56 protein-coding genes, 1 tRNA gene and 3 pseudogenes (1 of these 60 cut by a window edge) are annotated in these 55,549 nt (G+C 70.5%); 25 read left to right on the top strand and 35 right to left on the bottom strand.

What is annotated here, in order from left to right; translation table 11 throughout:
- A protein-coding gene (locus tag FHU34_RS00305) for a galactose-binding domain-containing protein (protein ID WP_145778147.1) crosses the window boundary here: on the top strand, nucleotides 1-784 show its final stretch. 2,090 nt of this gene lie to the left of the window's left edge; only the last 784 of its 2,874 coding nucleotides appear in the window; its start codon lies off the left edge, out of view; it ends in the stop codon at nucleotides 782-784.
- Nucleotides 785-971: 187 nt separating this feature from the next.
- Complete coding sequence (locus FHU34_RS00300) at nucleotides 972-4,658, top strand: galactose-binding domain-containing protein (RefSeq protein WP_145778146.1); 3,687 nt, start codon at nucleotides 972-974, stop codon at nucleotides 4,656-4,658.
- Between the two features lies 1 nt (nucleotide 4,659).
- Here the strand turns inward: FHU34_RS00300 and FHU34_RS00295 are convergent, their stop codons facing one another.
- Nucleotides 4,660-5,460: a crotonase/enoyl-CoA hydratase family protein gene (locus tag FHU34_RS00295; protein ID WP_145778145.1), complete on the bottom strand. Its 801-nt coding sequence runs from the start codon at nucleotides 5,458-5,460 to the stop codon at nucleotides 4,660-4,662.
- 167 nt (nucleotides 5,461-5,627) lie between these two features.
- On the opposite strand from FHU34_RS00295, the gene FHU34_RS00290 reads away from it, so the two are divergent.
- Nucleotides 5,628-6,482 (top strand): Rieske (2Fe-2S) protein, encoded by an 855-nt coding sequence (locus FHU34_RS00290; RefSeq protein WP_145778144.1) that lies wholly within the window; start codon nucleotides 5,628-5,630, stop codon nucleotides 6,480-6,482.
- Nucleotides 6,483-7,025: 543 nt separating this feature from the next.
- Here the strand turns inward: FHU34_RS00290 and FHU34_RS00285 are convergent.
- The 12 genes and pseudogenes from FHU34_RS00285 to FHU34_RS00230 all read right to left on the bottom strand — a co-directional run.
- Nucleotides 7,026-8,093: pseudogene (locus FHU34_RS00285) on the bottom strand (LysM peptidoglycan-binding domain-containing protein); the annotation flags it as partial.
- 14 nt (nucleotides 8,094-8,107) lie between these two features.
- Nucleotides 8,108-8,557 (bottom strand): pilus assembly protein TadG-related protein, encoded by a 450-nt coding sequence (locus FHU34_RS00280; protein WP_145778143.1) that lies wholly within the window; start codon nucleotides 8,555-8,557, stop codon nucleotides 8,108-8,110.
- Entirely contained in the window at nucleotides 8,554-9,024 is a 471-nt protein-coding gene (locus FHU34_RS00275; RefSeq protein ID WP_145778142.1) for a TadE/TadG family type IV pilus assembly protein, read from the bottom strand. The genes FHU34_RS00280 and FHU34_RS00275 overlap by 4 nt, the downstream gene beginning before the upstream one ends.
- Nucleotides 9,021-9,467, bottom strand: a complete 447-nt coding sequence (locus FHU34_RS00270) for a TadE family protein (RefSeq protein ID WP_145778141.1) — start codon at nucleotides 9,465-9,467, stop codon at nucleotides 9,021-9,023. Before FHU34_RS00270 ends, FHU34_RS00275 begins: the two co-directional genes overlap by 4 nt.
- 5 nt (nucleotides 9,468-9,472) lie before the next feature.
- Nucleotides 9,473-9,685, bottom strand: coding sequence for a hypothetical protein (locus tag FHU34_RS00265; protein WP_145778140.1), 213 nt, complete (start codon nucleotides 9,683-9,685; stop codon nucleotides 9,473-9,475).
- Between the two features lie 23 nt (nucleotides 9,686-9,708).
- The gene (locus tag FHU34_RS00260; protein WP_145785377.1) at nucleotides 9,709-10,578 is read right to left on the bottom strand and encodes a type II secretion system F family protein; all 870 of its coding nucleotides are present in this window, start codon (nucleotides 10,576-10,578) and stop codon (nucleotides 9,709-9,711) included.
- A complete protein-coding gene (locus FHU34_RS00255) occupies nucleotides 10,578-11,477 on the bottom strand; it encodes a type II secretion system F family protein (RefSeq protein ID WP_145778139.1) in 900 nt (299 codons plus the stop codon). The genes FHU34_RS00260 and FHU34_RS00255 overlap by 1 nt, the downstream gene beginning before the upstream one ends.
- A 4-nt stretch (nucleotides 11,478-11,481) precedes the next feature.
- On the bottom strand, nucleotides 11,482-13,023 hold the full coding sequence (locus FHU34_RS00250) for a TadA family conjugal transfer-associated ATPase (protein ID WP_145778138.1): 1,542 nt from the start codon (nucleotides 13,021-13,023) through the stop codon (nucleotides 11,482-11,484).
- Nucleotides 13,013-13,813: a CpaE/TadZ family protein gene (locus FHU34_RS00245; RefSeq protein WP_145778137.1), complete on the bottom strand. Its 801-nt coding sequence runs from the start codon at nucleotides 13,811-13,813 to the stop codon at nucleotides 13,013-13,015. Before FHU34_RS00245 ends, FHU34_RS00250 begins: the two co-directional genes overlap by 11 nt.
- 2 nt (nucleotides 13,814-13,815) lie before the next feature.
- Nucleotides 13,816-14,481, bottom strand: coding sequence for an SAF domain-containing protein (locus tag FHU34_RS00240; protein WP_145778136.1), 666 nt, complete (start codon nucleotides 14,479-14,481; stop codon nucleotides 13,816-13,818).
- 40 nt (nucleotides 14,482-14,521) lie between these two features.
- Nucleotides 14,522-15,475 (bottom strand): hypothetical protein, encoded by a 954-nt coding sequence (locus FHU34_RS00235; protein ID WP_425280507.1) that lies wholly within the window; start codon nucleotides 15,473-15,475, stop codon nucleotides 14,522-14,524.
- Nucleotides 15,469-16,035, bottom strand: a complete 567-nt coding sequence (locus FHU34_RS00230; RefSeq protein ID WP_145778135.1) for a hypothetical protein — start codon at nucleotides 16,033-16,035, stop codon at nucleotides 15,469-15,471. Before FHU34_RS00230 ends, FHU34_RS00235 begins: the two co-directional genes overlap by 7 nt.
- A 590-nt stretch (nucleotides 16,036-16,625) precedes the next feature.
- On the opposite strand from FHU34_RS00230, the gene FHU34_RS00225 reads away from it, so the two are divergent.
- Complete coding sequence (locus tag FHU34_RS00225; RefSeq protein ID WP_145778134.1) at nucleotides 16,626-17,465, top strand: prepilin peptidase; 840 nt, start codon at nucleotides 16,626-16,628, stop codon at nucleotides 17,463-17,465.
- Nucleotides 17,466-17,484: 19 nt separating this feature from the next.
- Here the strand turns inward: FHU34_RS00225 and FHU34_RS00220 are convergent, their stop codons facing one another.
- Complete coding sequence (locus FHU34_RS00220; RefSeq protein ID WP_145778133.1) at nucleotides 17,485-18,105, bottom strand: phosphatase PAP2 family protein; 621 nt, start codon at nucleotides 18,103-18,105, stop codon at nucleotides 17,485-17,487.
- Nucleotides 18,106-18,275: 170 nt separating this feature from the next.
- On the opposite strand from FHU34_RS00220, the gene FHU34_RS00215 reads away from it, so the two are divergent.
- The gene (locus FHU34_RS00215; RefSeq protein ID WP_145778132.1) at nucleotides 18,276-20,675 is read left to right on the top strand and encodes a glycoside hydrolase family 65 protein; all 2,400 of its coding nucleotides are present in this window, start codon (nucleotides 18,276-18,278) and stop codon (nucleotides 20,673-20,675) included.
- A gap of 10 nt (nucleotides 20,676-20,685) precedes the next feature.
- Here FHU34_RS00215 and FHU34_RS00210 read toward each other — a convergent pair whose 3' ends face one another.
- Complete coding sequence (locus FHU34_RS00210; RefSeq protein WP_145778131.1) at nucleotides 20,686-21,150, bottom strand: hypothetical protein; 465 nt, start codon at nucleotides 21,148-21,150, stop codon at nucleotides 20,686-20,688.
- A gap of 142 nt (nucleotides 21,151-21,292) precedes the next feature.
- Here FHU34_RS00210 and FHU34_RS00205 point away from each other — a divergent pair, with 142 nt between their 5' ends.
- Both FHU34_RS00205 and FHU34_RS00200 read left to right on the top strand, forming a co-directional pair.
- Nucleotides 21,293-22,081 carry an SAM-dependent methyltransferase gene (locus tag FHU34_RS00205; protein WP_145778130.1) on the top strand — a complete coding sequence of 263 codons (789 nt, stop codon included), beginning with the start codon at nucleotides 21,293-21,295 and terminating at the stop codon, nucleotides 22,079-22,081.
- A gap of 77 nt (nucleotides 22,082-22,158) precedes the next feature.
- A complete protein-coding gene (locus tag FHU34_RS00200; protein ID WP_145778129.1) occupies nucleotides 22,159-23,319 on the top strand; it encodes a low temperature requirement protein A in 1,161 nt (386 codons plus the stop codon).
- A 154-nt stretch (nucleotides 23,320-23,473) separates the two neighbouring features.
- Here the strand turns inward: FHU34_RS00200 and FHU34_RS00195 are convergent, their stop codons facing one another.
- Complete coding sequence (locus FHU34_RS00195) at nucleotides 23,474-25,060, bottom strand: Ig-like domain repeat protein (protein ID WP_145778128.1); 1,587 nt, start codon at nucleotides 25,058-25,060, stop codon at nucleotides 23,474-23,476.
- Between the two features lie 366 nt (nucleotides 25,061-25,426).
- Between FHU34_RS00195 and FHU34_RS00190 the strand changes: the two genes are divergently transcribed.
- On the top strand, nucleotides 25,427-26,038 hold the full coding sequence (locus FHU34_RS00190; RefSeq protein ID WP_145778127.1) for a dihydrofolate reductase family protein: 612 nt from the start codon (nucleotides 25,427-25,429) through the stop codon (nucleotides 26,036-26,038).
- Nucleotides 26,039-26,138: 100 nt separating this feature from the next.
- Complete coding sequence (locus FHU34_RS00185) at nucleotides 26,139-26,696, top strand: GNAT family N-acetyltransferase (protein WP_167524735.1); 558 nt, start codon at nucleotides 26,139-26,141, stop codon at nucleotides 26,694-26,696.
- Nucleotides 26,697-26,776: 80 nt separating this feature from the next.
- Here FHU34_RS00185 and FHU34_RS00180 read toward each other — a convergent pair whose 3' ends face one another.
- The 3 genes from FHU34_RS00180 to FHU34_RS00170 form a co-directional block, all read right to left on the bottom strand.
- On the bottom strand, nucleotides 26,777-28,738 hold the full coding sequence (locus FHU34_RS00180) for an ABC transporter permease (RefSeq protein ID WP_244311512.1): 1,962 nt from the start codon (nucleotides 28,736-28,738) through the stop codon (nucleotides 26,777-26,779).
- A gap of 71 nt (nucleotides 28,739-28,809) precedes the next feature.
- Nucleotides 28,810-30,240 (bottom strand): extracellular solute-binding protein, encoded by a 1,431-nt coding sequence (locus FHU34_RS00175; RefSeq protein ID WP_145778124.1) that lies wholly within the window; start codon nucleotides 30,238-30,240, stop codon nucleotides 28,810-28,812.
- A 304-nt stretch (nucleotides 30,241-30,544) separates the two neighbouring features.
- On the bottom strand, nucleotides 30,545-31,315 hold the full coding sequence (locus tag FHU34_RS00170) for an IclR family transcriptional regulator (protein WP_145778123.1): 771 nt from the start codon (nucleotides 31,313-31,315) through the stop codon (nucleotides 30,545-30,547).
- Between the two features lie 182 nt (nucleotides 31,316-31,497).
- On the opposite strand from FHU34_RS00170, the gene FHU34_RS00165 reads away from it, so the two are divergent.
- From FHU34_RS00165 to FHU34_RS00155, 3 genes are all read left to right on the top strand, one after another.
- A complete protein-coding gene (locus tag FHU34_RS00165) occupies nucleotides 31,498-32,280 on the top strand; it encodes an ATP-grasp domain-containing protein (RefSeq protein WP_145778122.1) in 783 nt (260 codons plus the stop codon).
- A 27-nt stretch (nucleotides 32,281-32,307) separates the two neighbouring features.
- Complete coding sequence (locus FHU34_RS00160; protein WP_145778121.1) at nucleotides 32,308-32,877, top strand: NADAR family protein; 570 nt, start codon at nucleotides 32,308-32,310, stop codon at nucleotides 32,875-32,877.
- A gap of 207 nt (nucleotides 32,878-33,084) precedes the next feature.
- Entirely contained in the window at nucleotides 33,085-33,564 is a 480-nt protein-coding gene (locus FHU34_RS00155) for a hypothetical protein (RefSeq protein WP_145778120.1), read from the top strand.
- A 150-nt stretch (nucleotides 33,565-33,714) separates the two neighbouring features.
- Here the strand turns inward: FHU34_RS00155 and FHU34_RS00145 are convergent, their stop codons facing one another.
- Nucleotides 33,715-33,933: a flavin reductase gene (locus FHU34_RS00145; protein ID WP_145778118.1), complete on the bottom strand. Its 219-nt coding sequence runs from the start codon at nucleotides 33,931-33,933 to the stop codon at nucleotides 33,715-33,717.
- Between the two features lie 370 nt (nucleotides 33,934-34,303).
- Here FHU34_RS00145 and FHU34_RS33985 point away from each other — a divergent pair, with 370 nt between their 5' ends.
- A complete protein-coding gene (locus FHU34_RS33985) occupies nucleotides 34,304-34,705 on the top strand; it encodes a GntR family transcriptional regulator (RefSeq protein ID WP_145778116.1) in 402 nt (133 codons plus the stop codon).
- Between the two features lie 322 nt (nucleotides 34,706-35,027).
- On the opposite strand, the gene FHU34_RS00130 is transcribed toward FHU34_RS33985, so the two are convergent.
- Nucleotides 35,028-35,258, bottom strand: a complete 231-nt coding sequence (locus tag FHU34_RS00130; RefSeq protein ID WP_244311511.1) for a hypothetical protein — start codon at nucleotides 35,256-35,258, stop codon at nucleotides 35,028-35,030.
- 631 nt (nucleotides 35,259-35,889) lie between these two features.
- On the opposite strand from FHU34_RS00130, the pseudogene FHU34_RS00125 reads away from it, so the two are divergent.
- Nucleotides 35,890-36,348: pseudogene (locus FHU34_RS00125) on the top strand (replication initiator); the annotation flags it as partial.
- A pseudogene (locus FHU34_RS33980) lies at nucleotides 36,347-36,490 on the top strand (site-specific integrase); the annotation flags it as partial. The pseudogenes FHU34_RS00125 and FHU34_RS33980, both read left to right, overlap by 2 nt.
- An 83-nt stretch (nucleotides 36,491-36,573) precedes the next feature.
- Here FHU34_RS33980 and FHU34_RS00120 read toward each other — a convergent pair.
- Nucleotides 36,574-36,645: transfer RNA gene (locus FHU34_RS00120), tRNA-Lys, on the bottom strand.
- A 211-nt stretch (nucleotides 36,646-36,856) separates the two neighbouring features.
- Here FHU34_RS00120 and FHU34_RS00115 point away from each other — a divergent pair.
- On the top strand, nucleotides 36,857-37,159 hold the full coding sequence (locus tag FHU34_RS00115; protein ID WP_145778114.1) for a hypothetical protein: 303 nt from the start codon (nucleotides 36,857-36,859) through the stop codon (nucleotides 37,157-37,159).
- A 166-nt stretch (nucleotides 37,160-37,325) separates the two neighbouring features.
- Nucleotides 37,326-38,408 (top strand): NAD-dependent epimerase/dehydratase family protein, encoded by a 1,083-nt coding sequence (locus FHU34_RS00110; protein ID WP_145778113.1) that lies wholly within the window; start codon nucleotides 37,326-37,328, stop codon nucleotides 38,406-38,408.
- A 161-nt stretch (nucleotides 38,409-38,569) separates the two neighbouring features.
- On the opposite strand, the gene FHU34_RS00105 is transcribed toward FHU34_RS00110, so the two are convergent.
- From FHU34_RS00105 to FHU34_RS00070, 8 genes are all read right to left on the bottom strand, one after another.
- Complete coding sequence (locus FHU34_RS00105) at nucleotides 38,570-39,754, bottom strand: hypothetical protein (protein ID WP_145778112.1); 1,185 nt, start codon at nucleotides 39,752-39,754, stop codon at nucleotides 38,570-38,572.
- Between the two features lie 247 nt (nucleotides 39,755-40,001).
- A complete protein-coding gene (locus tag FHU34_RS00100; protein ID WP_145778111.1) occupies nucleotides 40,002-40,751 on the bottom strand; it encodes a ZIP family metal transporter in 750 nt (249 codons plus the stop codon).
- Nucleotides 40,752-40,805: 54 nt separating this feature from the next.
- The gene (locus tag FHU34_RS00095) at nucleotides 40,806-41,981 is read right to left on the bottom strand and encodes a GNAT family N-acetyltransferase (RefSeq protein WP_244311510.1); all 1,176 of its coding nucleotides are present in this window, start codon (nucleotides 41,979-41,981) and stop codon (nucleotides 40,806-40,808) included.
- 110 nt (nucleotides 41,982-42,091) lie between these two features.
- A complete protein-coding gene (locus FHU34_RS00090) occupies nucleotides 42,092-42,784 on the bottom strand; it encodes an ABC transporter permease (protein ID WP_145778109.1) in 693 nt (230 codons plus the stop codon).
- Nucleotides 42,781-43,626, bottom strand: coding sequence for an ATP-binding cassette domain-containing protein (locus FHU34_RS00085; protein ID WP_145778108.1), 846 nt, complete (start codon nucleotides 43,624-43,626; stop codon nucleotides 42,781-42,783). Before FHU34_RS00085 ends, FHU34_RS00090 begins: the two co-directional genes overlap by 4 nt.
- Complete coding sequence (locus FHU34_RS00080; protein WP_145778107.1) at nucleotides 43,623-43,961, bottom strand: PadR family transcriptional regulator; 339 nt, start codon at nucleotides 43,959-43,961, stop codon at nucleotides 43,623-43,625. Before FHU34_RS00080 ends, FHU34_RS00085 begins: the two co-directional genes overlap by 4 nt.
- Nucleotides 43,962-44,062: 101 nt before the next feature.
- Complete coding sequence (locus FHU34_RS00075; RefSeq protein WP_145778106.1) at nucleotides 44,063-44,782, bottom strand: PP2C family protein-serine/threonine phosphatase; 720 nt, start codon at nucleotides 44,780-44,782, stop codon at nucleotides 44,063-44,065.
- Between the two features lie 91 nt (nucleotides 44,783-44,873).
- Nucleotides 44,874-45,434: an XRE family transcriptional regulator gene (locus tag FHU34_RS00070; RefSeq protein ID WP_244311509.1), complete on the bottom strand. Its 561-nt coding sequence runs from the start codon at nucleotides 45,432-45,434 to the stop codon at nucleotides 44,874-44,876.
- 55 nt (nucleotides 45,435-45,489) lie between these two features.
- Here FHU34_RS00070 and FHU34_RS00065 point away from each other — a divergent pair, with 55 nt between their 5' ends.
- Complete coding sequence (locus FHU34_RS00065; protein ID WP_145778105.1) at nucleotides 45,490-46,770, top strand: benzoate/H(+) symporter BenE family transporter; 1,281 nt, start codon at nucleotides 45,490-45,492, stop codon at nucleotides 46,768-46,770.
- Here the strand turns inward: FHU34_RS00065 and FHU34_RS00060 are convergent.
- The 4 genes from FHU34_RS00060 to FHU34_RS00045 form a co-directional block, all read right to left on the bottom strand.
- Complete coding sequence (locus FHU34_RS00060) at nucleotides 46,683-47,054, bottom strand: hypothetical protein (protein WP_145778104.1); 372 nt, start codon at nucleotides 47,052-47,054, stop codon at nucleotides 46,683-46,685. The genes FHU34_RS00065 and FHU34_RS00060 overlap by 88 nt on opposite strands.
- A gap of 215 nt (nucleotides 47,055-47,269) precedes the next feature.
- Nucleotides 47,270-47,521: a hypothetical protein gene (locus tag FHU34_RS00055; RefSeq protein WP_088951051.1), complete on the bottom strand. Its 252-nt coding sequence runs from the start codon at nucleotides 47,519-47,521 to the stop codon at nucleotides 47,270-47,272.
- A gap of 81 nt (nucleotides 47,522-47,602) precedes the next feature.
- The gene (gene mscL / locus FHU34_RS00050) at nucleotides 47,603-48,064 is read right to left on the bottom strand and encodes a large conductance mechanosensitive channel protein MscL (RefSeq protein ID WP_145778103.1); all 462 of its coding nucleotides are present in this window, start codon (nucleotides 48,062-48,064) and stop codon (nucleotides 47,603-47,605) included.
- A 39-nt stretch (nucleotides 48,065-48,103) separates the two neighbouring features.
- On the bottom strand, nucleotides 48,104-48,784 hold the full coding sequence (locus FHU34_RS00045) for a FadR/GntR family transcriptional regulator (protein ID WP_145785374.1): 681 nt from the start codon (nucleotides 48,782-48,784) through the stop codon (nucleotides 48,104-48,106).
- Nucleotides 48,785-48,894: 110 nt separating this feature from the next.
- Here FHU34_RS00045 and FHU34_RS00040 point away from each other — a divergent pair, with 110 nt between their 5' ends.
- Entirely contained in the window at nucleotides 48,895-50,175 is a 1,281-nt protein-coding gene (locus FHU34_RS00040; RefSeq protein ID WP_145778102.1) for an MFS transporter, read from the top strand.
- 13 nt (nucleotides 50,176-50,188) lie between these two features.
- Here FHU34_RS00040 and FHU34_RS00035 read toward each other — a convergent pair whose 3' ends face one another.
- Nucleotides 50,189-50,545, bottom strand: coding sequence for an STAS domain-containing protein (locus FHU34_RS00035; protein WP_145778101.1), 357 nt, complete (start codon nucleotides 50,543-50,545; stop codon nucleotides 50,189-50,191).
- Between the two features lie 163 nt (nucleotides 50,546-50,708).
- On the opposite strand from FHU34_RS00035, the gene FHU34_RS00030 reads away from it, so the two are divergent.
- From FHU34_RS00030 to FHU34_RS00005, 6 genes are all read left to right on the top strand, one after another.
- Nucleotides 50,709-51,569 (top strand): STAS domain-containing protein, encoded by an 861-nt coding sequence (locus FHU34_RS00030; RefSeq protein WP_145778100.1) that lies wholly within the window; start codon nucleotides 50,709-50,711, stop codon nucleotides 51,567-51,569.
- Nucleotides 51,569-51,979 (top strand): STAS domain-containing protein, encoded by a 411-nt coding sequence (locus FHU34_RS00025; RefSeq protein ID WP_088986824.1) that lies wholly within the window; start codon nucleotides 51,569-51,571, stop codon nucleotides 51,977-51,979. Before FHU34_RS00030 ends, FHU34_RS00025 begins: the two co-directional genes overlap by 1 nt.
- Nucleotides 51,976-52,395, top strand: a complete 420-nt coding sequence (locus FHU34_RS00020; protein ID WP_145778099.1) for an anti-sigma regulatory factor — start codon at nucleotides 51,976-51,978, stop codon at nucleotides 52,393-52,395. Before FHU34_RS00025 ends, FHU34_RS00020 begins: the two co-directional genes overlap by 4 nt.
- Nucleotides 52,383-53,405 carry a SpoIIE family protein phosphatase gene (locus FHU34_RS00015; protein WP_425280506.1) on the top strand — a complete coding sequence of 341 codons (1,023 nt, stop codon included), beginning with the start codon at nucleotides 52,383-52,385 and terminating at the stop codon, nucleotides 53,403-53,405. The genes FHU34_RS00020 and FHU34_RS00015 overlap by 13 nt, the downstream gene beginning before the upstream one ends.
- Entirely contained in the window at nucleotides 53,402-54,763 is a 1,362-nt protein-coding gene (locus FHU34_RS00010; protein WP_145778098.1) for a sensor histidine kinase, read from the top strand. Before FHU34_RS00015 ends, FHU34_RS00010 begins: the two co-directional genes overlap by 4 nt.
- 13 nt (nucleotides 54,764-54,776) lie before the next feature.
- Nucleotides 54,777-55,549 (top strand): response regulator transcription factor (locus FHU34_RS00005; protein WP_208745109.1); only part of this gene is annotated, 773 nt, incomplete at its 3' end.

Here is a 55,549-nt window from a genome sequence, read left to right as displayed (position 1 = left end):
CCCGCAGTCGGTCACCATCGACCTGGGCGCGTCCCGGTCCGTCGACCGGGTGGTGCTCAAGCTGCCCAGCGGTTGGGAGCAACGCACCCAGACGCTCTCGGTGCTCGGGTCCACCGATGGGTCGTCGTACTCCACGCTGGCGTCGTCCGCCGGTCGGGTCTTCGCCCCCGGCTCGGGCAACGCCGTGTCGATCGGGCTGCCCTCCGGTGACCGCCGCTACCTCCGGGTCACCGTCACCGGCAACACCGGCTGGCCGGCCGCGCAACTCTCCGAGGTCGAGGTGTACGGCGGCACGACCACCACACCACCGCCGACCACCACCCCGCCCCCGACCACCCCGCCACCCACGACCACCCCGCCACCCAGCGGCAACCTCGCGGCCGGGCGATCGGTCACCGAGACCAGCCACTCCGACGTGTACGTCGCCGCCAACACTGTGGACGGCAACGCGAACACCTACTGGGAGAGCGCCAACAACGCGTTCCCGCAGTCGCTGACGGTGGACCTGGGCGCCGAACGGTCGGTGTCCCGGGTCGTGCTGAAACTTCCCCCGTCGTCGGCCTGGCAGACCCGTACGCAGACGCTGTCGGTGCTCGGCTCCACAAACGGCTCGACGTTCACCACTGTGAAGGCGTCCGCGGGCTACACCTTCAACCCGGCCAGCGGCAACACGGCCACCGTGACCTTCACGGCGACCAACCAGCGGTACCTGCGACTGACCGTCACCGGCAACAGCGGCTGGCCGGCAGGTCAGCTCAGCGAGTTCGAGGTCTATTCCAGCTAGAGCCGGTGGCCCCGTCCGACCGGGGCGGGGCCACCGGTCCGGGGCGGTTCGACGCAACGCGGCGTCGGCCGTCCAGCCCGCCCCAACCGCACCGTCCCCCACCTGTCGCGGAACGACGGGCGTACCCCTGCACCCGTCACCGGGCAACGCACCCCACACCCACCCCCGAAAGAGGTGTAGCGACCCCATGTCCAGCAACGGCACCAGACGAGGCACGCCGCCACCCGGCGCGCCCAATCCCGTCCCCCGCACCGGACACCGGCGGCTACTGGCCGGCGTGCTCGCCGGGATGCTCCTCGCCACCGCCCCGGTCGCCATCCCCGCGGCGAGCGCGGCACCGGCAGTCGACGCGTCGGCGGCCGCCGCGCGGGTGGCCATGCTCGCCGGGCTCTCCGCCACCATGACCGCCAGCAGCTACAACCAGAACTACGTGGCGGGCAACGCCAACGACGGCAACGCGTCGACCTACTGGGAGAGCGCCAACAACGCGTTCCCGCAGTGGATCCAGGCTGACCTGGGCGCCACTGTCAGCGTGGACCGTGTGGTGCTCAAGCTGCCACCCGCGTCGGACTGGCAGACCCGTACGCAGACGTTGTCGGTGTTGGGTTCGACGAACGGCTCGTCCTTCACCACCCTGAAGGCGTCCGCCGGCTACACCTTCAACCCGAGCAGCGGCAACACCGCGACCGTCAGCTTCACCGCCGCCAGCACCCGCTACGTGCGGGTGCAGGTCACCGGCAACACCGGCTGGCCGGCCGCGCAGTTCTCCGAGGTCGAGGTGTACGGCGCCACCGGCAGCACCGACACCCAGGCCCCGAGTGCCCCCGGCAACCTGGCGTACACCCAGCCGGCCAGCGGGCAGATCCGACTCACCTGGTCGGCGTCGAGCGACAACGTCGGCGTGACCGGCTACGACGTCTACGCCAACGGCGCGCTGCGCGGCAGCGTCAATGGTTCGACGCTCACGTACACCGACAGCCAGGCGGACAGCGCCACGGTGTCGTACTACGTCCGGGCCAAGGACGCGGCCGGCAACCAGTCGGCGAACAGCAACACCGTGACGCGCACCGGCACCGGCAACCCGCCGACCGGGAGCAACCTGGCGATCGGCAAACCGATCACCGCCTCCGGCTTCGTGCACACGTTCGTGGCCACCAACGCCAACGACAACAACGTGGCCACCTACTGGGAGGGCAACGGCAACCCGAGCACGTTGACCGTGCAGCTCGGCGCTAACGCCAGCCTCAGCCAGGTCGTGATCAAGCTGAACCCGGACTCGGCCTGGGGCGCGCGTACGCAGAACATCACAGTGCTCGGCCGGGACCAGGGCTCGTCGAGCTTCACGACCCTCGTCGGTGCGGCGAACTACGCCTTCAACCCGGGCAGCGGCAACACGGTGACCATCCCGGTCTCCGGCGCGGCGGCCGACGTCCGGCTCTCGATCGCCTCGAACACCGGCGCTCCGGCCGGGCAGGTGGCCGAGTTCCAGGTCTTCGGCACCCCGGCGCCGAACCCGGACCTGACAGTGACCGGCATGTCGTTCAGCCCGTCCGCACCGGTGGAGACCAGCACCATCACGCTCTCCGCGACGGTGCGCAACGCTGGCTCGGCGACCTCCGGCGCGACCAACGTCAACTTTTACCTGGGCTCCACCCGGGTCGGCACCGCGTCGGTCGGCAGCCTCGCCGCCGGGGCGTCGACCACCGTCAGCGCCAGCATCGGCACCCGCGACTCGGGCAGCTACCCGCTCAGCGCGAAGGTCGACGAGTCGAACACCGTCGTCGAGCAGGACGACACCAACAACAGCTACACCAACCCCAGCCCGCTGGTCGTCGCCGCGGTCGCCAGCTCCGACCTCGTCGCCTCGGCGGTCGCCTGGTCGCCGGGCAACCCGTCGGCGGGCAACACGGTGACCTTCTCCGTGTCCATCCGCAACGCCGGCAACCAGGCTTCCGCCTCCGGTGCGCACGGCATCACCCTGACCGTGCTCAACGAGTCCGGCACCGTGGTCCGTACCCTGACCGGCTCGTACTCCGGTGTGATCAACGCCGGTGCGACGGTCGGCCCGATCAACCTGGGCACCTGGACCGCCGCGAACGGCAAGTACACCGTCCGGGTGGTGCTCGCCGTGGACGGCAACGAGCTGCCGGTCAAGCAGGCCAACAACACGAGTGACCGCCCGCTCTTCGTGGGGCGCGGCGCGAACATGCCGTACGACATGTACGAGGCCGAGGACGGCGTGGTCGGCGGCGGCGCGGCAGTCGTCGGGCCGAACCGGGAGATCGGCGACCTGGCCGGTGAGGCGTCCGGCCGTCGGGCGGTGACCCTCAACTCGAGCGGCAGCTACGTCGAGTTCACCACCCGGGCCAGCACCAACACGCTGGTCACCCGCTTCTCCATCCCGGATGCACCGGGCGGCGGTGGGATCAACTCGACGCTGAACGTCTACGTCAACGGCACCTTCCACAAGGCCATCGACCTGACGTCCCGGTACGCCTGGCTCTATGGCAACGAGGCCAGCCCGGGCAACTCGCCGAGCGCGGGCGGACCGCGGCACATCTACGACGAAGCCAACGTCATGCTCAACTCCACAGTCCCGGCCGGCAGCAAGATCCGCCTCCAGAAGGACCCGGCCAACACCACCACGTACGCGATCGACTTCATCAACACCGAGCAGGTGGCGCCGATCGCCAACCCGGACCCGGCGCGCTACACCACGCCGACCGGCTTCACCCACCAGGACGTGCAGAACGCCCTGGACCGGGTGCGGATGGACACCACCGGCAACCTGGTCGGGGTGTACCTGCCGGCTGGTAACTACTCCACCTCGTCGAAGTTCCAGGTGTACGGCAAGGCCGTCCAGGTGACCGGCGCCGGACCCTGGTACACCCGGTTCAACGCTCCGTCGGGCCAGGACAACACCGACATCGGCTTCCGGGCTGAGAACTCGGCGGCGAACTCCTCGTTCAAGAACTTCGCCTACTTCGGCAACTACACCTCCCGGATCGACGGTCCGGGCAAGGTGTTCGACTTCGCCAACGTGTCGAACATCGTGATCGACAACATCTGGAACGAGCACATGGTGTGCCTCTACTGGGGCGCGAACACCGACTACATGACGATCAAGAACTCCCGGATCCGGAACATGTTCGCCGACGGCATCAACATGACCAACGGGAGCACCAACAACCTGGTCAGCAACAACGACGCCCGGGCCACCGGCGACGACAGCTTCGCGCTGTTCTCGGCCATCGACGCGGGCGGCGCCGACATGAAGGACAACATCTACGAGAACCTGACCTCGACCCTGACCTGGCGGGCCGCCGGTGTCGCCGTGTACGGCGGCTACGGCAACACGTTCCGCAACATCTACATCGCGGACACGCTTGTCTACTCCGGCATCACCATCAGCTCACTCGACTTCGGCTACCCGATGAACGGCTTCGGCGCCAACCCGCCGACCCGGTTCGAGAACATCTCGATCGTCCGGGCCGGTGGGCACTTCTGGGGTGGGCAGACCTTCCCGGCGATCTGGGTCTTCTCCGCCTCGAAGGTGTTCCAGGGCATCCGGGTCAGCGATGTCGACATCATCGATCCGACCTACAGCGGCATCATGTTCCAGACCAACTACGTCGGTGGGCAGCCGCAGAACCCCATCACCGACACGGTCTTCACGAACGTCTCGATCAGCGGTGCCCGGAAGAGCGGGGACGCCTACGACGCGAAGTCCGGCTTCGCCATCTGGGCGAACCCGATGCCGGAGGCGGGGCAGGGGCCGGCCGTCGGGTCGGTCACCTTCAACAACCTCCGGTTGAGCAACAACGCGGTGGACATCCAGAACCCCACCTCGACGTTCACCATCATCCGCAACTGAGCTAGCCGGTAGCCGACGCCGTCGGGAGGTCCCACCCTCCCGGCGGCGTCGCGCCGTGTCGGCCCTCGCCCGCGGCGAACCGGGCCGCACCGGCCGCCGCGTCAGTGGCCAGCGAATCCATCCCGTACGCCAACTCGGTCGCCAGCGCCTCCGGCTCTCCTCGCCCCGCGCCGGCCAGCATCGCCGCCCGGTCGTTGCGCAGGCAGGTCTGCGGGTGCCAGGCGATCGTCGCCGCCAACTCCTCGGCCGCCGCCCGCGCCTGGCCGGGTGGCACCACCCGATTGACCAACCCCATGGTGTACGCCTCGTCCGCCGACACCGGACGGCCGGTGAGGATCAGGTCCATCGCCCGGCTCTCACCGATCAGCCGGGGCAGCCGGACGGTGCCACCGTCGATCAGCGGCACCCCCCAGCGGCGGCAGAACACCCCGAGCGTCGCGTCGGACTCGGCGACCCGCAGGTCGCACCAGAGCGCCAACTCGAGCCCGCCGGCCACCGCGTACCCGGAGATCGCCGCGATCACCGGCTTGCTCAGCGCCATCCGGGTCGGACCCATCGGCCCGTCTCCCTCCGGCTCCACCCGGTTGCCACTCGGCGTGCCGATCGCCTTCAGGTCCGCCCCGGCGCAGAACGAGCCGCCGGCGCCCCAGAGCACGGCGACCGACGCGTCCGGGTCGGCCTCGAACGCCCGGAAGGCGTCGGCAAGCGCCCGAGCGGTCGGCCCGTCGACGGCGTTGCGAGCAGCCGCCCGATCCAGCACGACCGTCGTCACCGGCCCGGAACGCTCCACCCGCACACCCATCGGCTCAGCATGCCCGCGTCGCCCGGCACCCACAATCCCGGTCGATCTTGCGGCTTCGGCCGGAGGTCGCCCCTGGATCGCCGAGCCGCAACGACAAGATCGCGCTGAGTGACAGTTTTGTCGCCCGAGACCGGTTTGCGACCCCCTTCGCCGGGAAGTCGGTACGGGTGCGAGCACTTTTGACGAAAGTTGAGCAGGCATCCAGGCTGGACCGGACGGGTGACCGGTTGCAGCGAGTCGTCCTCGGCACGCTGCGTCCGCGCCGGCTGCGGGACCTGCTGCACGGGGTGACCATCGGGCACCCACTACACCCGGCGATGGTGCAGGTGCCGGTCGGCGCGTGGATCAGCGCCGCGGTCCTGGACCTGATGCCCGGGCAACGCCGACCCGCCACCATGCTGGTCGGCCTGGGCACCGTCAGCGCCGTGCCGGCGGCGATCGCCGGGCTGAACGACTGGGCGGCGCTCGCCCGGGACCAGCGCCGCGTCGGCCTGGTGCACGCCGCCGCCAACACCGTCGGCCTGACGCTGTACGCCGGTTCGTTGGCCGCCCGGATGTCCGGCCGGCACGGCGTCGGTCGAGCTCTCGGCTTCCTCGGCCTCTCCACCGTCAGCCTCGGGGCGTACATCGGGGGTCACCTCGCGTACAAGCAGGGGGCGCAGGTCAACCAGAGCATCTCCGAGTTGCGCCGGATGACCGACGGCTGGCACTCGCTCGTCGACATGGCGACGCTGCCGCAGCGCACCCTGATCACCCGGGAGGTGGACGACGACATCTCGGTGATCCTCTACCGGCACGGTGACGAGGTGACCGTGATGTTGGAGCGCTGCCCGCACCAGAGCGGGCCCCTCGGCGAGGGCGAGGTGCAGGAGATCGACGGTCACGCCTGTGTGGTCTGCCCGTGGCACGGCAGCGCGTTCCGCCTCAACGGCGGCGAGGTCGTGCAGGGGCCGTCCGGCAACGACCAGCAGATCCTGCCCACCCGGATCGAGAACGGTGTGCTCCAGACCCGCCTGCCCTGACGGCTTTCGCTCTCCGAACACCTCGCCCCGGGGCCCGCTGCGAGGGTCGTCGGGTGACGGAGACATCTGATCGCGCCGGGTTCCGATCGGGTCGGGCCCGGATCGTTCCCGGACCGGTCCGGATCAGCTGCGTCGATGGCGGCCTACCGGTGGCCCGTCCGCTACGGAATCCAGACCGTGCCCGCCGGTGAACAGCCCACCCTCGGCGCCGTCACCAGCCCAACCGTCGTCATCGCCCCAACCCGGCGCGCCGGTGGGATCGACCCCGCCGCCGTGAGGTGCCGTGCCGCCGTAGGGCGGCGAGCCGCCGGTTGGAGCCATTCCACCGCCGGGGAACGCCGTGCTGCCGGGGGCAGCCATCCCGCTGCCGGCGGGTGGTGGCGGAGCCTCGATGGCTGCGGCTGCCCGGCTGGCGGCCCAGGCCGCACCGCTTCCAGCCGCTCCGCCGGTGGTCCGCCCGGCGGCGCTTGTGGCTCGGCCCGTGCTGCCGGTGCTCCGCGACGTCTTGCCCGTGCTCCGCGACGTGCTGCCCCGGGGCTTACGGGAGGACGTAGCCAACCGGGGAGCCGCCCCGGCCGTGGCCGGGCGTCGACGCAGACCCAGGACCGCGCCGATCTGGGCGCCGACGATGCTCGCCACGGCCAGTACAGCGGAGACCGCGAGCGGTCGGTTAACCCGGTCGTCCGCACCGGCCCGGGCTGCGCCGACAGTCATCGCGGGTGGTTGGCCCGCTGACTGCGTACCGCTGGGTGGTGCCGGGTCCACCCGCTCCGGTGCGGCAGGTTCGGGCGCCGGCCGGGGCGCGGGCGGCTTCGGCGCTGCGGGCCGGCCGACCAGCCTGCCGCTCGCATGCTCGCGGGCCCCCTGGTCGGCAGCCTCCGACGGCAGCCGGAGTAGTTGGCCGGGGCGGATCCGATCCGGGTCGTCGAGCTTGTTCAGCTTGGCGAGCTGTCGGTAGTCACCGAACTCGTCCAGATAACGCTCGGCCACCTCACCGAGGTAGTCGCCCCGGGCGACCCGGTACACCGGCGCGGCCTCGCCGTTCGCCGCCGATCCGCTCGGTGCGGCCACCTCCGTCCCGGCCAACCCGAGTGGCCCGCTGCGGGCCAGCGGGGCTGCCGTGTCCGGTGTCGCGCCCGCGCGGGTCGGCGCGGCCAGGGTGGCCACCGTCGGCGTGCCCGAGCCCGAGTACGCCGGAGGGCCGTAGAACGCGGCAGCGCTCGCAGCGGCCGGGCTGGCGACGAGGATCAGCGCTACCGAGCCGACCAGCGCGGCGGCGGCCTTCTGCTGACGGCCCATCCCGGGCAACCTCGGCGCAGGTCGACGCAGGGTCTGCGCACCCAGCTCGACGAGAACGGAGAAGGCGAAGGTGGCCCAGCCGAACCAACCGGCTATGGCAAGTGCGCGCAGGAAGAGCTGCCCGTCGTCCCGGCTGGTCAGGGCGGTGCCCACCTCGCTGATCGTGGGGAGATGGTCGGGCAGCGGGTTTCCGGCGAAGGCCAGCAACGCGATCGGCGCACCGGCCAGCAGCAACAGGAGCACGGCCAGCGCGCCGAGGCCGGTGAGGATCCGTCCGGTCCGTCGTACGACGGACCCACCCGATGCGGGCATGGCTGCCTTCCTTCCTATGGTGCTGTGGTGATGGCACTCGCGGTCGCCTCGCCGGTGACGGTGACCGTTTTGCCACTGACGAACGGTCCGAGCATCGAGCGGTGGTAGGTGATGGTGACTGTCACCCGGATCCGGGTTTCCCCGCCGACCTGCGGGAAGCTCACTGTGTGACCGGCGGTGCCGGCGACGGCCAGGTAGTTGTCGACCGCCTTGACCGCCTCTTCCTGGTCGATCCGCTTCGGTCCGCCCTCGATGGCGGTGGCCCGGTCGATGGCCTGGCCGCCGGCCCGCGCCGCCTCGGCGGCCAGGTTCTGGGCGCGTTGCAGGGTGCGGAGCTGCCCGGCGCTGTCGAAGGAGAGGCCGATGATGGCCAGCACTCCGATCATCGTCACCGCGAGGAAGATGCTCACCCGGCCGTGCTCACCCGAGTGCGAGTGGTCAGGTGGCGGCCTGCTGGGGGTCATTGTCGGCTCCGGTAGCGGTCCAACGGCGAGGTGAACGTCGCCGAGACCTTCTTCTCGCCGGGCATCCCGGGCAGGATGCCGAGCAGGATGTCGTCGAACGACACCAGGCAGACGATCTCCACCGTCACTGTGGCGTCCTGACCGACATCGCTGTTGAAAGCGTGGTCGAAGTCGCCGGCGGTCACCGTGCCCACCGAACTTTTGAACTCGGGATCCAGCTCGCCCCTACAGGCCAGACCGTGCCAGTCCAGCTGCTTCTGGGCGGCGTCCCGCGCTGCGGCCTCCGCGGCGCTCGACCCCCGGGAGATCGAGGCGGCCCGGGCGGCGTCGTGGGCGGCGGCCTCGACCGCCTCCGCGGCGAGCGCGGTACGCCCGGCCATTCCGGCCAGCACCATCAGCGCGATGAACGCGGGCGCGAGCACCGCCACCTCGATGGAGACCGAGCCGCGTTCGGCCGTGCGGTTCACGGCGGCGTCACCCTCTCCACCGTCCCGTGGGCGGTCTGCTGGACCGCGAAGTCCACGCCCGGTACCACCGACAGGGACCGGCCGCTCACCGTGCAGGTCACCTCGATGTCGTCGATGATCACGCAGCTCGGGCTGGTCGCCTTCCAGCCCACCAGCCAGCCGCCGGCGGTCTCCAGGAACTGGGTGGCGCTCTCCACCCCGACACCGCCCGCCGCCTGATAGGACCGCTGTGCGTTGACGCCGCTCTGCGCGGCATTCAACGCCGTGGAGCGGGCAAGGAAGACGGCCGCGATCTGGATCGACGCGAAGAGCAGCACCAGGATCAGCGGCATCATCACGGCCAGCTCGACCGGATTGGCCCCTCGCTCCCGGTCGACGCCCGCGAGGTGACGCCGGGCGGCGGTGACCGTCCGGCGTTTCCTCGGGCGCGCTGCTCTGCTCATGCTGGCTACTTCGGGGCCGTCGGGTTCTCGTGGGTCGGGATGCTGGTCATCCAGTCATCGGCCTTGCTCAGGGCGAGCCCGGTGACGATCGTGGCCACGAAGACGAGCCCGAAGATGATCACAGCGGTAGGAACAGGGCTGTCGCCGCGCTCGCCGTCGCGGCGCAGCTCGGCCAGGCGCGTCGTCAGCACGACGTGCAGATAGCTGAGGATGGACATGGCGTGCTCCTTCGGGGGTGGGGTCAGATACGGGCGATGAACGGATAGACGACGAAGCCGAGCAGCACGAAGACGAGAAGCGCGCCCGGGATGTCGAGCTTGCTGGTGACAGCCTCGGCGCGGGCGAGGTTGTCGGTGCGGATCTGGTCGCGCAACGAGTCGGCCCGGCTGCGCAGGGTCTCGTGCACCTGCGCGCCCTCACTGCCGGAGGAGCGCATAATCGCGCCGACGTCGCCCAGCTCCGGGATGCCGATCTTGTCGGCGAGGTCGCGTAGCTCGTCCCAGGGCGCGTGCATCTGCATCTGGGCGATCCGCAGCGACTCCTGGAGCCGGTCGAACACCCAGCCGTCGCAGACCGCCGCGGCCCGTTCCAGCGACTGCACCGGCCCGTGCGCTGCCGAGAGCTGCAACGCCACCAGATCCAGGTAGGTGCAGACCGCCTGACGGAACTCGTCGCGGGCGGCGTCGGCCTTGGTCAGCACTGCTCGGTGTGCCAGCAGAGCGCCGACCATCGCCAGGCCGAGGCTGCCGAGCACCGGTACGACGAGCGGGAACGAGACGCCGAGCACCACCAGCGCCACCCCGAGCACTGTGGGCATGGCCAGCCCGATCAGCGCGGAGAGCAGCACCGACAGCGCGTACTGCTCGGAGGTCTGGCCGATCAGGGCGAGCTGCCGGTGCGGTGGCCGCAGCCAGCGGGAGAACCCGGTCAACCAGTCCAACCGGCGGGAGGTGGGCGCGGCGACCTGGCCGGTGCCCGGCGGCTGGTGCAGCCGGCGCAGTGCAGGCCCGAGCGCCGGAGTCGCCGGTACCAGCTCCCGGATCACCAGGAACACGCCCAACCCGATGCCGGCGCCGCCGCACACCGCGGTGACCAACTGCCAGTTGACCATCATGCGATCACCTCGCTCGGGTCGGGCGCCGGGAGGAACCGGGCCGGCCGCTGCGGCTGGCTCATCGACCGCACCCAGGCCAGCAGGCCGATGAATGCGGCACCGAGGACAGCCATCACCACCTGACCGACAGGCGTGCCGTACGGCTCGATGTACTCGGTGTTGATCAGTCCATACGCGAGGGTCGCCAGGGTCATTCCGGTGAGGAAGCGGACCGCGAACCGGGGCTGGGTGCGCTTGGCCTCGATCTCCCGGCGGGTGGCCACCTCCGCCGATGCCGCGCCGGCGATCGAGCCGAGCACGTCACCGAGCCGTTCGCCCCGGTCGGAGAGGTGCAGGATCAACGCCGCGACCACCTGGTCGCAGACCGGGTCGGAGATCTCGTCGGCGAACGCCAACAGCGCGGAGCGGGCCATCCAGCCGGCCTGTAGACGGGCGGCGAGCAGCCGTACCTCGTCCTCGATGCCGGGCGGCACACTGCCGATCGTGCCGATGATCGACTGTTGGAGGCCCTGCCCGGTGCTGGAGACGTCCTTGAGTCGGCGGGTCCACTCGCCGACCGCCTCGATCCGGGCGATCGCCCGCTGTTCGGCCTTGCCCACACCGAACAGCCACGGGGTTCCGGGCACCGCGACCGCCACCAGGAGACCCACCACCGGCAGCCCGGTCAGCAGGAACGCCAACGCTCCCGCGATCAGCGCGGCGACCAGCAGCGCCTGGTAGGACCTCTGTTCGGCAGGCGTGCTGCCAGGTCCGCGCCAGAGCCGACCGAGGCTGGACCCCCCACCTGGGCGTGCCCCCGGGGGTCGACGGGTGCCGACCAACGCCACCACGGCCAGCAGCAGGCCCGCCACACAGGCGGCTCCGGAGACCACCGCGATCAGTTCCAGGCTGCCCATCACGTCACCGCCGGGCCAGTCGGGTCTGCCGGGGTCGCCGCCAGGCACCGGCACCGGCCTCGATCCACCTGGTCAGCAGCCGTACGTCGTACCCCACCCGCAGCAGTTGGTCACGGACCCGCTCCGGCAGGTGCCTCGGGACCGCGCGGCCGTCCGGGCCGGGCCCGAAGACGGTGGTGGTGGTGATCCGACCGGCCTCGCCGGCCCCGATCACCTCCTCGACGTGCGAGACGAACCGGTGTTTACGTCCGCCGATCGCGGTCTCGTCCTCGACGGTGACGTAGACGATCAGGTCGAGGGCGTTGCCGGCCATCCGGCGGGCCTGGTCGACTGTCATCTCACGGCCGTGCGCCAGCGCCAACTCGACGATCCGTTCACCCACCCCGGCAGCGGTGCGGGCGTGGATGGTGCACATCGAGCCACGGCTGGTGGTCATCGCCTGGAGCATCGGCACGATCTCCCGGGACCGCACCTCACCCACGATGATGCGCAGCACACCCATCCGCAGCGACAGCGGGATCAGGTCGGCGATGGTCACCTCGCCGGCCGGGCGGCCGTCGAAGCCGCGCTCGCCGTGCCCTTCCCGGGCCTCGAAACTCATCACCGCCCGGTGTCGCTCCCGGCGGCGGGCCGGTAGCAGCTCGCGGCTCTCCTCCAGCAGCACGTACGGCTCGTCCGGCGGGATCTCGTTCATCAGGGCCCGGATGATCGTGGTCTTACCGGCCCCTGCCAAGCCCGCGACCATGATGTTCAGGCCGGCGCGCATCGCCGCGCGGAGGAAGTCGCGCAGCAGCGGGTCGATCATCTCGTCCAGGTCACCCCGGGCGCCCGCCACGTCGTCCAGGCCCACGTCCAGGGTGTTGTGCTTGCGGATCACCGCGTACGGACGGTGGCTGACCAGGAACACCGCCGCCAGCCGGCTGCCGTCGGGCAGTTGCAGGTCGAGGGTGGGCTTCACAGTGGACAGGGACCGCTCGGTCGCGCCCGCCCGACGGGCCGCCGCCTGCAGGATCTCCACCAGTTCGGCGTCGCTGTCGGCGATCGGCTCGGCCCAGTCGACCCCGCCGCCGTGCCGGGTGATGCGTACCTGGTCGCAGCCGAGGATGTGCACTTCCTCGATGGTGTCGTCGACCAGCAGGGTCTGTAGCCGGCCGAGCCCGACCAGCTCGGCGGTCACCTGGTCGAGCAGCAGTCGTTCCTCGCCGGCGGCCATCGGAGTGCCGGCCCGGCGTACGGAGTCCGCGTATGCGGCGACCACCATGACGGCGAGTCGGGCCCGCTCGGTGTCCTCCTCGTCGACTGTGAACTCCCGGCCACGCTGCCACAGGGTGAGCCGCTCGGTGAGTTCCCGACGCAGCTCCCGGACCACCTGGAAGTCCATCCGCGGTCGGGGCGCCAGTTCCGGTTGCGCGGTGGCCGTGGGCTGCGGCTGCGGCACCGACCCGTGCTGTTGGTGCCGGCCGTTCGGGCCGGCCAGGGGCGGCGCGGTGGAGGTGACGCCTGGTGGCTGTTGACGGGGGTCGGCGGAGACCGGCTCAAACCGCATCCGGCACCCCCTGCTGCACGGGCCACGCCAACCGGGCGCGCCGTCGTTCCAGCAGCGCGCCGATCGGCACCTCCAGCGCGCTGGCCGCGCGCATCAGCGGCCGTCCGGCCCGCACGGTTCCACCCAGGGCCAGCACCCCGGCGGTACGCGGGTCCTGCGGCAGCCGTGCGATCACCGGCAGTTTCAGGGCGCGGCTGATCTCGGCTCGCCCGTGACCATCACCGACCAGCAGCAGCCGCAGGGTGCCCGGCGGCACCCGGTGCTCGGCGAAGTCCCGTTCGATAGCGGTGACCACCGCGCGGGTGCCGGAGAGGTCCGGCAGGTGCGCCCCGGTCACCAGGAGCACCACCGACGCGGCCCGGAGCACCGGCCAGGGCGGCCCGTTGACGTGCAGCCGACCACAGTCGACCAGGACGTCGTAGCCGGGGGTGCCACGGTCCAGGGCGTCGAAGTAGTCGGCGAAGCGTTGCCAGAGCGGGGTGACACTGCCGCCCTGGGCGGGGTCGACGAGCCCGGGCAGCAGCAGTCGTTCCCGGCGGGGTGCGTCCAGGTCGACGAGCTGCGACCAGAACGCGGTTTCCAGGTTGCCGTCGCGTAGCTCCCCGACGGCCAACTCGCCGAGGCCGCGTGGCCCGTCCAGTTGACCGCCGAGGTAGCCGGCGAGGATCGAGCCGCCGGCCGGGTCGCACTCGGCGAGGACCAGCCGTCGGTGCCAGGTCAGCGCGCAGGCGAGCGCCGACGTCGTGACGCCGGGCGAGCCCTTCGCTGACACCAGCGCGATGATCGCCATGCTCAGGCCGTCTCGGTCAGCACGACGGCGAGCCGGTTCTGTGCGGCGAGCGCCACCACCGCCGGTACGTCGCGGGTGACCAGCGCCAGGTACAGGACTTTGTCGTTGTTTGCCGGGCTGACCATGTCGATGACGGTGGCCGAGAACCTCGTGCCGGCGGCGGCTGCCGCGTCCCCGGTGGTGTTGCTGCGGTCCGGCGTGCTCACCAGCAGGACCTTGTCGCCGGGGTGCAGTTCGCGGGCCGGCACCTGGGCGGTCTTCAGGCCGAGCGCGATCTGCTGTTGGCCGGGGCCGAGCAACGGGTCGTCGGTGACCTGCCCCAGCGTGAGCAGGGTGCCCGGGACCAGCGCCACCGCGGCGCGTTTGCCGACCACCTCGTCGAGCCGCCCGGCGGGCACCGGGCGCAATCCCTGACCACCGGCGACCTGCACACTGACCAGGTCGGCGGCGCTGATCTCGCGACCCACCTCCACCGGTCGGGCCACCGCCAGGTAGCTGCCGGTGGCCCGGACCGAGGTGACAGCGAACGCCGCCCCGAGCCCACCGAGGGCGATCAGGAGTACGGCGAGACCGAGCAGCCCGGGGCGTACCCGCCGCTGCCGGACCACGGTCGGCGGGGTGACCGGCGCGTCGACCGGTGGGGTGCCGTTGCGCGTCGCGAGGCTCACTGGGTCATCTCCGTTCGCGGGGATCGCACAATCGGCTCACTCACCGGGTCACCACCTGGAGTTCGTTGATCTGGATCTGTACGTTCCCGCTGCGGCGGGTCACCGGGATCTCTCCGGTCTGGCCGCCGCCACGCCAGGTCACTGTCCAGTGCGTGGTGGCGCTGATCGTGTACTCGTCGGCCTTCGGGTAGCCGTCGGGGTCGCCGCAGTCCGGGGACTCGCGGCCGGCGAGGTCCTCGTTCTTCGGGTCGTACGGGGTGCCGGCCGAATGGCAGGTGATCTTCTCGCCGTTGCCCATGTCCCAGACGATCCGGCTGACCGCCGCTGTGATCTCGACGGTCACGTTCCGGTCGGTCGCACTGGCGGTCAGCGGGCCGAAGTAGTCCTCGCCCGGGTTCGCCCACAGCCACACCGGCAGGCCGACCAGGCCGGGGCCGATGTTCTTGCGGGGTGCGACCTTCAGGGGCGCCGGCAGCAACTTGATCGAGGCGAGGGCGCGACGGGCCAACTCCTCCGGATTGGGTGGTGCGCCGAAGCCGGCCGGTGGCTCGTCCAGCAACACCTCGGTCTGGTTGCCCACGTCCGCGCCACCGTTGCAGGTCTGCACGTACCACTGCTGACCCTCGGGTGCCTCACGCTGGGGCGCTGACAACTTGTAGTAGCAGCCGTCACCGCTGTTGAACCAGCCCTTGAACTCGTCGTAGCAGGGGACCGTCCGGCCGTCCCATCGGCAGACGCCACCACCGCCACCACCGCCGTCGTCTCCACCACCGTCGTCACCGCCGCCGCCCGGGTCGCCCGGGTTGCCGGGCTCGTCGTCCCAGACGTTGCAGTCCGGCTGGTCCGGTGGGCAGTTGGCCCCCGGGTCGGCGCGTCCAGCGGTGGCGGCTGCCGGCGGGGTCGCGCCGATTACCAGCAGGAGGGCGAGGCCGACCCCGGCGAAGGCCCGCCAGGATGTGCCAGCGTGGCGTGAGCGTGCTCCGGACGTCAGCACGGCTGGTCCCGGTGCGTCGTGCCAGAGTTGATCAGCCAGCGCCCGTCGGGATACCGGGTCGCGGTGGCGGTGGAGAAGTGCCTGCCGCCTCCGCTGCCGGGGACCACGCGCTTGTCCTTGGCGTAGACCAGCCGGTAGCCGGTCGTGTCCAGGCAGTCCTGGATCTCCACGGTGGCCGGCTTCGCGTCCAGGCTGACCGCGATCACGGTCGGGTCGGACTTCACCGTCCCGGTACGCATAGCGCCGTGCTCCTTAGCGTCGCGAATGGACAATTGGACCCGAGTGAGAAGTGGATCAGCGAGATACCGGGTGAGTTCCGGCGCCCGTGGATCGCTACGCCCGCTCGCCGTCCGCGAGGCTGCGAGATAACCGGAGTACGCGTCAAGTGCCGCCTTTTCGGCGGCTTGCCGATCAATCTCGGGATCGGTCCGTTGTTCGTCCGCACGGGGTGCCGCCGGTCGTTCGACCGACTCCCGTCCGCTGGCGCAGGCGGTGAGCGGCGCTGCCGCCACGACCGCCAGCAGGCAGATTGCCGCTCGTCTGAGCTGCCGTCCGCGCACCGTCGAGCCTCCTCGTGGTCGCCCGAAGCGGTGAGGGGTCACCGCCGTCGGGCATGCGGAAACGCGCCCGGATCAGCACATCCGGAGCTGTTCATTGCGCTTCTGCATTCACCGTTACGGATCTTCTACAAATGCAAGGTCCTGTGTCTTCCGGTTGTCGAGGTGAGGCTTGCGTCACACCCAAGGGGCGAGCATAGGCTGACGCTCGCCGATGCAACAGAGGCAATTCAACCGAACACTCTGAGTGATGACAGGTGGTGGTGGTGGGTGTCCGCACTGCGCACCGGGCAATGGCCGGGCGAGGGGCCGTCGGAGATCGGGCGTCGCCGGGGCGGGCTGGGTCGCCGATGCCCCGCCGTCGTCCCCAGGAGTGGGACATCGCGGCTTGATCCCGGCATCCCAGGGGCGTCGCCGGCCTGTCGAGGGTCCGCCTCGTTTGACGAGATGTCCGGCCCGGATCAGCTCGACGGTGCCCCACGGCGACCGGGCGAGACTGTCGCTTTCTGCGCCATCCGCCACACCGTGGCGATCGTCCAGTCACGATCCGTGTTCACCTTCACGGTGCAGCGCAGGGGCGTAGCGGAGGCGACATGGCGCTGACCGGCCCCCCGGCAGCCGTCCCTGGTCGGGAGAACCCACCCGATCGGAGCCCGGCAGCCCCACCGACCGGCGGCACGACGGACCGCGTTTCGGCGGCGGCACGCACCCGGCTGTCGACGGGGCTCGCGATCCTCACGGTCGTCCCGCTGATGCGGATGGCCGCGCTGCGCTACGCCGTACCCCCGGGCATGCCCAGCCGGACCGGCTGTGACGCCTGCGGCGCGCCGATCGGCCTGACCCGGCCCTGGCCGGCGCTCGGTCCGACGGCCCGGTGCGGTCGCTGCCGGACGCGGGTCGGCCCGCCTCCCGGCGTGGTCGAGGTGGCAGTGCTCGCCGCGGTGGTGCTGCTGCTCGCTCTGGCCGGCTCCTCGGGCGGGGCGCTGCCGGCGCTGGCCTGGTGGCTGGGCTGGACGATCCCGGCGGTCCTCGTCGACCTGGCCGTGCACCGCCTACCGGACCGACTCACCCTGCCGGCGGCTGCCGGGACCTGGCTCCTGCTCGGCGTCGCCGCGCTCGACGCCGAGCCGGGGCACTGGCTGCGGGCGGTCATTGCTGGCGTCGGGCTGGCGCTCTTCTTCGCCAGCACCACGCTGCTGCTCGGGCGTCGTGGCTTCGGGCTGGGCGACGCCAAGTTGGCGCTCAGCGTGGGAGCCCTGCTCGGTTGGTACGGCTGGCCGGTGCTGGTACTCGGGCTGCTGCTCGCCTTCGGGCTGTCCGCGCTGCTGAGCGTGGGTCTGCTCGCCGCCCGCCGGGCGCACTGGAACACGCATCTGCCCTTTGGCCCGTTTCTCCTGCTGGGCACGGCGGGCGCACTCCTGCTGTCACTCTGATCCCCCAGCGCCTGGCGGGTCAGGGGTTCGGGCGGCCGGCCAGCTTGGGGATCGGGGTTCGGGTGCGGCGACGCAGCAACTCGGTGGTGGGTCGGGCCAGCAGCGGGGTTGCCACCACGGCGACCAGAGCGCCGAACAGCACGCCCGCGATGACGTCGTGCGGGTAGTGCACCCCCACGAAGACCCGGGAGAAGGCGCCGAGCGCGGCCAGTGGCAGCGCGACCAGTCCGAGCCGCCGGGAGAGCAACAGCGTGGTGACCGCCAGCGCGCCGGCCACCGTGGCGTGGTTGCTGGGGAACGACCAGTCACCCGGGGGTGGGCAGGCACCCGCGATGATCGCCCGGCCGACCGTCCGGCAGGGGCGATCCTCGTCCACCACGGTCTTGAACCATTCGCTGCCCACGTACGCCAGGAGGGCAGGCAGCGGCGAGATCAGGGCGAGTGCCCGGTCGCGGGGGCCGCCGGAGCGGCGGCCCAGCGCGGCGATCAGCAGTAGCGCGCCGAGCAGCAGGATCACCCCCTCGGTCGCGTGCCCGACGAACCACTGCACCGGCTCTGGGCTGGCGGCAGCGGCGTCGACGACGTCGCGGTACCACTCGGCGCTGATCTCCGGAACGTCAATGCTGCCGTTGTCGGCCATGCCTCACCTCACTCCATGTTCATACCCCGTTCACCTTGGAGACACCCTAGGAACGCGGCACAGGGCATCGCCGCTGTCGAAGGTCGGGCCGCCGGCACGACCTTCGTCCAGCATTCGTACAGCCGGCTCTGCTTGGCTGGTCAGGGACGTCGGCATCCACAGGAGGCTTCGTGCACACCAGTTCGGCCACCGACCAACCGCCGCCCGCTGCCGGGACGGAGGCCGACGAAACGTGGCGGATCCGGCGTACGGCGGCCGATCTGGACCGGCTCGGCGAGACCGAGTCGATCTTCGCGCTGGGTAACGGGTGGGTCGGATGGCGCGGTGTCCTGGACGAGGGCGCGCCGTGCGGGATGCCGGGCAGCTACGTCAACGGCCTGCACGAGCGACGCGAGCTGAGCTACCCCGAGGAGGGGTACGCGTTTCCGCAGGAAAGTGACACGGTCATCAGTGCCCCGAACGCCGCGCTGATCCGGCTCTGGGTCGGCGACGAGCCGCTGGACATCCGGACCGGGACGCTGCGCAGCCACGAACGGGTGCTCGACCTGCGTACCGGTGTGCTGCGTCGGGACACCGAGTGGATCTCCCCTTCCGGGAAGGGGGTGCGGATCCGCAGCACCAGACTGGTGTCCCTGCCGCGCCGACCGGTGGCCGCGGTCCGGTACGAGGTCGAGGCGCTGGACGCCCCCGTCGAGCTGCGGGTCTGCTCGGACCTGCTGGCCAACGAGAAGGTGCCGGAGCGCTCCGACGACCCCCGAGCGGCCTCGGTGCCCACCGACCCGCTGACCGCCGAGTCGTACGACGCGAGTGGCCTCGACGGGGTGCTGGTGCACCGTACCGAGCGCAGCGGCCAGCGCGTGGCGGTCGCGGTCAGTCACCTCGTGGACGGACCGGACACGATCACCACCACCGGCGACTGCACCCCGGACCGGGTACGGCTGACCGTGACGGGTCGCCTGCTTCCGGGGGAGCGGCTGCGGTTGACGAAGTTCGCCGCGTACGAGTGGGCAACGGTCGACGGCGTACCCGCCGACGAGTTGGCCGCCCTGGTCTCGGCCGAGGCGGACGCGGCCCGCGCGGACGGCTTCGACGCACTCCTGACTGACCAGCGTGCCGCCCTGGACGCGGCCTGGCAGGTCGCCGACGTGCAGCTCGACGGCGATCAGGAGCTTCAGCAGGCGGTTCGGTTCGCGATGTTCCACCTGATCCAGGCCGGTCGGCCGGACTCGGACCGGACGATCTCGGCCAAGGGGTTGACCGGCAACGGCTACGACGGGCACGTCCTCTGGGACACCGAGAGCTACGTCCTGCCGGTGCTCACCTACCTGGCCCCGGCGGTGGTCCGTTCGGCGCTGACCTGGCGGCACGCGCACCTGCCGGAGGCCCGGGAGCGGGCCCGCGAGCTGCGGCTGACCGGCGCCACCTTCCCGTGGCGCACCGTCGGCGGCCGGGAGTGCTCCGGCTACTGGCCGGCTGGCACGGCCGCGCTGCACGTCAACGCCGACATCGCCGATGCGGTGCTGCGCTACCTGGCGGCCACCGACGACCAGCGCTTCCTCGCCGACGCGGGGCTGGAGTTGCTGGTGGAGACGGCCCGGCTCTGGCACGGCTTCGGCCACTGGTCCGACACTGGCGACTTCCACCTGCACGGGGTGACCGGCCCGGACGAGTACGCCGCGCTGGTCGACGACAACGTCTTCACCAACCTGATGGCGAAGCGCAACCTGCGGGGCGCGGCGGACGCCGCCGAGCGTCACCCCGATCTGGCCGGCCGGTTCGGCGTGGACCACGACGAGGTGGTCGGCTGGCGGGCCGCCGCCGACGCGATGGTCGTTCCGTACGACGACAAGCGCCTGGTGCACGAGCAGGCCGCCGGTTTCACCGAGCAGCCCGAGTGGGACTTCGCGAACACCGGCGAGGACGACTACCCGCTGCTGCTGAACTTCCCGTACCTGGAGCTGTACCGCAAGCAGGTGGTGAAGCAGGCCGACCTGGTGCTCGCCATGCAGCTTTGCCCCGGTGAGTTCACCGCCGCGGAGAAGGCCCGCAACCTGACCTACTACGAGGCCCGCACGGTCCGCGACTCGTCGCTGTCGGCCGCGCCGCAGGCCGTCCTGGCCGCCGAGGTCGGACACCTGGACCTGGCGTACGACCTGTTCGCCGAGTCGGTCCGCCAGGACCTGGCGGACCTGGGCGACAAGACCGCCGACGGACTGCACCTGGCCTCGCTGGCCGGCGCGTGGTTGGCACTCGTGCAGGGCTTCGGCGGGCTGCGTGACGACCGCGGGGTGCTCTCGTTCGACCCGCGGCTGCCGCGTCGGATCGACCGGTTGGCGTTCAGCCTGCGGTGGCGCGGCCACCGGCTGCGGGTCACGCTGACTCCCACCGAGGCCCGCTACGAACTGCCCGACGCCGCCTCCGACACCGAGGTCGAGGTGTGGCACCACGGCGAGTCGATACGGATCACCGGTGCCGAGGCGGTCACCGTGCCGATGCCGCAGGTGCCCGACCCCGGGCCGGAACCAGCCTCCCCGCCCGGCCGCCGCCCCACCCGCCGCTCGGCCGACTGAGCTGCCCGGCTCAGGCCGGCACGGGACCGCCGGCCATCCGCTCGCGGACGGCCTCCAGCGCCTCGAAGGCGTACGCCCAGTTGTGGCACTTGAAGCTGCGCAGGCCGTCGATCGCGGTGTGGCAGTCGGAGCAGCGCACGCCGGCGATGGCATCGGGGATCTCGGTGTTGACGTACTTGCGCTCGCCGAGGATGACCGTGGCGATCATGGCCTTGTCGTGCAGCCCGGAGAGCGCCGACGAGACGATGTCGTACCAGGTGACCCGCCGGCCGCACTTCGGGCAGTCCGGTTCGTCGCCGCTGACCCAGAGCGGCGCCCCGATGCTGCGCGCCGGCATGCCGAGCAGCTTCTCCAACCGCCGGACGTCCGCCTCCGGGGTGGTCCAGCGGTGTCGGCCGGGCAGTGACGCGGGCGAGTCGTACACGGCGCGGAACAGGTCGTGGTCGACCTGCACGGTTTCGCGCTGAGCGGTCATCGGCTTACCTCCTCGTTGAGTCGGTGCCCCCACCGTGGTCAGCGACGACCATGGGCGCTGCCGGATCAACGACACGAGGGGGCAGCGGGTCGTCGCCGCGGGTGTTAGACATCGAGATCCACCCCCGCCGAAGGGATCTCACATGACCGACCAGCCGGCGCCTGACGTCACCACCACACCCAACGTCGCCCGGATGTACGACTACTTCCTCGGGGGGAGCCACAACTTCCCGGCCGACCGGGCCGCCGCCGACCGGGTGCTGGAGATCTTCCCGGAGACCGGGGTCGCCGCACAGACCAACAGGCACTTCTTGCGCCGGGCCGTCCGGTACGCCGCCGAGCAGGGCGTCCGGCAGTTCCTGGACATCGGAGCCGGGCTGCCCACCCAGGACGCTGTGCACGAGGTGGTTCGTGCCGTGGCACCCGACGCGCGGGTGGTCTACGTCGACTACGACGAGGTGGCCGTCACGTACGCCCGGCAGTTGCTGGCAGGCGTACCCAGCACTGCGGTTCTTCAGGGCGACCTGCGACGGCCGGACGAGCTGCTGGCCCACCCGGATGTGCGGGCCACCCTCGACCTGGACCAGCCGGTGGCGGTGCTGCTCCTCGCGGTGCTGCACTTCGTGCCGGACCACGACGACCCGTGGGCGGCGGTCGCCCGGCTGCGCGACGCCACCGCGCCCGGCAGTCACCTGGTGGTGTCCCACCTGACGTTGGACGGCATCCCGCCGGCGCTGGCCGAGCGCGGCCAGGCCGTCTACCGCAACAGCAGCGCCCCACTGGTGCCCCGCACGCGCGCCGAGACGGCACGCTTCTTCGCCGGGTACGACCTGGTTGAGCCGGGCCTGGTCGCCACCCCCCGGTGGCGACCGGATGGTGAGCCGGAGACCGTCGACGCACACGGGTACGCGGGGGTCGGCGTCCGCCGCTGACCCCACTTTCGCCTCCGGCGGCCGGCTTCGGGTGGTACGACGGACGCAGGGCGTGTGTGCCACCGGGGGGAGCGCCGATGGCGAGCCGAGGTGACCGGCTGCTGCGGGGAAGCGACTCACCACTGAGCGCCTCGTTCCTGGAGCTCTTCTTCGACCTGGCGTTCGTGCTCGCTCTCAGCCAGTTGGCCGAGCACCTGCTGCACGACCTCACCGTGGCCGGCGCGCTGCGGACCGCCCTGCTGTTGACCGGGATCTGGTGGATCTGGGTGCCCACGACCTGGTTCGCCGACTGGTACGACCCGGAGAGCCCCGCGGTGCGGTGGTTGCTGGTCGCGTCGGCGCTGGGCGCCCTGCTGGTCGGGGTGGCGATACCGCAGGCGTTGGACGGGAGGGGTCTGCTCTTCGCCGGTGCGTACGTCTCGGTGCACATCGCCCGGGGTGTGGTCACCACCTTCGCGTTACGTGGTCATCCGAGGCAGCGCCGGACGCTGCGGATCCTCTGCTGGTTCAGCGTCTCCGCCGTACCGTGGCTGGCTGGTGGGCTCCTGCCGGACTGGCGGGTGCCGCTCTGGCTGCTCGCCCTCGCCCTGGATCTCACCGGCCCTCGACTGGGCTGGCCCACGCCGCTGATGGGCCGGACCCGCCAACAGGAGTTGCACCTCGCCGGTGAGCACTTCGCCGAGCGGTACCAACAAATCATGATCATCGCGCTCGGTGAACTGGTACTGGTCGCCGGCCTCTCGTACGCCGGCACCGACCTCCACCTCCCGCAGACCGCCGCCTTCCTGCTGGTCTTCGCCACCGCTGTGTTGATCGGTCTGCTCTACGTCACACCCGCCGGCCAACGCCTCGGCCCGGCCATCGAACACGCCGACCCGTCCCGGCTCGGCGTCGTCACCGGATACGTGCACCTGGTGATGATCGCCGGGCTGGTCGTCACCGCCGTCGGCGCCGAACTGAGCATCGCCCACCCCTCGCGGACCGGTGACCTGACCACTGTCGTCGTCATCCTGAGCGGTCCGACGCTGTTCCTCGTCGGGCGGATCCTCTTCTCGGTGGCGATCCACCGACGGCTTTCCTGGCCGCGGGTCGGGGCCCTGTTCGTGTTGGGGGCTGCGGCGGGGCTCATGCGGATGCCGCTGCTCGCGATCAGCGCGGTCGCCACCGCAGTGGTGCTCGTGGTGGTCGTCCTGGACCACGCCGGGCTCTTGTCGTACCGCCGACGGGCCGGCGCGTAGGTGCCGCAGGGGCCAGCATTGCAGTCTGCGGGTGGCCGCGGAACGCGCTGTCGTCACGGCCGAGCCCCGGCTCCGACCCGGACCGACACGGCCACGGCGTGCGAAACCGGGCGGCGGCCCGGCCCGACCCATCGGGCCGGGCCGGACCGGGACGTCAGTCGGGCACCACGGTCAGGACCAGCGGACCGTTCGGAATCGGGGTGCCGGCGTTGTTCGGATAACCCCAAGCGCTGTCGTTTCCGGCCTCGTCGGTCAGCGAGAATCCGATCGTGTACTGCCCCGGCTCCATTCGGCCGGTCGACACTGCGAGTCGGAAGACGCCGGTGCCGTCGTCGTGCTCACCGCCGGACATCCCGCCCTTCGGCTCCCCGTTGCTGTCGTAGATCGTCGCGCTGAACTGTTGGATCTTGGCGAAGTCGTCCACCTCGACAGTGACGTCGAAGCCGAGCCCCCAGGCGTCCTCGGTCTCCTGCTGCGTCCACGTCGCCTTGGGTAGCGTCGCCGAGAGCACGACCGGCGCCTTCTCGTCCTTCACCCGGGTGACGGTGAGGCCGAGGTCGGGAGCACCGTACGCCGCGCCGTAGAGGGCGACGTTGCCCGCCCCGTCGGTCAGCCTGACCCCGTTGACCGAGCAGGAGCTCATCCAGGAGGAGTGGAGGACGATCTCTACCGAGGCTGATCCGTCGTCACCGACCACCGGGGTGTGTGACGACTGGGAGCACCACGACAATTCGACGTCGACCGAGGTCAGGCCACCAACCACGCCCTGCGGCCGGAAGGTGAGTGCCGTCGAGGCCGGACCGCGCCAGTTGTTCACCTCCGTCTTGGTCAGAGCGAAGTTCGACGCGCTGAGCACCTCGTTGCGGCTCACCTGGACCGGAGCCGCTCCTTCCGGTGACGTGTCGGTCCGGGTGTTGCCCCAACTGTCGGTCAGGTCGAGCCGGGAGACCCGCCAGGTGCCGGACGGTGAGCCGGCCGGCACGGTGACCGGGACGGAGCACGTCACCCACGTCGGGTCCCAGGCGACCTGGCCGTTGCAGGACCACTGCGACCCGTCCTGGATGAGCTGGAACGTGCCACTGACCCGCGTGCCGTTCGGGCCGGTGAGGGTGAGCTTTCCCTTCTTGAAGCCGGAGTTGTCGACGACGTACACCGCGTAGCGCAGCGTCACCCCGGAACCGTCGTCGTAGAAGCTGCGAGGTTGGTCGAAGTCGAAGTACAACTGCTCGGCGACCGGCCCTTCGGCGTCGACGATCTGGGTGACGGAGAGCGCGGCCGGGCCCGGGTTGCGCACCGTGCGGGCGTGCGCGACATCGTCGGCGATGGTCACCTTGGTGACCCGCCAGACCGTCTCCGCCACAGGCGCGTAGCGCGGGACCGTGAATTGGTAGGTGTAGGTGGACTCCTGGGCTGTCCCCGAACCCCCGACCTGTGCCCGGCCCCAGTCCAGGTTGTAGCTGACCGTGCGGGGTTGGCCGATCTGCTCGTTGCCGGCGAACTGCCGCAGTTCAACAGCGCCGCTGATCCCCCGGGCCTTGGTGGAGCGGTTGGTGATCGTCCAGTTGAGATTTACTGTCGCGTAGTTCTCGGTGACGTCGACCTGCGTACTGTCGATGGCGATGGACGCGATGTCGAGCACCGGACTGGTCGCGGGTGCCGCTACCGCCGGACTGGTGATCGACAGGGCAATCGCGGCAACCGCCACGGTTGCGACGAGCGAGCGTAGGTGCCAAGGCTTCATCTGTTCTCCCCGTGAGTCAGTGAATCCTGAATGGATGCGCGCTGAGAGTAGCCGTGGCCGACAAACGAATTCGCGCGCTCTCGGGCCGTTTTATTAGGCTTGCGATCCGTTTGAATGTCTTATCTGCACGCGCTGGACTGTCGGGTTTTGTCGGCGCTGCTCGCCAGGGTGCCGCCCGAGCCGTACCCGGGATCCTGAATGCCGGCGAGAACGCCGAGTGGTGGAGGGCATGAACGGGCAATGGGGAGCCTGACGGCTCCGAGCTCCGGGCCTGCAACAAAACGATCTTGCGAACGGGCGCGTCTCCGAGCAGGCTGAGCTTGTCGGATCGAGAACAGGATCCGGCACCGGAGCAAGGAGATACTCGTGCGCAAGCTCGTCTACTACGTCGCGGTCACCCTGGACGGATTCATCGCCGGCCCCGATGGCGCCGACCCCACCGGCCCGGACGGCTTCTGGCCCATCCCGGACGACTACCTGCACCACCTCGTCGCCGAGTACCCGGAGACCCTGCCGGGCCCGGCCCGGCAGGCGATCGGCATCACCGACGCGGGCAGTCGGTTCGACACGGTCCTGGAAGGCCGTCACTCCTACGAGGTGGGGCTGAAGGCCGGTGTCACCGACGCCTACCCGCACCTGCGCCACCTGGTGTTCTCCCGCACGCTGGGTGAGAGCCCGGACCCGGCCGTCGAGGTCATGGCCGAGGACCCCATTGCCACGGTACGAGAGCTGAAGCGCCACGACGGCAAGGACATCTGGGTGATCGGCGGTGGCGCCCTGGCCGGGGCCCTCTACCCGGAGATCGACCAGTTGATCGTCAAGCTCGCTCCGCTGACGGTCGGCGCTGGTATTCCGCTGTTCGGTCGCGAGGCCGTCTTCGCGCCTCGCACCTGGCGTCTGACCGACCACACAGTTCTGGACAGTGGCTCTCTTTTCCTTACCTACACCCGGGCACAGACCGGAACCGAGACCGCGTGAGCGCACCGTATTCATGGCGGCCACACGTCCCGGCGCCTGGCCCCCTTCCGGCGAGGTAAAGGTGCGCGATGACTCGGGACCTGGCTCTACGCTCCCCACCATGTTCGCACCAGTGAAGATCATTTCGGGTGGTCTGGAGATCCGTGAGTTCGGCCCGCAGGACGCCACCCAGCTGGCGGCGTTCGTGGCCGCCGATGATCGGAGCGGACTGCCGCCAGGCTCGCCGCAAACCGTCGCCGACGTGGACGAGTGGCTGACCGGGTTGTCGCGCCAACGGCTGGCCGGCGACGGTGTGCGTCTGGCGATGGTGGACACGGCCGAAGGCGAGATCGTCGGCAGCATCGGGTTGCGGGACATCGACTGGAGGGCCGGACGCGGCGAAATCGGCTACGGGGTGCGGGCCAGTCGTCGCGGCAGGGGTTACGCGACCACGGCCGCCCGCGAGGTCGGCCGATGGGCGCTCACCGATTGTGGAATGCGCCGTATCCAGTTGCGCGCCCGGCTCGACAACATCGCTTCCCTGCGGGTCGCGGAGAGGGCCGGATACCAGCGGGAGGGCACCCTGCGAATGGCCGATTGGGATGGCGAGAAGGCACATGACATGGCCGTCTTCTCGATGATCGCGGCAGATGTGGAAGCGGTCCGAGTCACTGGTTGACCCGACGCTTGCCGGAGCTGTCGTGGGGACGGTCCGTTGTCGGGCCGCTGGTGCCGATCGCGCACCAGCGGCCCGTCGGCTCACCCCTTCACCGCGCCCGCGGTGAGACCTTCGGTCAGGAAGCGCTGCCCGAGGGCGTACATGACCACGACTGGGATGCTGACGAGCAGCGACGCCGCGGCGAGTTGTCCTTGTGGGACGACGTCTCCGGCGATCATCGACTGCATCCCGACGGGGAGCGTCTTGTACTCGTCCTTCGTGATGAACACGAAGGCGAACAGGAACTCGTTCCAGGCGTTGGTCAGGGTGAAGAGCGCGACCGCCAGCAGCCCCGGCTTGGCCAGTGGCAGCACCACCCGGCCGAACGCCTGGATGCGGGTGCAGCCGTCGACGAGCGCAGCCTCCTCCAACTCGATGGGGATCGACGAGAAGTAACCGACCAGCAGCCAGGTGGCGAACGGCAGTGTGAAGGTCGGGTACGTCACCACCAGCGACCACAACGAGTCGGTGAGCCGCGCCCCGATGAGCATCTGGTACAGCGGGATGAACAGCAGCGCGCCCGGCATCACGTAGGTGAGCAGCACCGTGACGGTGAAGCCCTGCGCTCCGCGGAACCGCAGCCGGGCCAGTGCGTAGCCCGCCAGGGCGGCACAGATCAGCGCCACCGCGGTGGACGCCGCGGACACCAGCAGGGTGTTGAGATACCAGCGGCCGAACGGCTGGTTGGCGAACAGGGCACCGAACTGTTCCAGGGTCCACGGCGTCGGCCACAGGTCATCGGTGCGCATGACGACCTGGCCCTCGGACTTGAAGGCCGTGACGGCGATCCAGTACAGCGGGCCCAGCACGAAGAAGAGCAACCCGGCCAGCGCGACCCAGGACCCCAGACCCGACACCGCTGACGACGACCGTCGACCGCCCCGGGACTGCAGGGTCGAGACCACCCGGCCGACCGCCACCGCGATCAGCAGAATCACCCCGAGGACCACCGCCGCCTTCCAGAAGATCTCCGGCGACGCCCAGAAGAGCAGACCGGTGACCACTGCGGTGACGACCCACGGCAGCGCCTTCCGCACCGTCCCGGCCCACTGCCGCGCCCCGATCCGCCACGCCGCCTGGCGTTGTCGGGGCAGTCTGATGTTGGTGTCCTGGCGCAACAACCTGACCAGGACGAACACCAGCCCGCCGATGACCGGCAGCATGACGAGCGTGACCGCCGCGCCGGCGCCGTACTGCAGTTGCAGGATCGCCTTCGAGTAGGCGATGAGCACGTACGGCGCTGTCACGTCGCCCGGGCCGCCCTGCGTCAGCAGCCAGACGAGGTCGAAGTTGTTGAACGTCCAGATCGACGACAGGGTCACCGTCACGGTGAGCACGTGACGCAGCCCGGGCAGCGTCACGTTCATGAACCGCTGCACCGACGAGGCGCCGTCGATGGTCGCCGCCTCGTAGAGGTCCGCCGGGATGGCCTTCAACCCCGCGAGGAAACACACGGTGAAGAACGGCACCCCCTTCCAGACGTTGACGAGGATCACCGACGGCATGGCCAGCTCCGGGTCGGACAGCCAACCCGCCGGCCAGCTGTCGACCAGGTGTGCGCTGGCCAGCAACGGCCCGATTCCGGTTGCGGTGAGCAGCGTGTTGACGCTGCCGAAGATCGGGTCGAGCAGGGAGCGCCAGCTGAACGCCGTCACCACCGTCGGCACCACCCACGGCACCAGCAGCAGCCCGGTCAGCAGGGCCCGCCCGCGACGGCGATGATGCAGCAGCAGGGCCGCGGACAAACCCAGCACAACCTTGAAGATCTCGGCGTACGCGGTGAAGACGAACGAGTTCACCACGCCCGTGTGGAACTGGTCGTCGCCGATGAGCGCGAGGTAGTTGTCCAGACCGACGAACACTGTGTCCTGCCCGTGCCGTTCGGTGGTGCTGGTGAGGATCGACCTGGCGATCGGCACGAGAACGAGCGCGCCGACCAGCAGGGCCATCGGTGCCAGGAACAGTGTCGCCAGCCGCCAGTCACGCCCCAGCCGCCGCTGCATCATGGTGAGAGAGCCGGGTCCCGACGGCGGGGATTTCCTCGCCGTCGGGACCCGCGCAGGACGGACCGAGCTCACTGCGGCAGCCCCTGCTGGTTGAAGATCTGCACCATCTTCGCGTGCGCGGTCGTCACGGCCTGCGCCGGCGCGGTGCCCTGCACGACCTGCTGCATCATGTCGGTGAGGACGTAGGCCGAGCCGACGGCCTGCTGGCCGGCGCTGGCCTTCTGCGGGAAGGCCAGGCCGTTCTTCGTGTTCAACGGCAGCTTCAGTTCAGTGATCTTGCGCAGCATCGGGAAGGCCGGGTCGCCGCTGGTGAAGAACGGGTCGGCGTCCCAGACCTTCTCCCAGGCGGGCATGACCAGGCCGGGAGCCTCCTTCGCGACGCCGAGCAGCGCGGGCGCGCTGACCAGGTACTGCGCCAGGAGTTTGGCGAGCCCGGGGTTCTTGGCGCCCTTGAAGACGACGAAGCCCTGCGACTGGCCGAGCAGCAGGGGGTTGTTGGTGGCCGGTCCGATGCAGTCGGAGAACACGTGGGTGTTCGCGTGCACCGGGTTCTTCTTGGTCCGGGAGTCCGCGTAGACGCTGAACTGGTTGCGGGTGTAACCGAGGATTCCGGCGAGCCAGTTCTCGTTGTTGCTGGTGTCGGTCCAGCTCGCGATGCCCGGCGGCAGCATCCGCTTGTACTTCTCGTTGGTGTAGATGTCGCCCAGGAAGGTGACGGCCTGCACCGTCTCGGGGGAGTTGAACGTGACCTTCCGGCCGTCGTTGGAGGCGATCGACCCGCCGTACGCGTTGATCAACGCCTCGATCATGCCGTTGCCGTCACCGGATCGGTTCACGGTCATGCCCCAGCCGAACCGACGCTTGGCCGGATCGGAGATTTCCAGGCAGAGGTCCCGCAGCTCCTCCCAGCTGTAGATGTCCTTCGGAGTGATGCCCTTGTCCTGCATCCAGTCCTTGCGCAGGAAGGACCCGATCCCGATGAAGTGGTACGGGATCGCGAACCACTTGCCGTCGAAGACGCAGAAGTTCTTGGCCTCGGCGCAGGGCTCCCCGTACTTGGCCGTCAGTGCCTGGACGACGTCCGTCACGTCCTCCAGGTCACCCAGCGCCTGGAACTGCGCGACGAAGCGTGAGTCGGTCATGAACGCGAGGTCGCGAGCCACCCCGCCCTCGACCTCGGCGTGGATTTTGGCCACGACGTCACCGGCGTCGGCCTGGACCAGGCTGTTCTCGATCTTCGTCCCGGTGGTGTCGGCGAACTTCTTGATCGAGCCGTCGAGGGCTTCGTTCGCCGCCGTCGAGTACAGCTTCTGCGACAGCATCCCCATCGAGGAGCCCTTCATCGCCGCGGCGGCGTCGATCAGCTCCTGCGGAACCTCCGGCTGCACCTTGGGGGGCGAGTCGGACTCGCCTCCACACGCGGCCAGACCGGCTGCGCCGAGTACCCCCACCCCCATCCCCAGAAAGCCGCGTCGTGACCAGGCTGGGTTGTATCCCATGGACATTCGCCTCCCTCAAGTCCCTGCGGCACGGCACGCCGAGGGCGTAGCCCGTGCAACAGGTGTGTCTTCATGACGGCGACCACGGATGCGCGTCGCCCGCATCGGTCAGTGCGTTGTGGCGATCGGCGACCAGGCCGAGAAGGGGGCGCTGATGTTCCAGTTCGGTCGGGCCACGGGACCACCGCCGTTCGAAATTTCGAACTCAGTTCGAAATACCGCATCAAGTGGACGCGACGCTAGAACAGCTCTGAGAAGAATGTCAATGTTTCGATGATGTTTCGAACCGAAAACGGGAGGTTGGCTATCGAGGCAAGGCCCGGTAGCCCATCCGGGTCGACAACGTGGCCGCGCCCTCGCGAACCAGCTCGGTCCACTCCCGGTACGCCTGGGCTGTCCAGCGGATGATCGGCGCGGACAGACTCATCGCGGCGATGGTCGCACCGGAGTGGTCTCGGATCGCCGCGGCGACGCAGCGCATGGCCGTGTCGGACTCCCCGATGTCCACGGCGACGCTGTCCGCCCGCACACGGGCGAGATGTGCGCGTAGGCGCTCCGGGTCGGTGATGCTGGCCGGCGTCATCCCGGGCAGGGCGCCGTTGGTCAGGACGGCGTCCAGGCCGGCCGGATCGAGGTCGGACAGCAGGATCTTGCCGACCGCCGTGCAGTGAGCCGGCAGCCGCCGCCCGACCGCGGAGACCATCCGAACCGGGTGCGTGCTGTCGAACTTGACGAGGTAGATGACATCCGCGCCGTCGAGCACCGCCACGTGGACCGCCTCGTCGCACGCTGCGGCCACGTCCCGCGCGACGCACTGCGCCTCACGGACCAGATCAAGCCGGCCGGCGAACGCCGCGCCGAGTTGGAACAGCGGCATGCCGAGCCGATAACGCACCGGCTGGCCCGGTACGGAGATCAGGTACGAGCGAGCCTCAAGAGTGACGAGCAGCTCGTGGACGGTGGTGCGGGGCAGGTCGAGCCGCTCCATCACCTGGCGGGCCGACAGTTCAGGGCAGTCCACGAACAGTTCGAGGACGTCGAGTGCGCGGTTGACCGCCGGTACCACACGGGGCATGTCGATAGTCCCTTCGCAGTGCCGCCACCGCGTCAACGATCTCCACGGGCCGGCACTTGAAGAGGATAACTGCGTCGGCCCTGGGCGCCAGGCTCCGAAGCAAGCGAACGTTCGGGGCGCGGAGCACCGCTCGGGCCCTCAGCCTGCGGCGCCCGGCCACCCGGTACGACATGATTCCGTCCGTGACACTCGTCCTGCCACCGCGTCTGACCGCATCCGCTCTGACATTGCGCGACGCCGCGGAGCGGCGAGGGCTTCGCACCGTGCAGCTACCCACCTTCGACGTGCCCGCTGGTCTGCGAGCCGACCACCTGCATGCCGGCCCGACCTTCGCCGACGTCGTCGCTCCACTGCTCGGAATCGCCCCGCTGGAGGCTCCCCACGACTGGCTGGCCCTACTGCCCCGGGAGCTCACACGCCGAGAGATCACCCTGGTCACGCTCGGGGAAGCCTACGAACTCCGTCGACCGGCATTCGTCAAGTCGCCGAACGACAAGAACATCAAGGCCATGATCTACACAGACGGGTCCCGCCTGCCCGGCCCCGACGCCATCGACCGGCGGACACCCGTACTCGTCAGCGACATCGTCGACTTCACCGCCGAGTACCGGCTGCACCTGCTCGACGGCGCGGTTCAGGTCGGCAGCCAGTACGCCGAGCGGGGAAGGCTGCTTCTCGGACCTCCGTCCGCCGACGCACTCGCCTTCGGAGAAGACCTGCTGGCCAGTGTCGGTCACACACTGCCCACCGCCATCGTGGTGGACGTGGGGGTCATCGACGGTCGCTGGGCCGTGATCGAGTCGAACGCAGCCTGGGCCAGCGGAGCCTACGTAGCGGACCCCGACCTGGCGCTCGATGTCGTCCTGCGCGCAGCCGGACCACTGGACCGCCTCAGCAGCCACGATCGCCGATTCGTCAGGCCGTCGCACTCCCGCCTCGGCAGTCGCGAACCCACTGGTGCCTGAGCGCACACGTCTGGCACCCTGCTGGACGTGCCCGAGACGGATTCCCTGCCGTACGACCTGCCCGCACTGCAGGCGTTGGTTGCCGATGGTGGGCGTCCCAAGTACCTGTTCTTCTGGGGCCACCAGCCCCAACCCGACGGCAGCATCGGCTCGGGGTGCCTGAGCCAGTGGTGGCCGGCCCCGTTCACTGTGGACGGCGTCCGCTACCCGACGGCCGAGCACTACATGATGGTCGGCAAGGCTCGTCTGTTCGGTGACGAAGCGATCGCCTCCCGGATGGTGACGGCGTCGCACCCGAACGCGGTCAAGGCCCTGGGCCGGCAGGTACGCGACTTCGATCAGGCCATCTGGGATGCACACCGCTTCGACCTGGTCGTCGCCGGCAACGTGGCGAAGTTCAGCCAGCATCCCGACCTCGGGCTGTACCTGTCCCGCACGGCCAACCGGGTACTTGTCGAAGCCAGCCCTCTGGATCGCGTCTGGGGCATCGGACTGGCGGCCACGGATCCGCGTGCCGAGGACCCTGCTCGGTGGCGCGGCCCGAACCTTCTCGGATTCGCGCTGATGCGCGCCCGTGCGCAACTCGACACTCGTTGACCTCAAGGTTGACTCAGGCTTCCCGCGCGACCAGGCCAACTCCCGTCGCATCGTCCGCTGCTGCCTCGTTTCTGATGGACGGGTCGCTCAACAGGCTTGCTATGCAGGCCATTGCTGAGTAGCAGTGCTCACGCCCCGCGCTACCTGTGCCCGCAATGCTTGGCGACCAGCCGAGAAAAACAGGTTCGCGCGGAGAGGTGACAACACATGACGAAAATGAATCAAGCGTCATTGAAGTTGGCGGCCGTCGTTTTGATCGTGGCCGTGACGGTGGTGTTCTGGTGGATCGTCGGCGATCAGACCAACGAGGCAGCGCGGCAACTCGACGCTGAGGGCGTCGAACTCGACTACGCGATCCGTCCGGTGAACCTGGGTCCCGCGGGTGAGCGCATCGTCGGCGTCCTGGCGTGCATCGGCGCCATCGGTGCGTCTGGCGTTCTGGTCCTGGGCACCTACACCCGCAAGGTCGCCTTCGGGTGGTGGTGGATCCTGATTCCGCTGGTCGGGGTCGGTGCCATCGTCGGCTGGTTCTGGCGGGTGCTGACCGCTGGGGAGATCGGTGCCAATATCGGACTGGGCTTTGCCGTCATCTACGCCTGCCCGCTCCTAGTGGTCCTACTGACAGCCGCCGCGGTGGCGACCCGGCGACTGCAACGCGACCGGGAACGACGCAACCACCCGTCGTGAGGAAGGGCAGGGTCGCCGTCCGTAGGTGGCCGTGCTTGTGTTGGCGGACCTGCTCGTCCCAGATCTCCTGGTCGTAGTCGGGGTCCGGCGGGATCCATCGGTGGGAGCCGTCGCTGTAGTGGAACTTCTCATCCCCGGGTCGCAGGATGCTCATCGAGTCCAGCCGAGGAATCGGTGATGCAGGTGGCCGGCGGGGACGTGTGCCAGGTCCTGCGCGGCGTTGACGAGTTGGGCTGCCAGGTAGAACGCGAGCGATACCGGGGCTCGGTCGTACTCCGCTCGTAGCTCTCGACGGCGGGTGTGGCAGGGCCAGTCGGCGCCGCAGCCACCGCAGGTCCAGGCCGGCGTGATCGGGAGGTGGGTCGTCACTCGGGCTTCCTCCGCCCGGCCGGCGGTTCCCATGACGGAGCGGATAGCCGGCCGTCCTCTGACGGCCAGTGACCTCGGTTGATTGGGATTCGATGCCTCGTGTGGCAGGGCAACTCGCCCCCGCATCGGCAGACCTGCCGCCATCGCTGCCATGACCAGACCGGCCGGTGCCGCCTCGCCAGGGTTAGCGCGACGGCCACCAAGTACTCCTCGTACGACACGTGTGGCACGGGCCTCCCTTCGGATGTTTGTCGATGTCGCGGGCGGGCCGGAGTCGATCGCGACTGTTGTCCCAGCTCATGTCACCGTAACGACGTAGGACTGTAGATACAATGATATGTAGAGCCGTCCAACACGTAGCGTCACATTTGTGATCGACCCCAGCGCGGATCGGGCCGTGTTCCGGCAGCTCGCAGACCTCCTGCGAGACCGGATCACGTCTGGCGACCTCGCGCCCGGCGCATCGCTACCGAGCGAGTTGCGACTGGCTCAGGAGTACGGGCTGAGTCGCACGAGCGTCCGACAAGCGGTAGCGCTACTCCGGTCGGAAGGGCTCGTGATCGTGGAACCCCCGCGCGGCACGTTCGTCCGCGCCGACGAGCCGACCGAAACGGTGACCCTCCTCAAGGGCGACACCGCGACCGCGCGTATGCCGACCCCGGCTGAACGGCGCGACCTGGAGATCGGTGAGGGCATCCCGGTCATCGTGATCTTCCGAGCCGACGGATCCCGCGAGCTGTACGCCGCCGACCGCATCCGCGTCGGCCGCTGACCCTGTCGTAACCGTCGACGAACCCCGTCGGGGGAATGCGGTCTCAGACTGCCGGCCGCTGTCAGATGGTGGCGGCCCCGCATCGACGAGCAGGTGCCGGGCGTCGTCGGTTCACGTTCCTGGTTGGCCGGCATCGAGGCTCGCGCTGCCTTCTTGCTGCCTCGCTGCCTGACGGCTCGTTTACAAGTTCTGGGCGCTCCGTCCGGCGGGGTCCGTCCGGGTCCTCGACCTCGGAAGGCCGTCTGCGTCCGGCTGCCAACGGCTGCACTCCTCCCCGCACGTTGCTGTCACCGCTGCTGTCAGCCATCCCGGCGAGACGACATCAGATCCGGCGACGAGGATCCTTTCCGGCAACGTCGCCGTACGGGAGCGAGATGCCCAAGGCTCGCCAGAGGTCATGGAGCACCCGCCCGAGCCGTTTGCTGTCGTCTGTCGACAACTGAGCGATAGGCATGCCGGCGGCTTGGTTCTCGCCGACGTTGTAGATCAGGTCCGCGAGCGACGTGGCTGTCGGTCGGTCAAGGCGAAGAACAACTTCCTCTTCCGTAGGCATGTCCCGCACCCTACGGCTCTAGCAGAATCCGGCGTACAGGTCGACTCGTCCGTTGCCCACCAGGTCAGCCACCCTGAAGCGAGGCGACCTGCTGTTTCTTGGGACGCTGCCGGTCGTCGATGGTCGTCATTGGCCGGCGCTAGACGGCCCGGCGATGGCTCAGACGGTCCATGGACGGCCCAGATGCGCTGTCAGTTTGATGGTTGACACATGCCTGCGGAGTCGGTAGATCACCTGGCGTGATTGATCAAGCAGGACAGGGCCAAGCGGAGCGGCGGGCAGCCGTCCGCGCCTACCGGCAGGTGCCTCCGGCTGTGCGTCGCGACGTCATCCGGTACTCCAACAAGAGACGCTCCCACCCAGATCCTGAGGTCGCGGCGGCCGCCGAACGGTGGGCACGGGCGGTTCTCCGGCCCGCCTGGTGGAACCGGATCCCACCCTTCGTGTTACCGCTGTTGAGCGTGGTGCTCATGGGCGGCGGATGGGTCTCCGGGAATCTTTTCCTTGGGTGGTGGTGCGGGGTAGGGGGTTTCGTAGCTCTCGTTCTGGGCCTCGTGTCATGGAATCAACGGCAGGCGGCCAAGCAGATACTCGAGTCGTCGAACGACGTGACGCGGCACTGAGCGGGAGTGGGTCTTCAAGCGACGTCCGGCGGATCAACACCATGGGCGGTGAGCTGACCGACGGCAAGGTGGCCGCGTATCTCGCCACGTACGCCACCAAGGCCACCGAGGTCACAGGCCACTGCTCCACCCGACTCACCCCCGCCACTGTTGACGACTACGCCGGCCCGGAAGGCGATCATCTCGCCCGCCTCATTGACGCTTGCTGGCACCTAGGACGGCCCACCGGCACCGACACCGCCAGCGGCGCCGCAACGACCGACAACCGTCAAGGCAGCCTTGACGCCGAACCGAACGCCTACACCGGGCTGCGCCGCTGGGCACACATGCTCGGCTTCGGCGGCCACTTCCTCACCAAGGCCCGCCGCTACTCGGTCACCTTCGGCCTGCTCCGCGACACCCGTGCCACCTACCGCCGCGCCGAGGGCGATCACACCGCCGACATTGTGACCGTCGGCGTCCTCAGCTGACCTGGACGTGCACCCTCGGGTGGCGATGCAGATCCTTCGGCATGCGCAATTCGCCATCACTATGGAGATCTACACGGTGGTCTCATCGGCGGCCACCCGCGACGCCCTCAAGCGGCTCGGCAGCGCACTGGACCGGTAAGGCGCTACTGCTGTACTTCGCTGCTGTACCGGCCACACTCACGGAGACAGCGGCCCGACAAGGGCCGCTGACCTGCGGAGGAGTGGGCCGCCAGGGACTCGAACCCTGAACCTATGGATTAAAAGTCCACAGCTCTGCCATTGAGCTAGCGGCCCCGCGCGCTCAGGTTACCTGACTGTGAGCGATGCCGGCTCTCGGCTTCCGGCCGGGCGTCGATGCCTGTCGTCAGGCGAATCTGATCATCACGAGGTCGGCGATCTGGCGGTGTCCGGGGCGGTGGAAACCGCCAGGTCGGGGATGTGGAGTGGATCAAGTACTCCCTGGGCGGATGCGCATGCTCGGGGGCGTCTGGGGAATCGGTTGGGCATGAGACTGAACGGCAGCCCGGCTGTGGCGGCGTCCGGCGAGGAGGTCGGGCCGGACGGTGTACGCCAGCCGGGTGGCGAGGTGCACGCCTGGCTGCCCGGTCAGAACCAGACGGTCTGCGGCCTGGCCCTCAGTCGGACCCGGCTGCGTCGCTTCCCTCATGTGCGCTTCGACTACTCCGGCACCGACGTGCTCACCGACGTGGACGCGGTTGGTTGGATCTGCCCGCGTTGCCTGGCCGCGACCACCGGCCGACGGGGGGCGGAAAGGCACGGCTGGGTCCGGCACTCTCCTCGACCCTGATCGACTCGGGTTTCCGGAAGTCGGGCTGTCATCCTCACCCGGATACCGCGACTTTCAGAGAGGCGAGTGGATCAAGCCGCCGGGCGCACGGACCGCGCCGGCGGACAGGTCGGGCCGCGCGGGCGCCGGGTGGTTGAGCTGCTGCTGGACGGGTACGGGGTCGGGCATGCGGATCGTGGTGGTGGGGGCCAGCGGCAATGTCGGTACGGCGTTGCTGCGGCGGCTGCGCCGGGAGCGGGGCGTGGAGTTGGCCGGGGTGGTCCGGCGGTTGCCCGGCCCGGATGCCGGCGAGCCGTACGACCAGGTGGAGTGGCACTCCTGCGACATCGGCGCGCCGGGCGCGGTGGCGCAGCTGGCCGAGGTGTTCGCGGGGGCGGACGCTGTGGTGCACCTGGCCTGGCAGATCCAGCCCAGTCATGACCAGCGGGTGCTGCGGCGGACCAACGTCGACGGCAGCCGGGCGGTGATCGACGCGGTGGTCCGGGCCGGGGTGCCGGCCCTGGTGTACGCCTCGTCGGTCGGCACCTACGCGCCCGGCCCGAAGGACCACCCGATCAGCGAGCGGTGGCCGGCCACAGGTGTGCCCGGCTCGTCGTACAGCGAGCACAAGGCGGAGGTGGAGGCACTGCTGGACGAGGTCGAGCGGGAGCACCCGACGCTACGGGTGGTGCGGATGCGACCCGGGTTGATCTTCCAGCGGGCCGCCGGTGTGGAGATTACCCGCTACTTCCTCGGCCCGCTGGCGCCGGTACGGCTGCTGCGCTTCGGTCGGATTCCGCTGGTGCCGACGAACCGCCGGTTGCGGATGCAGGCGGTACACGCCGACGACGTCGCTGACGCGTACACCCGGGCGGTGTTGGGTGATGCGCGCGGCGCTTTCAACGTCGCCGCGGACCCGGTGTTGACGCCGGAGCTGGTGGCCCGGCACTTCCACGGTTGGACGGTGCCGGTCGCCGCGCCGGTGCTGCGGGTGGCGGCGGCGCTGAGCTGGCGGGCGCGGCTGCAACCGGTCGACGCGGGCTGGGTGGAGCTGGGTCTGAACGCCCCGCTGATGTCCAGCGAGCGCGCGGAGACCGAGCTGGGCTGGCGGCCCAAGGTCAGTGCTCTGGCGGCCCTCAAGGAACTCTTCGCCGGCATGGCCGACGGCGACCACACGGCAAGCCCACCGATGTCCGGCGCACGGGATCTGCCCGGCCGCCCGGCCGCCCTCCTCCACGCCCGCCCACCAGGCCAGGGCAACCCCTACTGACCCTCACCCCGCGGGCTCGTTGATCAAGAGCTTTCGGTCAGAAATCGCCGCCCCGGTGACCGAAACCTCTTGATCACCGGCGCAGGCGGGCGGCGCGGGCACACGGCGCAAGCGGGCGGCGCGGGCGCACGGCGCGGCACGGGGCACGGACGGCGCGGGGGTTAGGAGAGCTTGGAGCCGGTGACTGTGGGGTTGCGGGCGCCCAGGAAGAAGATGCCGGGGAAGCCTCGGGTCTCGAACTTGCCACTGGGGTTGCGGCGCAGGGTCGAGCCTTCGATCCGCATCGTGCCGGTGCGGTTGTTGCTCACGAAGAAGATCGCGCCGCCGCCCTCGTTGGCCTTGTTGTTCTCGATGATCGTGCCGGCGATCCGCACGGTGAACTCGTTGCCGTCGCAGTAGATCGCGCCGCCGCTGCCGCCGCCCGGCGTGCCGGACTTGGCCGGGTTGGCTCCGTTGCCGATCGCCTCGTTGTTCTTGAGCAGGCTGTTCAGCACCACCCACGACACGCCGATGCTGCTCAGCGCCCCTCCGTTCGAGCAGGAACCGCCGTCGAAGGTGCTGCCCACCACGTACACCGGCTTGTTCTCGTGCTGGCTCAGCACCCGGATGGCCGCGCCTCCGAGGTCGGGGCCGGTGCGGTCGCAGCGGTTGCGGACGAAACGTGAGTTGACCACCTTGAACCGACCGCCACGTACGAAGATCGCCCCACCGCCGCCGCCCTCGGCCTTCTCGCCGGTGGAGTTGCCGTCGGCGAACGTCAGGTTCTGCACGGTGAGCTGCGGGTGATCCTGGTTCTGGCAGTGCGAGGTGGTGAAACCCTGCGCCTCGTCGCAGGTGTTCATGTAGAGGATGCGGCGCTGGCCCTGGCCGCTCAGCGTGACGGTGCCGCCACCGTCCAGCACGACCTTCGGCCCGTTGGCGTTGCGCACCTTCGCGGTGGCGGCCATTTTGATCGTCACCGGTGCCGGACCACAGCTGAACGTGATGACACCGCCCGCCGCGACGGCCTTCACGACCGCCGCGGAGGTGCAGCTGGCCGGGGTGCCGGTGCCGATGGTCCGGGTCGGCTTCGAGGTGTCCACCGCCCGCCCTTCGGCCGGCACGCTGGCCTTGCCGTTCGGGTTTCCGGCCGCGAGGACCTTCTCGGCGGGCTTGGGGCTGGCGCTGGCGCCCGGGCCGCCGAGGCCGTCACGGGCCTCCGGCGAGGCACTCTGGTCGCCGGTCGCCACTGCCGTCGGCGCAGCGGACGAGCCGGACTGGAAGGCGGGCGCCGGGTCGTCGGCCGCGCAGGCGGGCAGGGTCGCGGTGGCGACACCGAGGACGAGCAGGGCTGCAAGCGACGTCATGCGCACCCCGTGATGCTAAGGCCTGTTTCATGAGAACTGGCCGGCCTGCGGCGGGCCCGGACGACGACCGGCGGCGTTGCGGTTTCGTCCGGATACAACACCGGTATCCGGACGAAACCGCGCCTTGCCGGGTCGCCGTCCGGACTCCGCCTCGGCTCGACCGCCCTCATGAAACAGGCCTTAGGAGCCGTGCCGGTGTCACGACGAATCCGCCGTGCCGGTTTAATGCGCCGCTAAGACGGCATCATCAGGCGTGGGACAGGGCGAACGCGGTCAGGAAACCGGCGACCGTGATCAGGCCGACCAGCAGGTGGGCGTCCTCGAACGCCTCGGGAACCATGGTGTCGGTGATCATCGCGAGGATCGCGCCGGCGGCCAGGGCCGTGATCCCGGCCAGCACCTCCGGCGGAGCACCGCCCAGCAGCGTGTTGCCGAGCAGCGCCGCGATTCCGCTGATCAGGGCGATCCCGGTCCAGAGCAGGAAGACGTACCGCCGGGTTCGGCCGGCCTGGCGCATGCCGGCCGCGCTGGACAGCGCCTCCGGGACGTTGCTGAGGAAGACCGCCGCCACCGTGACCAGGCTGACCGCGCCGCCGCTGAGCAGGCTCGCACCGATCACCACCGATTCCGGTACGCCGTCGAGCAGAGCGCCCACGGCGATCGCCGACCCGGAGCCGGGCTTCTCGTTCTCGGAGGGCTGCTGGTCACCGGACCGCTTCCGGTGCCGTGCGCCGTGCCGAGCGAGCGCCAGGTTGGCCGCCGTGTAGACGACCGCGCCGGCGGCCGCGCCGAGCGCGGTGGGCAGCAGCCCACCCTGCGCGTGGGCCTCGGCGATCAACTCGAACGACACGGCGGAGAGCAGCACCCCCGCACCGAACGCCATGATCGACGCGATGAGGCGCTGCGGCACCCGCGCGAACCAGCCGATCGCCGCTCCGACCAGCAGAGCCGATCCGGCCAGCAGCCCCCACCCACCCGCCTGTAACCACTCCGGCATTCGCGGGGAACTACCCACGGCCGCCGGGCCGACAAACCCGGTCGTGAGGAAGACTCAGAAGTCGGCGAAGAGGTACGGCACCCGGCGGGGGAAGATGCCGCGCAGCTCGGCGGCGGCGTCCGCCGGCACCTCACCAAGGCCCCGCAACGGCAGCTCGGCCGGGTCCAGCACCCCGTACGCGAGGGCGGAGAGCCCGGCTGCGGTGAGGGTGGCGGTCGGCGTGCGGCCGGTGGTGTCGTCGACCAGCTCCAACGCTCCGGTGGTGCCGTCCAGCAGGTGGGTGCCGGCCAGCCAACGGTCCCCGGTCAGCTCGACCCGTATCCGACCGGGCCCGGCGGGCAGCCCGCGCAACGCGTCCATCGACAACAGGCGGGCCATCGGGGCCGACGAAACCGGCACGGCCGTGCGCGCCTCGACGTGGACGTCCAGATCGGTCAGCCACAGATCCGGCAACTCGTCGGGCGGGACCTGGACGGTGATCCGCTCGATCTGGTCGACGTGCCGGGCGAAGAACTGCAACAGCAACATCCGGGCGAGCGGGTCGACGCACAGCATCTCGTTGCCGTGCAGCGTGCCGCCGTGCCCGTCGACCCGGTACGTCACCGCGCCGGTGACCTCCCCGCCCACCCGGGCGGTGACCAGCCAGTACTCGTCCCGGTCGCGCATCCCGACCGCCCGGTAGTCCGGGAAGATCGAGAAGCCGTGCCGTTCCTGGAGGTTGCGCTCGGTGAACGCCCGCCACACCGGATAGCCGGCCGCGATGCGCTCCCAGCTCACCTCGCCGGGCAGGTCCACACGGAGCAGCGAGCCCAGGTTGGCAGGGGCGAAGGTGACCCGGCGCGGCTTGGGCAGCCCGATGTAGCCGAAGCGGGCGTAGAAGCTCGGCCGGAACGGATAGAGCGCGCTGAGCGTGTGCCCCTCGTCGCGTACCTCGTCGAGGAGTTGGTGCAGCAACGTCCGGACGTGCCCCTGCCGGCGGGCCAGCGGATGGGTAGCCACCCCGGCGACGCCGGCCATCGGCAACACCGCACCGCGCAGGTTCTGCCGCATCGGAATGGCCGAGACGGCGGCCAGCGTGGCACCGCCCTCCTCGGCGATCAACGTCCGGTTGCCCTCCTGGTAGGGCAGGTAGTCGCGGAACTCGTCGATCCGTGCCGCACCGAGCGGCGAGGACTCGAAGGCGTACGCGGCCAGGGGGAAGCTGGTGGTGAGACGGTCATCGGCGGTCACCCGGCGGATGGTCATTCGCCCATCTCAGCCTGCCGTGCAGGTGACAGCAACCGGATTGGCCCGATCCACGGCGTCGACAGGCGCGGTGCCCGGCGTCGACAGCGTGCCGGTCAGCCGACCGGCAGATGCCGCAGGTGCCGGCGGCGACGCAGACGGATGCTGGCCACGGCCGCCACGCCGACGACCAACAGGGCGGTGACGACGAGCCCGTGCAGCACCCCACGGGAGAGGTAGCCCTGGTCGGTGTGGTCGACCGCCCAGGTGGCGATCTCCCGGGTCGACCAGAACGGCGTCAGCTTCGCCCCGGACCCGGCGGGGTCGATCAACATCTGCACCGTGACCACGGTGAGCAGCAGCAGGGTGCCCTCCATCTCCCGGGGCAGCAACGTGCCGATCAGCATCCCGAACGGCGCCGCCACCGCGACGGAACAGAGCAGCGCGGCGGCCAGGCCGCCGTACCGCAGCTCCGCGCCGTCGATCATCGGCAGCAGGAAGAACGGCACGGAGATGATCAGCCCCACCGTCCACAGACCGAGCACCCGACCGAGGTAGAGGTGATGTGGACGGTAGCCGGCCAGCCGCAGCCTCGGCTCCAACTCACGAGCCGCGGTCGTGGCGAACAGCGCGGCGGTGCTCACCGCCCAGCCCACGCCGAGGAGCAGCGACCGGACCGACTGCCCGAGGTAGGCGTCCCGCCGGATCAGGTAGAAGGTCAACGGCATCAACAACAACAGCAGGAGTACGCCCCGACGCCGCAGCAACTCCCGCACCGTCATCTCGGCGACGGTGACGAGCCGGTTCACTGGTGACCTCCCTGGATGCCGGGCGCGTGCCACTCGGCCTCTCGGGCCGGGGTCAGGTCGAGCACGATGTCCACCCGGTCGAGTTGGTTGAGCAGGTGGGTCACCACGACGATCGCCGTGCCGGCGTCGCGCAACCTGCTGAGCTGGTCCCAGAAGTTGACGTAGGTGCCCTGGTCGAAGCCCTGGTACGGCTCGTCGAGCAGCAGGACGTCGGGGGTGCTGAGCGTGGACATGGTCAGGTTGAGCTTCTGCCGGGTGCCGCCGGACAGGTGGCGGGCCTGCACGTCCCCGCCCGCCTCCCACCCGAGCTGACGTGCCGCCGCCCGACCGGCCCGGCGGGCCGGACCCCGAGCCACGCCCTGGCCGGCTCCGACCAGCACGAAGTGCTCGTCGGCGAGCAGGAAGTCGGCGGTGCCGCCGGACTGCGGGCAGTAGCCGAGCCGCCCCGAAACTGTCACCTCACCGGCGTCCGGGGACATCAGCCCGGCGCAGATCCGCAGGAAGGTGCTCTTGCCGCAGCCGTTCGCGCCGATGACGGCGGCGATCTGTCCCGCCCGGACGGTCAGCGTGGCGTCCCGCAGAACTGTTCGTCGCCCGTACCGCTTGGTGATGCCCGCCGCGTGCAGCCGGACCGGTCCGGGGCGTGGTCCGGGGGCGGTGCCGATGCTCTCCACGACCGCGCCCGCGTACTGCTGGGGTGGACCGAAGACGACCCAGGGATCACCGCCCCCGTCACGTAGGTGTGTGGCGGCCTCAGCGACCACGTGTCGGGCGGCGTCCGGCGCCACCCGGCGCTGGTGCAACTCGGCTGTGAGCGTCCGCAGCCAATCGTCGGCGTTCACCGGGTGACCCCCTTCGTGACGATGTCGTTCACCGGCTGGACGAAGGCGAGCCAGGCGCTGCCGCCCGCGCGGAGCGCCGCGTACCCGTCGTCGGTGAGCCGGTAGTACTTGCGGGCCGGCCCGGCGCTGCCCTCCCGCCACTGCGCGGTGACCAGGCCGGTTTTCTGCAGGCGCAGCAGCACGGGGTAGAGCGTGCCGCCCTGGATGGGCCCCACACCTGAGGCGTCGAGGGCCTGGGCGAGCTGGTAGCCGTAGGACTCGCGGTCGGCCAGCAGGGCCAGCACGCAGATGTCGAGCACCCCACGCAGCCACTGCCCGCGCCGGTCGGAATCCACGCGTCGGACAGTAGCGGTGCAAGCTAGATGGCACAACTACCTACTTGGGCGGCCGGACCCGATCCGGTGGGTTCCATGAATCGCGGAGTGCGTCCTACTGGTCAGCGGGCGACGACGTCGGAGACCACGACTGTCACGTTGTCCGGAGCGCCGGCGTGGTGGGCCAGCTTCACCAACTGCTCACCGCACTGCTGGCGGTCGGCGTACATGCCCAGCGCCGCCGCGATGGCGTCGTCCTCGACATAGTCGGAGAGCCCGTCGCTGCACAGCAGCAGCCGGTCACCGGACATCACGGTGAGCACCCCGATCGCCGGTGGGGTGTCGGCACCCTGCACGGCCCGGGTCACCAGCGACCGCTGCGGATGGTGACGGGCCTGGTCGGGGGAGAGCGTGCCCTGGTCGACGAGCGCCTGCACGAACGTGTCGTCCCGGGTGAGCTGGGTCAGCTCCCCGTCGCGCAGCAGGTAGCACCGGGAGTCGCCGACCTGGGCCAGCACCAGCGTCTCCCCGGCCAACAGCGCCGCGGTGAGCGTCGTGCCCATCCCCTCCCGGGTCGGATCGACGGTGATGGCGGCGTGGATGCGCTGGTTGGCGGTGCTGACCACGGCGCGCAGGGCGTCGGCGGCGCCGTCGGGGTCGGTGGGCGGGGCCAGCTCGTCCAGGATCCGGATCACGATCTCGCTCGCTACCTCGCCCGCGGGCAGCCCACCCATGCCGTCGGCGACGGCGATCAGGCGGTCACCGGCGAGGGCGGAGTCCTCGTTGTTGGTGCGAACCAAGCCGATGTCGTTGAGGATGGCCGAGCGGAGGATCAGCGTCATGGGGTCAAGCTTGCCAAGAAGACCCTGCCTTCGTCTCTACGCACTACTGCGTGGGGCGAAAATGATTGAGATATAGGCCGTCGGACCGGTCTCAGTGACGCGGGTAGCGCAGCAGCAGGCTGGCGGCGACCTCCTCGTCACCCACCGCCGCGTACGTGTGCGGCACGTCGGACACCCAGCGGAGGTGGCCGCCGGCCGCGGCGGTCAGCGGTGCGTCGGCCGGCCCGGCGCGCAGCACTCCGGCGAAGACGGTGATGTGCTCGGTCACTCCTGGTTGGTGGGCGGGAGAGGTCTGCACGACGCCCGGCGCGACGCGCATCCGGTACAGCTCGTAGGTCGCGTCGGTGTCGGTGAACACCTCCAGCAGGGTGGCGGTGACGGCGGTGCCGTGCACGATCGGCTCGGCCGCCGGTTCGGCCAGCAGGGCGGTGAACGGCACGCCGAGCTGCGCGGTGACGGCCCAGAGCGTCTCCAGGGTGGGGTTGCGGGTGCCGTGTTCCAGGCCGGAGAGGGTGGCCTTTCCGACGCCGGCGAGCCGGGCGAGTGTGGACAGCGAGATGCCCCGCTCCTCGCGTAGGGCGCGGACCCGGCGGCCGACGACGACGGGATCCACGTCGAGGCCCGGGCGGCGGGCTGGTGGTGGCTGCGGCACCCGACTATGGTGCTACACGCTGTCGTTCCGTAAACGGAACAGTCGGGGGAGTCGGATGGCCGGACGTGTGCAACCACTGCTGGCGGGTGTGGTGACCGCGCTGGTCGGCTTCGCCAGCTCGTTCACCGTCGTGCTGGCCGGACTCCGCGCGGCCGGCGCGTCGGACGCGCAGGCCGCCTCCGGGTTGCTCGCCCTCTGCGTGGCGTGCGGGCTCGCCGCCGCGTGGCTGGGCTGGCGGCACCGGATACCGATGAGCGTCGCCTGGTCCACACCGGGCGCGGCGCTGCTGGTCGCGACCGGACCACCCCCGGGCGGATGGCCGGTCGCGGTGGGTGCCTTCCTCGTCTCCGGGGCGCTGATCGTCGCGGCCGGGCTGTTCCCGCCACTCGGCCGCGCGGTGGCCGCCATTCCCAAGCCGGTGGCCGGCGCGATGCTCGCCGGGGTCCTGCTGCCACTGTGTACGGCCCCGGTCCACGCACTGGTCGAGCTGCCCCTGGTGGCCGGCCCGGTGGTGGTGGCCTGGCTGCTGCTGCACCGGTTCGCCCGCCGTTGGGCGGTGCCCGGCGCGCTGGTGGTCGCGGTGGCGGCGATCGCGTTGACCGCGCCGCCGGCCGGCCTGACCGGTGCCGCGCTGGTCCCGTCGGTCACGCTGACCATGCCGGCCTGGAACGCGTCCGCGCTGGTCGGGCTGGCCCTTCCGCTGTTCCTGGTCACCATGGCCGCGCAGAACGTACCCGGCATGGCGGTGCTGGTCGGCTACGGCTACCGGCCGCCGTTCGGCGCCGCCCTGCGGGCCACCGGCCTGGCCAGCCTGCTCGCCGCCCCGGCCGGCGGGCACGCCGTGAACCTGGCGGCGATCACCGCCGCGCTCGCCGCCAGTCCCGACGCGCACCCGGACCCGGAGCGCCGATGGGTCGCCTCGGTCACCGCGGGCCTCGGGCTGGCTCTGCTCGGGTTGGGTGCCGGAGCGGCCACCGCGCTGGTCTCGGTCGCCCCACCGATCCTCATCGAGGCCGTGGCCGGGCTGGCCCTACTGGGCGCCCTCGCGACCGCGCTCGCCTCGGCGGTGGCCGACCCGGCGACCCGGGAGGCAGCGGTGGTCACCTTCGTGGTGACCGCCTCCGGGGTGACGCTGATCGGCGTGGGCGGCGCGTTCTGGGGTCTGGTCGCCGGCTGCCTGATGCTGCTGCTCTTCCACCGCCGCAGCCCACCCACCGTGCCGCCGGCCGACGGGCCGGGGCCGTCGGATCACTCCTCGGGGGGTAGGTCGGCCACGCCGACGGCCAGGAGGACCCGGCCGTCGGCCACCGAGCCGATCCGGTCGGCCGGTACGTAGACCGCGCCGGTGCGGGTCAACTCCGTCGACACCTTCAGGTAGCCGCTGTGCAGCAGCCGCGCGGCCAGGTCGGCCGGGACGTCCGGCTCCTCGACCGCTGTCGCCTCGATCAGCTCGTCCAGGCTGCTGCCCGGGTCGGCGGTCGAGGTCTGGACGGTCACCGCGTTCGGGTCGCCCCGCTGGACGAGGTCCACGGTTCCGACCTCGGTGCCGGTTGAGTCGATCACCGGCATCCCGGTGGTGATCCGCGAAATGGTCGCCTGCTGCTCGTCCTGCTGGTCCATCCCACCGCGGTTCCCGGGGCGGTGCGCCGCTAAACGCCGCCGCAGCCGGCCGGCGGGTGGCGGCAGCGGCGCGCGGCGACATCCGGAGAGCGTGATGCCTGTGTGGCATCAAGATGCCACAGCGGCATCACCGCTGAGAGCGGTACCGCCTCCGGGTCTGAAGCGGCGACGGCCAGCGGCGGAGTCCGCCGCCCATCGGGATCACCCTGAGTTGGTCAGCTGTTCGGGAGGGTCCAGCTGCCCGGTGGGCGGGGGGACAGCTCCCGCCAGGTGTCCGGGCCGTCGAGGAGGGCCCGGACGGTGTCCTCGGCCTCGTCCGCACTGCCGTACTCGTAGAACCGGGAGATGCCCTCGGCTCCGCCGGCGCGCTGCTCGACGTGCCACCGGTCGGCGTCCACCCGCAGGAAGACGTCCCGCCGGGCCAGCCGCCCCCACTTCCCGTTCCACCAGTGCTTCCGCTGCTCCATGGCGGGACTCTATCGAACACACGTACGAGAAGATGCGGCCCCTGCGGGATTCCCGCAGGGGCCGATGTGCATCCGGTCGAATCAGCGCTGCGTCGGCGGTTCCGTCCGGCGGCCCAGCGCGTCGTCCAGCGCCCCACGCTGCTGGCCCGGGGTGGTGTGGCCGGCGGAGACCAGCGCGTCGCGGATCTCGGTGAGCAGCTTGACCTCCTCGCTCGGCGCCGCCGGCGGCGGCTCCTCGCCCCGCCGCCGCCGCTCGGCCAGCTTGTTCATCGGGTACACCACGAAGAAGTAGAGCACCGCAGCGGTGAGCAGGAACGTGATCAGGGCGTTGATGAACCCCGCCCAGTCCATGTAGTTGCCCTTGGTGATCTCCCACCGTCCGGCCGACAGGCCGGTGCCCCCACCGAGTGCCTTGATCAGTGGTTCGAGGAACGACTTGGTGAGCTGGGTGACGACGCCGGTGAACGCCGCACCGATCACGATGCCGACCGCCAGGTCGACGACGTTGCCGCGCATGATGAAGTCTTTGAAGCCCTTGAGCATCCGTACTCCCGAGGTGTCCGCTTTTCTGTCGGGGACAACCTATGCCCGTTCGGCGGGCTCCAGAAAAGCGCCGGCCTCGAGCGCGGCCCGGCCCGGGTCGCCAGCCCGGATCGCCTCGACCAGTCGGCTGTGGTCGACGTAGCGCTCCGGCGTGAGCGCGTCACCCATCGCCTGGGCGACGGTGCTGCGCAGGGCGCTGCCGACCGAGGCGTACAGCTCGGCGAGCATGGCGTTGTGCGCGGCGGCGACCACCACCGTGTGCAGCGTCGCGTCGGCCTCGACGAACGCGTCGACCCGGCCGTCGTGCCAGGCGGCCTCGCGCTCGGCGAGCGCGCCGTCGAGCGCCGCCAGATCCTCCGGTGTACGCCTCAGTGCGGCGAGACGGGCGGCCTCCACCTCGAAGGCACGGCGCACCTCGATCACCTCGGTCATCCGGTCGTCGCCGAGGCGGCGGGCCACCACCGGGGCCAGTTCGTCGGTGGAGACCACGTAGGTGCCGGAACCCTGCCGGCACTCCAGCACCCCGGCGTGCACCAGGGCGCGGACCGCCTCGCGGACCGTGTTGCGCCCGACGCCCAGCGCGGCGACCAGTTGCGGCTCGGTGGGGATGCGCCCGCCGACCGGCCACTCACCGCCGAGGATCCGGGCCCGGAGCTGCTCGATGGTCTGCCGGACACGGTGGCCGCGTGGCGGCACGGCGGGCTGGCCGCGTGGCGGCACGGCGGGCTGGCCGCGTGGCGGCACGGCGGGCGCGGAGGAGGAATCGACCGACGGTGGCACTGGTTACATCACCGGTCCCAAATTCATCCCATGATTGTAGGTTAGAGGTCATGACCCCGCCACCCACCGCCGCTCCGGCGCTGCCCGCCCCCGCCGCCGCCGTCGACACCCGCCCGGCCGGCGACCCCGGTGCGGTCCGGCGGACGCATCCGGCGACCGGTGGCGCGCTCGTGCTGGTCGGGATGCTGCTCGTCGCGGTCAACCTCCGTGCCGTGGTGACGAGCCTCGGCGCGCTGCTCGACGAGGTCCGCGACGGACTGGGCCTCTCCGGCGCCACCGCCGGTCTGGTCACGACCCTGCCGACCATCGCGTTCGCCGGTCTCGGCGCGCTCACCCCGTGGTTGGTACGCCGCGTGGCGCCGGCCCGGGTGCTGGTGGTCGCCATGTTCGCCCTCGCCGTCGGTCAGGTGCTCCGGGTCGTCACCGACTCGATCTGGATCTTCGTGCTCACCAGCGCGCTGGCGCTGTCCGGCATCGCGGTCGCCAACATCCTGCTGCCGATGCTCGTCAAGCAGCACTTTCCGCACCGCACCGGCCTGGTCACCGGGGCGTACACGATGGCGTTGACGGTGGGCACGACGGTGGCCGCCGCCACCGCGGTGCCGATCGCGCACGCCTTCGGGTCCTGGCGGGCCGGGCTCGGCATCTGGGCCGCGATGGCCGCGGTGGCCGTACTCCCGTGGGTGCCGCTGGCGCTGCGGACCCGGACCGGCGCGCGGCGGACGACCCCGACGGCGGTCGCCGCGCCGGCGCGGATCCGGCCGGCCCGCACCCGGCTCGGCTGGGCGATGGCCGTGTACTTCGGGGCGCAGTCGCTCAGCGGGTACGCGATCATGGGTTGGCTGGCCCAGTTGTTCCGCGACGCCGGCTACCAGCCGGAGTCCGCCGGGCTGCTGCTCGCCGGGGTGACCGCGCTCGGCGTGCCGATCGCGCTGCTGATGCCCACCCTGGCCGGTCGGCTGGGCAGTCTGCGGCCGCTGGTGCTGGGGCTGACCACCGCGTCGGCGCTGGCCTACCTGGGGTTGGCGCTGGCTCCGCACGGTGCCGCGCTGCTCTGGGTCGCCCTTCTGGCCATCGGTCAGGGCGCGTTCCCGATGATCCTGACCGCCATCGGGCTGCGCGCCCGCACCGCCGAGGGGACCGTCGCGCTCTCCGCGTTCGCGCAGAGCACCGGCTACGTGATCGCCGCCCTCGGTCCGCTGCTGGTCGGCATCCTCTACGAGGCCACCGGCGGTTGGACCGCCCCGATCGGGTTCCTGCTCGGCGCTCTCGCCGTGCAGACCACGGCGGGCATGGCTATCGCCCGTCCCCGCTACGTCGAGGACGAGTGAGGAACGGCAGCGGTCAGGAGGAGGCCGGCGTCGGCTCGCCGGCGACTGCCTCGTCCACCGTCGGGTAGGTGTGCAGCACCTCGACCAGCCCACTCACCTCGAGGATGCGCAGCACTCCGCGCTGCGGTGCGGCCAACCGGACCACGCCGCCGGCCTCGTCGCAGCTGTTCTTGGCGCGGACGAAGACCGACAGACCGGTCGAGTCGCAGAACGAGACGTCCGCCAGGTCGAACACCAGACGACTACGGCCCTTGTCGAGCAAGTCGGTGATCTGGTCCTGAAGCTGCGGTGCGGTGGCCATGTCGAGCTCGCCCGCGACCGACACGACGACCATGTCGCCGCGTTGTTCCGTGTGCACCGTCAAGGACATTCGCCAGACCTCCTGTTATCGGGGGAACGGTATCCCACGACGGGGGGCGAACGCAGAACGGGAGCCAGGATCCGGTGGCCATCGTCATTCCGTTGCTACGGGGCAAGTAGTTGATCAGGCCCCGGTGATAGAGTCCGCCCGGTCCAGGTCAAGGGGGTTCGAAATGGCGTTGAGCACCGAAGAAAGTGGTCGGCTCGCCGCGCTGCTCAGCGAGCAGAACGAACGGGTCACGACTCGGTGGACCGAGATCGTCACCAGTTCGTTGCGAGGCCGGCTGAGTCAGGCCGAGCTTCGCCGGCAGGTCCAGGACCTGCACCGCGCCATCGTCGCCACCGGCGAGCAGGGCAGCATCGATTTGTCCGCCGACCATGCCACCGAGCTGCGCGCCGCGCTCTCCGAACTGTCCCGTGGTCGGGCCCGGCAGGGTTTCTCCGCCACCGAGACCACGATCAGCGTGTTCGCGCTCAAGGACGTGCTGGCCGAGCTGGTGCAGGAGGCCGGCGGCACCAGCGCGCTGACCGACTTCGTCGCCTTCTCCAAGCTGGTCGACGACATGGGCCTCTACACCTTCGAGAGCTTCGTCCGCACCCGGGAGAGCCTGATCGCCGATCAGGCCGAGCAGCTGCTCGAACTCTCCACGCCGGTGGTCAAGCTCTGGGAGGGCGTGGTCGCCGTCCCGCTGGTCGGCACCCTGGACTCGGCCCGCGCCCAGGTCGTGATGGAGCGGCTGCTGCAGACCCTGGTCGACACCGGCTCCCCGTACGCGATCATCGACATCACCGGTGTCCCGGCGGTGGACACCCAGGTCGCCCAGCACATCCTGAAGACCGTGGTGGCGGCCCGGCTGATGGGCGCCGACTGCATCATCTCCGGCATCCGTCCGCAGATCGCGCAGACCATCGTGGCGCTCGGCATCGAGTTCGGCGACATCGCCACCAAGGCGAGCCTCGCCGACGCGCTGCGCCACGTGCTGCGGCTGACCGGGGTGGAGACGGCCCGCCGCCAACCGCGTCGGGGCATCTGATGGAACGCGTACCGATCCTCAAGATCGGCGATATCCTGCTCGTCTCCATCCAGGTGGACATGTCCGACCAGACGGCGGTCGCGCTCCAGGAGGACCTCGCCGAACGGATCGTGGACACCGGCTGCCACGGCGTCATCATCGACATCACCGCGCTGGACATCGTCGACTCCTTCGTCGGCCGGATGCTCTCCACCATCGCGTCGATCTCCAAGGTGCTCGACGCCGAGACGGTGGTGGTCGGAATGCGCCCCGCCGTGGCCATCACCCTCGTCGAACTGGGGCTGTCGCTGAACGGCATCCGTACCGCGCTGAACGTCGAGCGCGGCATGGAGCTCATCGCGGCGGCGCACGACGACGGGTTCGACGACGAGCTTGAGGACGAGCCGGACGCCGAGACGGCCACGCCGTGACCGCGGGCATCGACCTGGGCCACCCGCAGGCGCAGTCGGTCCGCAGCGATGAGGACGTGGTACGCGTCCGGCAGTTGGTCCGGTCCGTGGCGGTCGCCGTCAAGCTGTCCCTCGTCGACCAGACCAAGGTGGTCACCGCGGCGAGCGAACTGGCCCGTAACACCCTCGTGTACGGGGGCGGCGGCTCGGTCGAGGTGGCGACCGTGGACAACGGCCGGCGCAAGGGCATCCGGATCGTCTTCGCCGACTCCGGGCCCGGCATCGCCGACCTGGATCTGGCCCTGACCGACGGCTACACCACCGGCGGTGGCCTCGGCCTCGGCCTCAGCGGGTCCCGCCGCCTCGTCGACGAGTTCGAGATCGAGACCTCGGCGGAGACCGGCACGCGCATCACGGTCACCAAGTGGTCACGGTGAACGCCGAGGCGGTCACCGACAGTGGCATCTGGTTCCGGGTGGAGGCCAGCAGCGCGGCGAGCGCCGTCCGGCGGGCTGCCGAGCGCCTCGGTGCGCAGGTCGGGATCGGTGAGGTCCGTATCGCCGATCTGGCCATCGTCGCCGCCGAGCTGACCAGCAACCTGGTCAAGCACGCCGACGAAGGGGTGCTGCTGCTCCGGCCGGTGCGCAGGGCCGGGCAGGCCGGCGTGGAGTTGGTGGCGATCGACTCCGGGCCGGGGATGGCCGACCTGACCGTCTCGTCCCAGGACGGCCACTCCACCACCGGCACGCTCGGCATCGGTCTGGGCGCCATCGTGCGGCAGGCCAGTTGGTTCGACGGATTCTCGCTGCCCGGCCGGGGGACGGTGTTCGCCGTACAGGTCTGGCCGGCGGAGCCCGCGCGGCCGTCCTGGGCCGGCGCCCTGACCCGGCCGATCACCGGCGAGACGGTCAGCGGCGACGGGTACGCCGTCCGGGTCGCCGACGGGCGACACCAGGTACTGGTCAGCGACGGGCTGGGGCACGGCTCGTTGGCCGCCGCCGCAACCGACGCAGCGCTTGCCGCGTTCCGCAACGCCCCGGCCGGCCCACCGGCAGCGGTGGTCGCTCACCTGCACCGGAGCATGTCGCACACCCGAGGCGCCGCGCTCGCGGTCGCCGAACTCGCGCCGGAGGCAGGCGTGCTGCGCTACGCCGGCCTGGGCAACATCGCCGGTGTGATCGTCGAGGACGGCGGCCGCCGTCGCGGGCTGGTGTCGCTTCCCGGCATCGCCGGCCACCAACGGCCGACCATCCGGGAGTACGACTACCCGCTCGGTCCGGGCTCCCGCCTGGTGATGCACAGCGACGGGGTGGCCGACCGGTGGCGGTTGGAGGACTACCCGGGTCTGGCGGAGCGCTCTCCGCTCGTCGTGGCGGCAACCCTCCTGCGCGACGCGGGTGTGCGACGCGACGATGCCTGCGTGCTCGTGGCAAGGTCCTGGACATGACCGGCGAGCCGGCCGCACAGCCGCTGCTCCAGATGGCGCTGCGGGTCGAGCAGGACATCTTCGTGATCCGTCAGCGGGGCCGCGAGGTGGCCGCCGTGGTGGGCCTCGAACACCAGGACCAGGTTCGGATCGCCACCGCACTCAGCGAGGTGGCCCGGGACCTGCTGGGGATGTCCGGCGGCGCGGACGTCACCTTCCACATCGACGCGGGTGCCGACGGCCGACACCACCTGCGCGCCGACCTCGCCCCGGTGACCCCGTTGCCCGCCGGCCACTACCAACCGCAGTCCGGCGCGGTGTCCCGACTGGTTGACACGTTGGGCGTGGCGACCGTCGAGGGGGTTACGGTCGTGAGGATGTCCCGACGAGTCCCGGCCAACGCGCCGATCCCGACCCCGGAGCGGTTGGCCGAGTTCCGCAGCGAACTCGGCCGTATCGCCCCGGCCAGCGCGTTGGACGAGTTGACAGCGCAGAACGGGCAGCTCATCGCGGCGCTCGACGAGGTACGCAGCCAACGTGACGAGCTGGCCGTGCTCAACGAGGAACTGGCCGAGACCAACCGTGGTGTGCTGGCGCTCTACAACCAGCTCACCGAGGAGTTGGAGGAGACCAACCGAGGGGTCGTCGCCCTCTACGCCGAACTGGACGAGAAGTCGGCCCAACTGCGGGCGGCGAGTGAGTCGAAGAGCCGGTTCCTCGCCAACGTGAGCCACGAGCTGCGCGCCCCGGTCACCGCGATCATCGGGTTGGGGCGGCTGCTCACCGACTCCGCCTCCGACCCGCTCACCGACGAGCAGGGCCGCCAGGTCGACCTGATCCGCTCGTCGGCGGCCGACCTGCTCAATCTGGTCAACGAGCTGCTGGACCTGGCGAAGGCGGAGTCCGGCCGGATCGAGCTGGACCTCTCGGACGTCGACCTGCGCCCGGTCTTCGGTCAACTGCGCGGCACACTGCGCGCGCTGGCCACCCGTCCGGAGGTGGAGCTGGTCGTGGAGGAGCCCAGCGCACCGGCTCTGCTGCGCACCGACGAGGTGCTGCTCGGCCAGGTGCTGCGCAATCTGCTGCACAACGGGTTGAAGTTCACCGAGCGCGGCGAGGTGCGACTGCGCGCCCACCGGCAGGGCGACAGGTGGACGTTCGAAGTCAGCGACACCGGGCCGGGCATCGCCCCCGAGCTGCACGACCGGATCTTCGAGGAGTTCTACCAGGTGCCGGGCGCCACCCGGGTCGGCGGCACCGGCCTCGGCCTGCCGTACGCCCGGCGGTTGGTGACGCTGCTCGGCGGGACACTGCAGCTGACCAGCGAGCCGGGCCGGGGCAGCACATTCCACGTCTCCCTACCCGTTGGCGGAGCGTGACGGCGTGGACGGCATGCCGGCGACCGTCCTGGTGGTCGATGACAGTCGTACCAAGCGCTACCTGCTGGTCAGCTGGCTGACCCGGGCCGGGTTCACAGTGCTCGAGGCCGAGAACGGCGCCGAGGCGTTGGCCCGGGTCGAGGTGGACCGGATGGACCTCGTCGTCCTCGACGTCCGGCTGCCCGACCTCAGCGGCTACGAGGTCTGCGAACAGATCAAGGTCCGTCACCCGGCGATGCCGGTGATCCACGTGTCGGCGCACGCCGTGGACGTCGCCGACCGGGCCCAGGGACTGACCCGGGGCGCGGACGCGTACCTGACCGAGCCGATCGAGCCGGAAGAGTTGATCGCCACCACCCGGGCGGTCCTGCGTTACTACCAGGCCCGGCAACGCGCCGAACTGCTCGCCGAGCGACTGCTCGGCCTGGCCGACACGACAGTGGCGGTGCACGCCGCGCCGACCTTCGCACGCCTGCTGGAGGCCGCCGCCGAAGGCGCCGCACAGATCTTCAAGAGCCCGGCGGCAGTGATCGCCGAGACGTTCGACGGGGACTGTCTCGCGGGGATCTGCGCCGCCCCCGGCGAGGCCGCCACAGTGGTGCCGTGGGTGGTGGACGACACCGGAGTGCCGACCGGTGCCACCGTCCGGGTGGAGGCCCCGGCGGACTGGGCGCTGGTTGACTGGCCGGCGGGCGACACGGTGACTGTCGCCGCCGCGAAGCTGCGCGAGGACCGGGCCCCGCTGTACGTGGTGGTCCCGACCGCCACCCAGACCGCGCGAACCCC

The sequence above is a fragment of the Micromonospora taraxaci genome (genome assembly GCF_007830095.1).
GTDB classification, from domain to species: domain Bacteria; phylum Actinomycetota; class Actinomycetes; order Mycobacteriales; family Micromonosporaceae; genus Micromonospora; species Micromonospora taraxaci.
This window is presented reverse-complemented; position numbering and strand designations above follow the sequence as displayed.

What these genes read in the sequence shown, in the direction of transcription:
- FHU34_RS00300 (WP_145778146.1), top strand. Translation starts at nt 972, where the DNA reads ATGTCCAGCAACGGCACCAGACGAGGCACGCCGCCACCCGGCGCGCCC.
- FHU34_RS00295 (WP_145778145.1), bottom strand. Translation starts at nt 5,460, where the DNA reads ATGGGTGTGCGGGTGGAGCGTTCCGGGCCGGTGACGACGGTCGTGCTG.
- FHU34_RS00280 (WP_145778143.1), bottom strand. Translation starts at nt 8,557, where the DNA reads ATGACCCCCAGCAGGCCGCCACCTGACCACTCGCACTCGGGTGAGCAC.
- FHU34_RS00270 (WP_145778141.1), bottom strand. Translation starts at nt 9,467, where the DNA reads ATGAGCAGAGCAGCGCGCCCGAGGAAACGCCGGACGGTCACCGCCGCC.
- FHU34_RS00265 (WP_145778140.1), bottom strand. Translation starts at nt 9,685, where the DNA reads ATGTCCATCCTCAGCTATCTGCACGTCGTGCTGACGACGCGCCTGGCC.
- FHU34_RS00260 (WP_145785377.1), bottom strand. Translation starts at nt 10,578, where the DNA reads ATGGTCAACTGGCAGTTGGTCACCGCGGTGTGCGGCGGCGCCGGCATC.
- FHU34_RS00255 (WP_145778139.1), bottom strand. Translation starts at nt 11,477, where the DNA reads ATGGGCAGCCTGGAACTGATCGCGGTGGTCTCCGGAGCCGCCTGTGTG.
- FHU34_RS00250 (WP_145778138.1), bottom strand. Translation starts at nt 13,023, where the DNA reads ATGCGGTTTGAGCCGGTCTCCGCCGACCCCCGTCAACAGCCACCAGGC.
- FHU34_RS00245 (WP_145778137.1), bottom strand. Translation starts at nt 13,813, where the DNA reads ATGGCGATCATCGCGCTGGTGTCAGCGAAGGGCTCGCCCGGCGTCACG.
- FHU34_RS00225 (WP_145778134.1), top strand. Translation starts at nt 16,626, where the DNA reads ATGGCGCTGACCGGCCCCCCGGCAGCCGTCCCTGGTCGGGAGAACCCA.
- FHU34_RS00220 (WP_145778133.1), bottom strand. Translation starts at nt 18,105, where the DNA reads ATGGCCGACAACGGCAGCATTGACGTTCCGGAGATCAGCGCCGAGTGG.
- FHU34_RS00210 (WP_145778131.1), bottom strand. Translation starts at nt 21,150, where the DNA reads ATGACCGCTCAGCGCGAAACCGTGCAGGTCGACCACGACCTGTTCCGC.
- FHU34_RS00205 (WP_145778130.1), top strand. Translation starts at nt 21,293, where the DNA reads ATGACCGACCAGCCGGCGCCTGACGTCACCACCACACCCAACGTCGCC.
- FHU34_RS00200 (WP_145778129.1), top strand. Translation starts at nt 22,159, where the DNA reads ATGGCGAGCCGAGGTGACCGGCTGCTGCGGGGAAGCGACTCACCACTG.
- FHU34_RS00195 (WP_145778128.1), bottom strand. Translation starts at nt 25,060, where the DNA reads ATGAAGCCTTGGCACCTACGCTCGCTCGTCGCAACCGTGGCGGTTGCC.
- FHU34_RS00185 (WP_167524735.1), top strand. Translation starts at nt 26,139, where the DNA reads ATGTTCGCACCAGTGAAGATCATTTCGGGTGGTCTGGAGATCCGTGAG.
- FHU34_RS00180 (WP_244311512.1), bottom strand. Translation starts at nt 28,738, where the DNA reads ATGCAGCGGCGGCTGGGGCGTGACTGGCGGCTGGCGACACTGTTCCTG.
- FHU34_RS00175 (WP_145778124.1), bottom strand. Translation starts at nt 30,240, where the DNA reads ATGGGATACAACCCAGCCTGGTCACGACGCGGCTTTCTGGGGATGGGG.
- FHU34_RS00170 (WP_145778123.1), bottom strand. Translation starts at nt 31,315, where the DNA reads ATGCCCCGTGTGGTACCGGCGGTCAACCGCGCACTCGACGTCCTCGAA.
- FHU34_RS00155 (WP_145778120.1), top strand. Translation starts at nt 33,085, where the DNA reads ATGACGAAAATGAATCAAGCGTCATTGAAGTTGGCGGCCGTCGTTTTG.
- FHU34_RS00130 (WP_244311511.1), bottom strand. Translation starts at nt 35,258, where the DNA reads ATGCCTACGGAAGAGGAAGTTGTTCTTCGCCTTGACCGACCGACAGCC.
- FHU34_RS00115 (WP_145778114.1), top strand. Translation starts at nt 36,857, where the DNA reads ATGAGACTGAACGGCAGCCCGGCTGTGGCGGCGTCCGGCGAGGAGGTC.
- FHU34_RS00110 (WP_145778113.1), top strand. Translation starts at nt 37,326, where the DNA reads ATGCGGATCGTGGTGGTGGGGGCCAGCGGCAATGTCGGTACGGCGTTG.
- FHU34_RS00105 (WP_145778112.1), bottom strand. Translation starts at nt 39,754, where the DNA reads ATGACGTCGCTTGCAGCCCTGCTCGTCCTCGGTGTCGCCACCGCGACC.
- FHU34_RS00100 (WP_145778111.1), bottom strand. Translation starts at nt 40,751, where the DNA reads ATGCCGGAGTGGTTACAGGCGGGTGGGTGGGGGCTGCTGGCCGGATCG.
- FHU34_RS00075 (WP_145778106.1), bottom strand. Translation starts at nt 44,782, where the DNA reads ATGACGCTGATCCTCCGCTCGGCCATCCTCAACGACATCGGCTTGGTT.
- FHU34_RS00065 (WP_145778105.1), top strand. Translation starts at nt 45,490, where the DNA reads ATGGCCGGACGTGTGCAACCACTGCTGGCGGGTGTGGTGACCGCGCTG.
- FHU34_RS00060 (WP_145778104.1), bottom strand. Translation starts at nt 47,054, where the DNA reads ATGGACCAGCAGGACGAGCAGCAGGCGACCATTTCGCGGATCACCACC.
- FHU34_RS00055 (WP_088951051.1), bottom strand. Translation starts at nt 47,521, where the DNA reads ATGGAGCAGCGGAAGCACTGGTGGAACGGGAAGTGGGGGCGGCTGGCC.
- mscL (WP_145778103.1), bottom strand. Translation starts at nt 48,064, where the DNA reads ATGCTCAAGGGCTTCAAAGACTTCATCATGCGCGGCAACGTCGTCGAC.
- FHU34_RS00040 (WP_145778102.1), top strand. Translation starts at nt 48,895, where the DNA reads ATGACCCCGCCACCCACCGCCGCTCCGGCGCTGCCCGCCCCCGCCGCC.
- FHU34_RS00035 (WP_145778101.1), bottom strand. Translation starts at nt 50,545, where the DNA reads ATGTCCTTGACGGTGCACACGGAACAACGCGGCGACATGGTCGTCGTG.
- FHU34_RS00030 (WP_145778100.1), top strand. Translation starts at nt 50,709, where the DNA reads ATGGCGTTGAGCACCGAAGAAAGTGGTCGGCTCGCCGCGCTGCTCAGC.
- FHU34_RS00025 (WP_088986824.1), top strand. Translation starts at nt 51,569, where the DNA reads ATGGAACGCGTACCGATCCTCAAGATCGGCGATATCCTGCTCGTCTCC.
- FHU34_RS00010 (WP_145778098.1), top strand. Translation starts at nt 53,402, where the DNA reads ATGACCGGCGAGCCGGCCGCACAGCCGCTGCTCCAGATGGCGCTGCGG.